The 57,671-nt window shown below is 60.8% G+C and carries 48 protein-coding genes and 1 pseudogene (1 of these 49 running past the window's edge); 19 read left to right on the top strand and 30 right to left on the bottom strand.

What is annotated here, in order from left to right:
- The 4 genes from ACT53S_RS20360 to ACT53S_RS20345 all read right to left on the bottom strand — a co-directional run.
- On the bottom strand, positions 1–943 hold the 5' portion of the coding sequence (locus tag ACT53S_RS20360; RefSeq protein ID WP_476068326.1) for an exopolysaccharide biosynthesis polyprenyl glycosylphosphotransferase. It extends 341 nt beyond the left edge of the window; only the first 943 of its 1,284 coding nucleotides appear in the window; its start codon is at positions 941–943; the stop codon falls past the left edge of the window.
- A gap of 96 nt (positions 944–1,039) precedes the next feature.
- Complete coding sequence (locus ACT53S_RS20355) at positions 1,040–1,495, bottom strand: hypothetical protein (protein ID WP_476068325.1); 456 nt, start codon at positions 1,493–1,495, stop codon at positions 1,040–1,042.
- The gene (locus ACT53S_RS20350) at positions 1,492–2,721 is read right to left on the bottom strand and encodes an EAL domain-containing protein (RefSeq protein ID WP_476068324.1); all 1,230 of its coding nucleotides are present in this window, start codon (positions 2,719–2,721) and stop codon (positions 1,492–1,494) included. The genes ACT53S_RS20355 and ACT53S_RS20350 overlap by 4 nt, the downstream gene beginning before the upstream one ends.
- A gap of 436 nt (positions 2,722–3,157) precedes the next feature.
- A complete protein-coding gene (locus ACT53S_RS20345; protein WP_476068323.1) occupies positions 3,158–6,076 on the bottom strand; it encodes an autotransporter outer membrane beta-barrel domain-containing protein in 2,919 nt (972 codons plus the stop codon).
- 588 nt (positions 6,077–6,664) lie between these two features.
- Between ACT53S_RS20345 and ACT53S_RS20340 the strand changes: the two genes are divergently transcribed.
- Positions 6,665–7,282 (top strand): recombinase family protein, encoded by a 618-nt coding sequence (locus tag ACT53S_RS20340; protein ID WP_476068322.1) that lies wholly within the window; start codon positions 6,665–6,667, stop codon positions 7,280–7,282.
- A gap of 187 nt (positions 7,283–7,469) precedes the next feature.
- Here ACT53S_RS20340 and ACT53S_RS20335 read toward each other — a convergent pair whose 3' ends face one another.
- The 3 genes from ACT53S_RS20335 to ACT53S_RS20325 all read right to left on the bottom strand — a co-directional run bounded on the left by ACT53S_RS20335 (position 7,470) and on the right by ACT53S_RS20325 (position 10,716).
- Positions 7,470–8,150, bottom strand: coding sequence for a recombinase family protein (locus ACT53S_RS20335; protein WP_476068321.1), 681 nt, complete (start codon positions 8,148–8,150; stop codon positions 7,470–7,472).
- Positions 8,151–8,871: 721 nt separating this feature from the next.
- A complete protein-coding gene (locus ACT53S_RS20330) occupies positions 8,872–10,287 on the bottom strand; it encodes a coniferyl aldehyde dehydrogenase (RefSeq protein ID WP_476068320.1) in 1,416 nt (471 codons plus the stop codon).
- A gap of 138 nt (positions 10,288–10,425) precedes the next feature.
- The gene (locus ACT53S_RS20325; protein ID WP_476068319.1) at positions 10,426–10,716 is read right to left on the bottom strand and encodes a DUF6894 family protein; all 291 of its coding nucleotides are present in this window, start codon (positions 10,714–10,716) and stop codon (positions 10,426–10,428) included.
- 343 nt (positions 10,717–11,059) lie between these two features.
- On the opposite strand from ACT53S_RS20325, the gene ACT53S_RS20320 reads away from it, so the two are divergent.
- Positions 11,060–11,920, top strand: a complete 861-nt coding sequence (locus ACT53S_RS20320) for a hypothetical protein (protein ID WP_476068318.1) — start codon at positions 11,060–11,062, stop codon at positions 11,918–11,920.
- 82 nt (positions 11,921–12,002) lie between these two features.
- Positions 12,003–12,512, top strand: a complete 510-nt coding sequence (locus ACT53S_RS20315) for an acyl-CoA thioesterase (RefSeq protein ID WP_476068317.1) — start codon at positions 12,003–12,005, stop codon at positions 12,510–12,512.
- Between the two features lie 48 nt (positions 12,513–12,560).
- Here the strand turns inward: ACT53S_RS20315 and ACT53S_RS20310 are convergent.
- The 5 genes and pseudogenes from ACT53S_RS20310 to ACT53S_RS20290 all read right to left on the bottom strand — a co-directional run bounded on the left by ACT53S_RS20310 (position 12,561) and on the right by ACT53S_RS20290 (position 17,200).
- Positions 12,561–13,010: pseudogene (locus ACT53S_RS20310) on the bottom strand (flavin reductase).
- A 137-nt stretch (positions 13,011–13,147) separates the two neighbouring features.
- On the bottom strand, positions 13,148–14,458 hold the full coding sequence (locus ACT53S_RS20305) for an NtaA/DmoA family FMN-dependent monooxygenase (RefSeq protein ID WP_142073231.1): 1,311 nt from the start codon (positions 14,456–14,458) through the stop codon (positions 13,148–13,150).
- Positions 14,459–14,475: 17 nt separating this feature from the next.
- Positions 14,476–15,264, bottom strand: coding sequence for an ABC transporter ATP-binding protein (locus tag ACT53S_RS20300; protein ID WP_476068316.1), 789 nt, complete (start codon positions 15,262–15,264; stop codon positions 14,476–14,478).
- Position 15,265: 1 nt separating this feature from the next.
- On the bottom strand, positions 15,266–16,084 hold the full coding sequence (locus tag ACT53S_RS20295) for an ABC transporter permease (protein WP_476068315.1): 819 nt from the start codon (positions 16,082–16,084) through the stop codon (positions 15,266–15,268).
- Between the two features lie 30 nt (positions 16,085–16,114).
- Positions 16,115–17,200 (bottom strand): putative urea ABC transporter substrate-binding protein, encoded by a 1,086-nt coding sequence (locus ACT53S_RS20290; RefSeq protein ID WP_476068314.1) that lies wholly within the window; start codon positions 17,198–17,200, stop codon positions 16,115–16,117.
- A 242-nt stretch (positions 17,201–17,442) separates the two neighbouring features.
- Here ACT53S_RS20290 and ACT53S_RS20285 point away from each other — a divergent pair, with 242 nt between their 5' ends.
- A complete protein-coding gene (locus tag ACT53S_RS20285) occupies positions 17,443–18,051 on the top strand; it encodes a TetR/AcrR family transcriptional regulator (RefSeq protein WP_476068313.1) in 609 nt (202 codons plus the stop codon).
- A 4-nt stretch (positions 18,052–18,055) separates the two neighbouring features.
- Here the strand turns inward: ACT53S_RS20285 and ACT53S_RS20280 are convergent, their stop codons facing one another.
- Positions 18,056–18,712 (bottom strand): GntR family transcriptional regulator, encoded by a 657-nt coding sequence (locus tag ACT53S_RS20280; protein ID WP_476068312.1) that lies wholly within the window; start codon positions 18,710–18,712, stop codon positions 18,056–18,058.
- A 401-nt stretch (positions 18,713–19,113) separates the two neighbouring features.
- Here ACT53S_RS20280 and ACT53S_RS20275 point away from each other — a divergent pair, with 401 nt between their 5' ends.
- Genes ACT53S_RS20275 through ACT53S_RS20255 form a run of 5 tightly spaced genes read left to right on the top strand, consistent with a single transcriptional unit; the run spans position 19,114 to position 25,351 of the window.
- Positions 19,114–20,328, top strand: a complete 1,215-nt coding sequence (locus ACT53S_RS20275) for an NRAMP family divalent metal transporter (protein WP_476068472.1) — start codon at positions 19,114–19,116, stop codon at positions 20,326–20,328.
- Positions 20,329–20,361: 33 nt separating this feature from the next.
- Complete coding sequence (locus tag ACT53S_RS20270) at positions 20,362–21,126, top strand: LamB/YcsF family protein (RefSeq protein WP_476068311.1); 765 nt, start codon at positions 20,362–20,364, stop codon at positions 21,124–21,126.
- A 33-nt stretch (positions 21,127–21,159) separates the two neighbouring features.
- Complete coding sequence (locus ACT53S_RS20265) at positions 21,160–21,966, top strand: putative hydro-lyase (RefSeq protein WP_476068310.1); 807 nt, start codon at positions 21,160–21,162, stop codon at positions 21,964–21,966.
- 7 nt (positions 21,967–21,973) lie between these two features.
- Positions 21,974–23,572, top strand: a complete 1,599-nt coding sequence (locus tag ACT53S_RS20260) for a 5-oxoprolinase subunit B/C family protein (RefSeq protein WP_476068309.1) — start codon at positions 21,974–21,976, stop codon at positions 23,570–23,572.
- A 48-nt stretch (positions 23,573–23,620) separates the two neighbouring features.
- Positions 23,621–25,351, top strand: coding sequence for an acetyl/propionyl/methylcrotonyl-CoA carboxylase subunit alpha (locus tag ACT53S_RS20255; protein WP_476068308.1), 1,731 nt, complete (start codon positions 23,621–23,623; stop codon positions 25,349–25,351).
- 4 nt (positions 25,352–25,355) lie between these two features.
- Here ACT53S_RS20255 and ACT53S_RS20250 read toward each other — a convergent pair whose 3' ends face one another.
- The gene (locus ACT53S_RS20250; RefSeq protein WP_476068307.1) at positions 25,356–27,164 is read right to left on the bottom strand and encodes a sigma 54-interacting transcriptional regulator; all 1,809 of its coding nucleotides are present in this window, start codon (positions 27,162–27,164) and stop codon (positions 25,356–25,358) included.
- Positions 27,165–27,489: 325 nt separating this feature from the next.
- Here ACT53S_RS20250 and ACT53S_RS20245 point away from each other — a divergent pair, with 325 nt between their 5' ends.
- Together ACT53S_RS20245 and ACT53S_RS20240 are read left to right on the top strand one after the other, a co-directional pair.
- Positions 27,490–28,962 carry a benzaldehyde dehydrogenase gene (locus tag ACT53S_RS20245; RefSeq protein ID WP_476068306.1) on the top strand — a complete coding sequence of 491 codons (1,473 nt, stop codon included), beginning with the start codon at positions 27,490–27,492 and terminating at the stop codon, positions 28,960–28,962.
- A gap of 88 nt (positions 28,963–29,050) precedes the next feature.
- Positions 29,051–29,818, top strand: a complete 768-nt coding sequence (locus ACT53S_RS20240) for a coniferyl-alcohol dehydrogenase (protein ID WP_113376779.1) — start codon at positions 29,051–29,053, stop codon at positions 29,816–29,818.
- A gap of 153 nt (positions 29,819–29,971) precedes the next feature.
- Here the strand turns inward: ACT53S_RS20240 and ACT53S_RS20235 are convergent, their stop codons facing one another.
- The 3 genes from ACT53S_RS20235 to ACT53S_RS20225 all read right to left on the bottom strand — a co-directional run bounded on the left by ACT53S_RS20235 (position 29,972) and on the right by ACT53S_RS20225 (position 32,799).
- On the bottom strand, positions 29,972–30,163 hold the full coding sequence (locus ACT53S_RS20235) for a CsbD family protein (protein ID WP_476068305.1): 192 nt from the start codon (positions 30,161–30,163) through the stop codon (positions 29,972–29,974).
- 200 nt (positions 30,164–30,363) lie between these two features.
- Positions 30,364–31,194 carry a p-hydroxycinnamoyl CoA hydratase/lyase gene (locus ACT53S_RS20230; RefSeq protein WP_113376781.1) on the bottom strand — a complete coding sequence of 277 codons (831 nt, stop codon included), beginning with the start codon at positions 31,192–31,194 and terminating at the stop codon, positions 30,364–30,366.
- 51 nt (positions 31,195–31,245) lie between these two features.
- A complete protein-coding gene (locus ACT53S_RS20225; RefSeq protein WP_476068304.1) occupies positions 31,246–32,799 on the bottom strand; it encodes an AMP-binding protein in 1,554 nt (517 codons plus the stop codon).
- A gap of 160 nt (positions 32,800–32,959) precedes the next feature.
- Between ACT53S_RS20225 and ACT53S_RS20220 the strand changes: the two genes are divergently transcribed.
- Complete coding sequence (locus tag ACT53S_RS20220; protein WP_476068471.1) at positions 32,960–33,460, top strand: MarR family winged helix-turn-helix transcriptional regulator; 501 nt, start codon at positions 32,960–32,962, stop codon at positions 33,458–33,460.
- Between the two features lie 85 nt (positions 33,461–33,545).
- Here ACT53S_RS20220 and ACT53S_RS20215 read toward each other — a convergent pair whose 3' ends face one another.
- Positions 33,546–34,991, bottom strand: coding sequence for an aldehyde dehydrogenase (locus ACT53S_RS20215; protein WP_476068470.1), 1,446 nt, complete (start codon positions 34,989–34,991; stop codon positions 33,546–33,548).
- 209 nt (positions 34,992–35,200) lie between these two features.
- On the bottom strand, positions 35,201–36,373 hold the full coding sequence (pobA, locus tag ACT53S_RS20210) for a 4-hydroxybenzoate 3-monooxygenase (RefSeq protein ID WP_476068303.1): 1,173 nt from the start codon (positions 36,371–36,373) through the stop codon (positions 35,201–35,203).
- Between the two features lie 104 nt (positions 36,374–36,477).
- Between pobA and ACT53S_RS20205 the strand changes: the two genes are divergently transcribed.
- Positions 36,478–37,395: a helix-turn-helix domain-containing protein gene (locus tag ACT53S_RS20205; RefSeq protein ID WP_476068469.1), complete on the top strand. Its 918-nt coding sequence runs from the start codon at positions 36,478–36,480 to the stop codon at positions 37,393–37,395.
- 31 nt (positions 37,396–37,426) lie between these two features.
- Here the strand turns inward: ACT53S_RS20205 and ACT53S_RS20200 are convergent, their stop codons facing one another.
- Entirely contained in the window at positions 37,427–39,076 is a 1,650-nt protein-coding gene (locus ACT53S_RS20200) for a sulfatase-like hydrolase/transferase (RefSeq protein ID WP_476068302.1), read from the bottom strand.
- Positions 39,077–39,148: 72 nt separating this feature from the next.
- On the opposite strand from ACT53S_RS20200, the gene ACT53S_RS20195 reads away from it, so the two are divergent.
- Entirely contained in the window at positions 39,149–40,081 is a 933-nt protein-coding gene (locus tag ACT53S_RS20195; RefSeq protein ID WP_476068301.1) for a lysylphosphatidylglycerol synthase transmembrane domain-containing protein, read from the top strand.
- Between the two features lie 8 nt (positions 40,082–40,089).
- Here the strand turns inward: ACT53S_RS20195 and ACT53S_RS20190 are convergent, their stop codons facing one another.
- Complete coding sequence (locus ACT53S_RS20190; RefSeq protein ID WP_476068300.1) at positions 40,090–40,704, bottom strand: CDP-alcohol phosphatidyltransferase family protein; 615 nt, start codon at positions 40,702–40,704, stop codon at positions 40,090–40,092.
- A 211-nt stretch (positions 40,705–40,915) separates the two neighbouring features.
- Positions 40,916–42,022 carry a GTP cyclohydrolase II RibA gene (ribA, locus tag ACT53S_RS20185; RefSeq protein ID WP_476068299.1) on the bottom strand — a complete coding sequence of 369 codons (1,107 nt, stop codon included), beginning with the start codon at positions 42,020–42,022 and terminating at the stop codon, positions 40,916–40,918.
- A gap of 141 nt (positions 42,023–42,163) precedes the next feature.
- On the opposite strand from ribA, the gene ACT53S_RS20180 reads away from it, so the two are divergent.
- From ACT53S_RS20180 to ACT53S_RS20165, 4 genes are read left to right on the top strand one after another with little or no spacing between them, the layout of a single operon-like run.
- Positions 42,164–43,186 (top strand): zinc-dependent alcohol dehydrogenase, encoded by a 1,023-nt coding sequence (locus ACT53S_RS20180; RefSeq protein WP_476068298.1) that lies wholly within the window; start codon positions 42,164–42,166, stop codon positions 43,184–43,186.
- 14 nt (positions 43,187–43,200) lie between these two features.
- Complete coding sequence (locus tag ACT53S_RS20175) at positions 43,201–43,599, top strand: 6-carboxytetrahydropterin synthase (RefSeq protein WP_113376789.1); 399 nt, start codon at positions 43,201–43,203, stop codon at positions 43,597–43,599.
- A complete protein-coding gene (locus ACT53S_RS20170) occupies positions 43,596–44,639 on the top strand; it encodes a glycosyltransferase family 4 protein (RefSeq protein ID WP_476068297.1) in 1,044 nt (347 codons plus the stop codon). Before ACT53S_RS20175 ends, ACT53S_RS20170 begins: the two co-directional genes overlap by 4 nt.
- Positions 44,636–45,436, top strand: a complete 801-nt coding sequence (locus ACT53S_RS20165) for a methyltransferase domain-containing protein (protein ID WP_476068296.1) — start codon at positions 44,636–44,638, stop codon at positions 45,434–45,436. The genes ACT53S_RS20170 and ACT53S_RS20165 overlap by 4 nt, the downstream gene beginning before the upstream one ends.
- Here the strand turns inward: ACT53S_RS20165 and ACT53S_RS20160 are convergent.
- The 3 genes from ACT53S_RS20160 to ACT53S_RS20150 all read right to left on the bottom strand — a co-directional run bounded on the left by ACT53S_RS20160 (position 45,389) and on the right by ACT53S_RS20150 (position 48,067).
- Positions 45,389–46,201: a RibD family protein gene (locus tag ACT53S_RS20160; protein WP_476068295.1), complete on the bottom strand. Its 813-nt coding sequence runs from the start codon at positions 46,199–46,201 to the stop codon at positions 45,389–45,391. The two genes, ACT53S_RS20165 and ACT53S_RS20160, sit on opposite strands and share 48 nt — an antisense overlap.
- An 18-nt stretch (positions 46,202–46,219) precedes the next feature.
- Positions 46,220–46,756, bottom strand: coding sequence for a cytochrome b/b6 domain-containing protein (locus ACT53S_RS20155; RefSeq protein ID WP_142073189.1), 537 nt, complete (start codon positions 46,754–46,756; stop codon positions 46,220–46,222).
- A gap of 132 nt (positions 46,757–46,888) precedes the next feature.
- Positions 46,889–48,067, bottom strand: coding sequence for a type 1 periplasmic-binding domain-containing protein (locus ACT53S_RS20150; protein ID WP_476068294.1), 1,179 nt, complete (start codon positions 48,065–48,067; stop codon positions 46,889–46,891).
- 300 nt (positions 48,068–48,367) lie between these two features.
- On the opposite strand from ACT53S_RS20150, the gene ACT53S_RS20145 reads away from it, so the two are divergent.
- Positions 48,368–49,327, top strand: coding sequence for a transglutaminase-like cysteine peptidase (locus ACT53S_RS20145; protein ID WP_476068293.1), 960 nt, complete (start codon positions 48,368–48,370; stop codon positions 49,325–49,327).
- A gap of 41 nt (positions 49,328–49,368) precedes the next feature.
- Here ACT53S_RS20145 and ACT53S_RS20140 read toward each other — a convergent pair whose 3' ends face one another.
- From ACT53S_RS20140 to ACT53S_RS20120, 5 genes are all read right to left on the bottom strand, one after another.
- On the bottom strand, positions 49,369–50,025 hold the full coding sequence (locus tag ACT53S_RS20140) for a ribbon-helix-helix domain-containing protein (RefSeq protein WP_476068292.1): 657 nt from the start codon (positions 50,023–50,025) through the stop codon (positions 49,369–49,371).
- Between the two features lie 3 nt (positions 50,026–50,028).
- Complete coding sequence (locus ACT53S_RS20135; RefSeq protein WP_142073183.1) at positions 50,029–51,321, bottom strand: HlyD family type I secretion periplasmic adaptor subunit; 1,293 nt, start codon at positions 51,319–51,321, stop codon at positions 50,029–50,031.
- Positions 51,318–53,474, bottom strand: a complete 2,157-nt coding sequence (locus tag ACT53S_RS20130; RefSeq protein ID WP_142073181.1) for a type I secretion system permease/ATPase — start codon at positions 53,472–53,474, stop codon at positions 51,318–51,320. Before ACT53S_RS20130 ends, ACT53S_RS20135 begins: the two co-directional genes overlap by 4 nt.
- A 21-nt stretch (positions 53,475–53,495) precedes the next feature.
- Positions 53,496–54,848 carry a TolC family outer membrane protein gene (locus ACT53S_RS20125; protein WP_113376798.1) on the bottom strand — a complete coding sequence of 451 codons (1,353 nt, stop codon included), beginning with the start codon at positions 54,846–54,848 and terminating at the stop codon, positions 53,496–53,498.
- Between the two features lie 544 nt (positions 54,849–55,392).
- Positions 55,393–57,671: type I secretion C-terminal target domain-containing protein (locus ACT53S_RS20120; protein ID WP_476068291.1), on the bottom strand; the 2,279-nt coding region annotated here is incomplete at its 5' end.

Raw genomic sequence — 57,671 nt, 5'->3', positions numbered from 1 at the left:
TGATCCGATGGTCACTGTCGGCCGTGACGGCGCGCTCCCGATCATCTTGGCGAGCGTCTCCCGCAACGCGCATGGTCCGGAATTTGTAGATGGTGAATACCTTCCCCTGATAGCCACGCCGCTCCTGGCAGAAGAGCGCGGGGCCGGGTGAATCCACGCGGATCAACAGCGCCACAACGAGAAGGAAGGGCAGCAACAGCACGAGGGCGATCGCCGCGGTGACGCAATCGACAGCGTGTTTGACCGCCAGGTAAGCCTGGTTTGGGTTGAGCGATCCAAGGGTGTTTTCAGACAGATGGTCGATGGCAACGCGCCCGGTCAGGGATTCGACGATCTGCTTGACATGATAGACGGGTATGCCGGAGAGGGCGCAATCGGCAATGAAGCGCTCCCAGGGACCGGAAAGATCCGCCCGCAGATCGGCGACAACGCCTTGAATACGCTCCGGAGGGCGATTGGGCGTGGTCAGAACGCGCCATGCCACATCCGCGATCGACGTCACCGTTCCGATGTCCCCAGCCGGAACGACGGCAAGGCGTGTCGGTTGGAGCTTGCTGACAAGAAAGCTCCAACCGAAATACCAAACGGTCGACAAAGTGAACGACCCCGCCGCCTGGAAACGGCTGTAATCAAACCGGAAGAAGAAGATGATGATGAAGACCGTGCCATAGGTCAGCGCGAATGTCGGCAGGATCGCGCCTGCGGCGGCGAAGCCGGGATAGGTGCCGAGCCGACGATAGAGCAGATAACCCGCCAGATGCGCGACAATGGCAGCCGTTACGGTGACCTGGTGATTGGCACTCGAAAGAACCTCTGGCACGAACAGCATACGCAGAATCAGCGGAACGCCGATCGCGAAGAGCAGACCGCCCACAAGCTGATAGCGAACCCGAAGAGCAATATGGCGGGGTGCGTCCCAGAACCCGACGGCTTGCTTATACATCGGCACCTACCACGGAACCGACATGTGTCAGCCCGACGCACAGGAATGGATATGAAATAGCGACCGAGGAGATCGGTGCTGAGCGATACTCGCAGATCATGGCTGTCGGCCTCCGATGAGGATGGTCACGAGATGCCCGTAAGCCCGCCAGCGCCGGCGGATGGCATCGCCGTGCCGCCACGCCACCGCGTGGATGCGGGTAATATCCGCTGCGGAGAAACCCTCCGCCTCCCTAAGAAGGGCTTCGTCCGTGGCGGCGTCATAACCGTTCAAAAGCCCCTCCTCGTAGACAGAAAGTGCCACCTGGATCTGTCTTTCAGAGAGCTGAAATCCGGGGCTCGACAGCACATCGCGCGCTGCTTGCGCCGAATCCGTCAGATGCTTGAACGGATGTTCAAAAGGCGCCGAAAACGGATCCAGGGCTTCAAGCGCAGCAATCAGAGCGGCGTGTTCGCTGGTTCCGGCACTTTGGGCGAGATCCGCAAGAGAACCTCCGATCCTGACGGAGGCACCGGAATCCAGTAACGCCCAGGAATTTGACTGGACATTCAACGCAGGATCTCCTCAGAAGCTACGGGTTTCCGGATGAGTTGGCGCCGCGCACGCGCACGATCGGCGGTCGGCAGCCGCACGGCGGCCACGGCCTGGGAACGGTCATGCGGGATTTCCGGCCTGCCAAAGTGATAGCCTTGCAGCCACTGGGCACCGGCAAGCCGCGCTACCGCGAGGCACTCAGCGTCTTCGACCCCCTCGACGACCACCAGGCTGGACATGCAGGAGGACATGGTAATCAGGCTGGAGAGCAGCTCGCTGCCAAAGATGGTTTCCGATGTTTCGCCGACGAAGATCGCGTCCAGCTTGATGATGTCCGGGCGCGCAACGCGTGCGAACGCGATCGAACTGAAGCCAGAACCGAAGTCGTCGAGGGCGATACGGCAACCGGTGCCTTTCAGCGCGAAGAGCAAGTCGGTGGCTGTGGCGGTATCTGCGGGGAGCGCGGTCTCAGTCACCTCGATGACAAGACGGCCCGCCACGTCGGGTCTCGCCATCAGGTCTCGCAGACACGAGTTCCAGCAGACATCATCGTTCAACGACATCGCCGAGACGTTGCATCCGAGCGACAACTCAGGTTCGGCGTTCAGTTGCCGCAGCGTGTCCATCAGAACCCAGCGGTCCAGGGTGGCGGTAAGACCAAGCCTCTCGAGCGCAGGAAGGAATGCCCCCGGCGCGATGCTCTTGCCGCTACCGACCTCGGTCAGGCGGATCAGGCGCTCCCGGTATAGAAGCGTTTCGGGCGCATCCGCAGCGACGATCGGCTGTTCGGCAAACTGCACTTTGCCGGACCGGACGGCCTTATAGGCAAGTACCGCCGCTTCCATATCGGCGCGGTAGCGGGCGACATCGAGATTGCGGTTGATGTAGCTGATCGTGGCCGGCGCGTCGTGGCGTGACAATCTGAGCGCCACCACCAGCTTGATTTTGCCGATGGTCAGCGGTGTTAACGCGGCGGTCTGAACGGCATCCTCCAGTTCCTGAAGGCGCGCATCATCCAATCGCGGCCCGACAAACTCCAAGGAAAGTCCGTAAGACTTCTCGTCTCGCTCCCAGTCGACAACGGAAAGCGCCTCGTCGAAACGCCGCCAGATTTCACCCAGGACACGCCCCGCAACGCCTTCGGAATAGGCTGCTGCGATGCAGGCTAGATTCTCGATCACAATCGTGAAGCGTGGGTGGCTCTTCATGGATAAGTTCCGCCTTGAATGCGTTGAACCGCACATCGTGCGATCTGTGGTCAGGCCAAACCTCTCGTCAGGTGGGGCCAGATTTCTGCTGCAATGCGTTTTCGCTCACCGCCGGGACCCGACAGCGGTCGGCGCTCTCGGTCGGTCGACACGGTCAAGCTGATTTCCGACCGCTTCGAACCGCGGGAGGAGCTGGACCGGGACGGCGGTCCCGGTCCAGGGCCCCCTGCCGAAGACGACGAACGGAGGCTTCTCCCTCTTCAGACCCGACACCACATGGGCTTGGGGGTGCGTGGTAGGGCTGAAGAAGCGCGCAATTTCCCGACGGGGGAACACACGGTCGATAGCAACAATCCCGTCGCGCAACCCGGCATGGCGAAGCTGCCTGCCGGGGAGCGAGTGACCGAACTTCGGCTCTTGACTGACGCTCGATTTCATCTTCGGTCGCCCCCAAACCGTCCCTCGTGTGTGGTCAGTAGTTCACGTCGAAGCGCAACTTCACGCCGCTGTCGTTGATTTCCTTGCCGAATTGTCCGGAATAGGAGATGCTCAGCGCGGCACTCGATCCGAGGTCAGCCTTCAAACCGGCCTCAATGAACCCGACGTCCCGGTCGGAAGAAGCGGAGGCGACGGTGAAGCTGTTGCTCATGTCGAAGCCGTGAACCGAACCGACGTTCGTATCGCTGAAGTTGTGGCGCCAGCCGACAGTGCCAGAGGCTTCCATCGCCAGTCCGGCTACGTCGAAACGGGTGCTCGACCTGAGACCGACCGTCGAATACGTTGCGTCGACATCGCTGGCTGCACCGCTCAGAGCCGCGACTCCTCCCTCTTCTGTGAAGGCGTCGGTATCGGTGTTCACATAGGCGAGCCCCACGAACGGCTCGAATGAAGCCTCACCGGTTTCGAGCGTATAACCGAGTTCCGCGAAGACCTGCGCAGTGCGCCCCTTGTAGTCGGCCGAAAGCTGATCCTCGAATGTGTCGAAGCTCGCGCGTCGCTCGGTCCCGAGTTCGTGCCAGGTTTGTGCGGCACCCAGTGTGAGGTTGAGCCGATCCCATGTGCCTTGGCCGTAGATACCAAGACTGTAATTGTCGATCGACGCAGATCCCCTACCCTCTGAAAGGTTCAGGGATGTGTTGCCGTAGCCACCCACGAAACCAAGACGCATGGCTTCTGCCAGGTCGCCCTCGGCGCCCACGAAGAAGCCGCCGCCATTGCGGTCGATGCTTGCCCCATTGCCGTCGCTATCGAGATTGGCCCAGCTGCCATAAGCCTGGGTCCAGAACGACGGCCCCTCAACCGCAGGCCCCGTCGACATCTGCCGTCCGACGGCTTCGCGCAGGAACCGGCTGTCATCGAGAAGCGTGGCCTTCGCGGATGCATGCACCTCCCCCGAGAGCTGATCGAACGCCAACCGTGCGTCTTCGGCAGACTGGACAATACCGACAGCCTCGCGAAGATCGGCCTTCGGGTCCATTGCCTGCAGGGTCTCGGCCACCGCAAACTGGTTGAACGTCAGGGCCGCACTCTCAAACGATGACGTTTGCGTCGATATCAGAGAGACGGCATGGTCCTGGTAGTCCGCCAGCAAGTCGTAGAATTGCGATACACGCGTATCACCCTGCACGTCGAAGACGCCGGTAACTCCTTCGTCTGCGGTCAGGATCATATAGCTCGCATCGAGCCGGTAGCGGTCGGTCCCATACTTCACCACGTCGAGGATGGCCCCGGGTTCCAAGGTCGCCTCGCCGTCGATCGAAATCAGGTCGTTGCTCTTTGCAGGTGCCGCGCGGTTGCTCACATTTTGCAGAACATCCACGACGCCCGGCGCCAATTCGGCGCGGTAGATTGAGCCGGCTGCCTGCTTGTAGTCTCCGTTGACCCTCAGCTTGCCGGGACTGTTGCCCGGTGCAATGACCGAATTGGCACGTGCGTCGATGGACCCCACGGTGCCATCACCCGTGAGTGTGGCTCCTGAACGTACAACTGCCGTGGCGTTGTTGGCACCCTGCATGTCCAACGTGCCGCCGAGCACGTCAATCGTGCCGGTGAAATCACCGGAATCACCTGTCAGGATTGTCGTACCCGCTGCTGCAGTCAGGAGGCCACTGCCGGACAGGGCTGCGGCAAATTCGTAATCCGTAGACGTATGGTTGAAGACAATCTGACCCTCGCCATCACCGAAGACGACCTCGTCAGCGAGCACGGTCCCCGCCGCCAGAGGAGAGCCGATAAGTCCACCGATCACGAGGACCCCGGTCGCCCCCTCAACCGTGGCGATCCGGATCTGTCCATCGGCCTCGAGGACCGCCCCGTCCGACACACCGATGACGCCTGTTCCGGCATATCCAACATAAATGTTCCCGGCGGCGCCCAGGTCAGCATTTTCCCGGGCAGCAAGCTGACTGCCCTCGCCGGTGACATGGACAAATCCAAACGAATTGGGATCCATACCGGCACCGACGGTGGCGGAGGAAACCTGCGCGCCGTCCGATATCTGCAGGAAGCCATTGCCGTTCATGGGATCTACGTCCCGAGAGCCGTTCTGCCCACCCACATAGATCCGATGCTTCGTATCCACGACAGTCCCAGCCCCCGAGACCGTCATGGTCGTCAGATTCTCGCCAGCGGAGCCAACGTAAATGCCACTCGCATAGAGATAGGCACCATCAGCCACGTCGACTGAACCGCCCTCCGGGCTCAACCAGGCTGCTTCCCCCTCGTCTTCGGGATTGCCGATCTCAACATGCGTTTCGTCGCCCGTGATGGTGATCGAAGCGCCGGCTCCGGCATAAATACCGATGTTGCGAATATACGCCTGTGCACCGTCGGAGATGGTAAGCGAACCCGTGGAACCTTCAGTACGCGCTACATCGACGCCACCGGTATTGGTCCAGACCGTACCCTGACCGCTTACTTCCAGCGTACCGGTACCACCCGCGCCCTGCTCCCAGCTCCCAGTGGACAGTGCAAGACGAGATGCGGTCAGCGCCGCACCATCGGAGACTGTGACCTTCCCAGTACCGCCATAGATCCCGATCGTCAGTTCAGAGCTGTTCGACCAGCTTGAGCCAGCGCCCGTCAATTCGACGCTGCCAGCACCAAGAGCCTCTGTCCCAATCGTTGCATTCGCGCTGACCAGCGCTGCCGATTCCTTGATTATCAGGTTAGCAGCACTGGCACTGCCGACCGTTAGTGTGCTGACGCCGAGATCCTCGTCCGAGAGCGTCTTGGTACCCTCATCTACCCAAAGGTCTGACGGCGCCTGTCCACCACCACAGCTCTGCAGGCAATCTGCAAGAGCGTTCGACACGCCAAGGCCGAAGTTAGAGCTCACGGCCAGCGAAAGCAGGCAAACACCTGCAGCCAGACGACGTCGCCGCTGAGACAATTGAACGAAACCTCTCATACGCTCGGCAAACGCCAGCGAAGCCAGGCCACGACTTTGATGATGGAAAACCAACTTCTTACCCCCTCAGATGTCCCTGAAACCAATTGAAAAAGGCGCGTCACCTCATCCGAGAGACAGACGCTGCAAATTGCGGATCACCCCCAGACATTCCGGCGCAGCGGCGGCGCCGAAGACACCAGACCGCAAGGCTGCACCTGCGCGGACACCGTTATTGGGCGGGGTGGAATGAACAATGTGACGGATTTGTTTCGAAGCAAGACTGAAGATTTTTCGAACTAAAATCCCCAAGTTACCGGATTTTATTTCAATAATACTCTCTTTACGCAGAGTAATATTTGTGCATAAATTCGAATATAATGAATATGAACCGTGCATTAAAGGGTCCCTTCACGTAACAAGACTGCGAAGGACGGCAGATTCGAATCTACACTGAAAATTTTGGATTTTTTTGATTTAAAATGCGGAAAAAAATCCCGGACGAAAAGGACCCCTTATTGTCAACGCAGATGATACGTCGGCCCAAACTTGGTCCAACCCGGAGAAATCCGGATTTGATGGGAATTGATTATGAATATTGGCTACGCTCGCGTTTCGACCGAAGACCAGAAGCTGGACCTACAAATTCAGGCACTCAAACAGAGAGGCTGCACGAAGATTTATTCCGACCACGGGATCTCCGGTCAGGACTTCCACCGTCCTGGTTTGGATGCACTGACAAAAGTACTTAAACCGGGTGACACGCTGATGGTCTGGCGCCTCGACCGGCTGGGTCGATCCCTGATGCATCTCGTGAAGCTCGTGGATGAGCTTGGGAGGCGTGGGGTTCACTTCCTCTCTCTCAGCGAGAATATCGACACGAGCTCTCCCGGCGGCAGGCTCATTTTCCACATGATGGCGGCACTTGCGGAATTCGAACGTTCGTTGATCAGCGAACGGACACGCGCCGGTATGGCCGCAGCCCGCAACCTGGGTCGCCATGTCGGGCGCAAACCGATCCTGAGCGACGAAAAGTTGCTCTGCGCGGCACACGCACTTGAGATGGGCGAGGCCACGCTCTGTGAAATCGCCAAAGCACACGGTTTGACCGCGCGCTCGCTCAACCGAATGATCAGAAACCGCGTCGAGAAACGCCGGCACGCTCTAGAGGTCATAGAGAGCACGACGCATGTGTTGGATGATAAATAGGCTGTCTCGCGAAACGGAAGCCGAGGTCCCGGGCCAGATGTGCACCAGTCGCTCTTGCGGGCAAGGTGAGCCATCGGCGGTGCTCACGATGCAGGAGACGGAATTCGGAAGCGGGTTTGGCCGGGCTTTTCCGCTTGCCCGGCGTAGACCTGGTAGTGCTCAAGTCAGGTCGGCAGTGGTGAAATGTTCAGCGCAGTGCATGCATCCAGACCGCGGAATCACGCAAAACAGCCGTCTTCGTCGCCTCCGGCACCGCCACGGCGCCGGCTCCACACATAGTGTCAATTGGCATCAGGGAGAGCAGCGCAAGGACAGACATCGAGTGTTTTAGATATCGTCTCAGGGTTCGCTCTGTAACACCGAATCGATTGGTGAGACTCGAAAGTTCGGCCCCGGCTTTGTGGGCGGTTTTCAGCTGAGAGATATCAAGGGCTGACAAGGCGGAGCGTCTCCCCAAACGCGCCCCTCGAATACGGGCGGCTTCCATCCCGGCTCTTGTCCGCTCACTAATCAGGTTGCGCTCGAACTCAGCCAAGGCGCCCATAATATGAAAAATCAATCGTCCGCTCGACGAACTCGTATCGATGTTTTCCATCAGCGAGTGGAACTGTATGCCACGCGCGCCAAGTTCATCGACCAGCCTGATCAGATGGGGCAGAGACCGTCCGAGGCGATCAAGTCTCCACACCACCAGCTTTCCTCCTGCCTGTGCCGCTGCCATCGCTTGCGTGAGCCCAGGACGATCAATTGTCTTGCCAGACAGGCCCTGATCGGAAAAAACTTGCTGACAGCCGGCTGCCCGTAAGGCATTCAGTTGCAGATCCAGATTCTGCTCATCCGTTGAGACTCGGGCGTACCCGATGTTCATAATGTATCACCCCGCCAAGTTGCGACGCCGACGTGCCGTCGCATGCTGAAGTGCCCCTGCCACATCGGGGACATCGAACAGGCGATAGTTATGCATTATTATTAATTTATTAATCAAAAGTCCTATAATTTATATTTTCATATAAGAATAAATATTCCTTATTACATACCGCACACTTTACTCCGTTTTGATGTTCATAATATGATATATTATGAATTTTAATAAATCATATTTATACAGGACATCGTATTCGAAGGTCTTTTGTTAGCACATTCGAAATGTCACTTACTTCACTCCATTAAAAGACATAGATTTTCGATGATCTTCTTACACGCTGACTGAAGGAATTATCGATTATTTCATTGAAATAATTACTTTTTCGCCTCATCCTGCTTAAAATTTCACGCAATTTGTGAAACCCTGTTGTGGGACGCAACATGTATCCTCCCAACTGCTGCAGGAAAACTTCGTGCTGTATCGAACGGAGGACGGCGGCATCATAGACCGTTGCTGTCTGGCAGTGCGCTCATCTGTCGATCGGATAAAAACGCCGCCGATAGCCCCCATCAGCGTCGCGGCACACATCCATGCGCTCGATCTTTTGGTGTAAAGCAGGTGACTATTTTTGGGGAGGTCACCACAAGCGCGCATGAAAGCTGCACTGCCAGGCCGCCTTTCCCCAATGGCATCACCGATCTTCGTCACCCTAGGGGATACCCCGTCAGCCGCGCCCCATGATTTTTGCCAGAATGCCCGTCAGGCGCCCGTAAGGCGGCATGGCGAGGCGGGTCGGATTGAAGATCCTGACCTTCGTCACGCCGCGTGGATGCGAGAATCTCTTGAAGCCGTCGAAGCCGTGATAGGCGCCGAGGCCGCTCGGACCGATCCCGCCGAACGGCAGATCGTTCTGTGCGACATGAAGCAGCGTGCCATTGACGGTGACGTTGCCGGAGATCGTGTTGGCCAGAACCTTGCGCTCCGTCTCGGAACTGGCTGTGAAAAGGTAAAGCGCCAGCGGCCGTGGTCGGGCGCGCACAAAGGCGATGGCGTCGGCGAGCGTGTCATACGGTATGATCGGCAGGATCGGCCCGAAGATCTCCTCCTCCATCAGCCGGCAATCGATCGGCGGATCGACAACAAGGGTCGGTGCGAGGCTGACACCCGTCTGCGGCAGGGCAATATCTGCGGCAACCAGCCTCGCGCCGCGGTCCCGGCATTCCTGCACGGCGTCGAGGAGACGGCGATAGGCGCGATCCCCGACAATACCGGTATACTGCGACGGGGAAATTCCATGCGGATAACAGCGCTCGATTTCGCTCACGATAGTGCCGACGAACTGGTCCAACCGGCTCCTTTCGACAAGAACGTAGTCGGGCGCGATGCAGGTCTGCCCGGCATTCATCATCTTGCCGAAAACGATGTCGCGCGCGGCCGATGCATGATCACAGTCGGGGGCGACGATCGTCGGCGATTTGCCGCCGAGTTCCAGCGTCACCGGCGTGAGATTGGCTGCAGCGGCTGCCATGACCTTTTTGCCGACAGCTGTGGAACCGGTGAAGATGAGGTGATCGAACGGCAGCGCGGAAAAGGCGGATGCCACCTCGACACCGCCTTCGATCACCGTCACCTCTTCGGGTGCGAAATAGTCCGCGATCAGCCGGGCAAGCCGGGCAGATGTCTGCGGCAGGAGTTCCGAAGGTTTGATGATCGCCCGATTTCCGGCGGCGAGGATATCGATCAACGGCCCGAGCGCGAGAAAGATCGGATAGTTCCACGGCACCATGATGCCGACCACACCGACCGGCTGATACTGAACCCAGTTTGACAGTTGCAGAAATTCCAGCGAACGCCCGCGCCGTTCGGGCTTCATCCAGCGTTTCAGATGCGCGCGCGTGTGACGCAGCGCGCTCATCAAAGGCACGATTTCCAGCATCGTCGTTTCATGAACAGAGCGATGGCCGAAATCGCGGGACACGACCGCGCAAATCTCCTCCGCCCGCTCCGTCAGGAGGCGCGCGATCCGGTCCAGCCGATCACGGCGGACGGCCAAAGACGGAGAAGGATCCGCCTCGAAAGCCGCCCGCTGCATGGCGAGCACATCGGCCAGGTGGGTGTCTGCTGGGTCGCCTTCACGCAAGACTTTACTCCGCGATACCTGTTTTGATCGTCGAAAACCGCGATGGAGCTGTCGGGATACCATGGAGGTGCCCGTGCCGGCCAGTCCTGGCCGAGGGAGGCTAGGCTCCGCCGGCGCACACGCCTCAGCGCAAATCGATCAGCTCTGGCCGGGGCCCGTCGTGCTCGCTTGAACGATCGAGAGGAGCCGGTTCAAAGGTGCCTCGACCGCTTCGGCGACCGTGACGGAAAGCAGCAAATTGCCACCGCCATCGCAGATCTCCACTGCGGTGATGCTGCTGGGTTCGCCGGTGGAGAACGAGTCGGCCACGACACTGCGGATCCCGCGAATCGCAACTGCACGGGCGGCATCTATGTCGGAACTTTCGGTGCCTTCGACATCGAGCAAGCGTTCACCGTCTTCAACGACATGCATGTAGTAGAGTGGCAAGACATGGCTCCGGCAGTATGCTCGCAGTTGCACCAACACATCCAACACGATGTGCAAGTCGAGTTCAGAGCTAACTGCCGGGGTTGCTGCTGTCCATAATTATCTTCGCCGCAAACAAAAACTCCGACCAAAATTGGTGACTTTTTTTGTTTTGCTCATGCAATGCCAACCGGTCAGCAGGACGGGTTCTATGAGGAGCACAGCAGCGGAATGTGTGGGCCGTGTCTTTAGGGCAAAAAATGACGGAGGGCGTCTCAAACACATCTGTGCCCTGTCGGTCGTCACAGCAGAAACGGTCTCATTATGGTATTAGGGAGTCCAATCGAGCGGGCAGAGGATGGCCATGGATGCATTGCGGGCGAGATTGACGGACCAGGCCTATGAAGAGGCGATCCGCCATTGCACCACCAGCATTTTGCCGATGCATCTGGGCGAGAGGCTGGTCAACAAGATCTTCGGTCGCAACCTGCAGTCCCACGCTGCAGGTCTCCTGGCCGTGCTGCATTGCGAGGCGGAACTCGGGCTCGGGGACCGTCCCACCCTAACGCAGATCCAGGAAGAAATGGGTGCATCGCGCACATTGTCCGCCTTCTTCGCACTTCTGAAGGTTGCAGGCTTCGTCGAGACGATCGTGAATACCGAAGACAGGCGGGCCAAGTTTCTGGCGGCTCGGCCGCCGCTTTTGGATGGACTGAAGACTTGGCTCTCGCACCACATGAATTGTGCCGAGATTGCTGGCTTCCTGCCGGACGGATACGCGCAAAGATTGCGGACGGACAAGGACTTCGGCATCGCCTTCATCGCCGCGACGCGTCCGATGCTGGGGCGCACGCGCGCGGCCCTGAAGCAGCCCGGCGCCTGGTCGTGGTTCGACAATTTCGACTGCGGCGACCGAATAGCACTCGCGCTCCTGCGTGCCCATTACAGCGGTGCGGATCTCGACGGGGATCGCTGGTTCGCGCTCGAATCGCGGCATCTGGCCCACCAACTCGGAATATCCCACTCCCACTTGCGCAACGTGATCAATGCCGCCGAAGCGGAAGGTCTCGTGCTGCAAAACCGGAACTCGCGCCGTGTAGCGCTGACCCCTCGCATGCTATCCGAGGTGCGCAGTTTTCATCTCGGCTTCTGGAGCTGGATCGCAGAGGCCGTGGATCGGGTCGAGACGCGGAAGCGCACTGTCCCTGGACCCTGCGCCGCTTAAGCTCACGCAAACCGCCTTGGAAAGTTCTGTTGCCTCGCCTAGCCTGCAGTGGACGGGATTGTCGCGCGTGGGAAAGGTACCGATGGAACAGACACATGACTCGAGCCAGTTGGAAATGGTGGTGTTGATGACACCCGACATGGCGAATTTTTCCGGAAAAGTGCATGGCGGCGCGCTGCTCAATCTGCTGGACCGGGTCGCCTATTCCTGCGCCTCGCGCTATTCCCAGCAATATGCGGTGACCCTCTCGGTCGATCAGGTGGTCTTCCGTCAGCCGATCCATGTCGGCGAACTCGTGACCTTCCGCGCCTCGATCAACCATGCCGGCCGCACGTCGTTGGAAGTCGGTATTCGCGTGGAAGCCGAAAACATCCGAACCGGCGAACGACGCCATACCAATTCCTGTTACTTCACCATGGTCGCCGTCGATGCCGAGGGCCGTCCAACTGCTGTGCCGCCCTATGAGGCGAAGACGGAAGTCCGCAAGCGCCGCCAGCGCGCCGCCGAAATTCGCCGGGCGCTGCGGCTAGAGTTCGAAGCGCGTTTCAAAGAGGCGAGCCAGGTGGCCGAAGCACAGGAAGCGAATGGCTGATAGCCGCGTCTGCGTCGGCCCTTATCGACGATTGCTCCGCACATCTTATCAGGCGCTGACGGCCTGATAGGCACGGCGGAAATAGACGAGGGCTTGTTCCCGGTCGCCGCCACGCACGTCGACAACACGGCACATCAGGATGAAATGCGTCCCCACCTCGACCGTCTCGGTCACCTCGCAATCGAAGGAGACGAGCGCGTCTTCGAGAAGCGGCGCCCCCGTCTTGCCGGCTTTCTAGCGAGCGGCGGCAAAGCGATCCGCCATGGGCGTCTTGCCGCCGAAGAGTGAGGAGACGGTTTCGTGGCCGGGAGCCAGCGCATTGACCGACACGACCTTGTTTTCCATCACCGCCGGGGCAGCCGAGCTCGTCCTGTTGAGGCAGACGAGCAGCGTTGGAGGATCGTCGGTGACGCTGGTGACGGCCGTGGCCGTGAAGCCTGCGCGGCCACCCGGCCCGTCGCTCGCGATGACGTTCACGGCCGCGGCAAGCGAGGCCATGCCATTGCGATAGATTTCCCGCGTGACCGGCGTGCGTGGAATGCCGGAGCCGGACGGGGCGAGGTGGGGCTCGGTCATGACGGGTCCTCTTGGTGAACTCAGGAACTGGCTTGCAGAGGCGCAATCGTCGCGGTCGCTCAAAACTCCCGCAGGTTATCGCGCAACAGGTCGTGGGCGTAGCTGGTCCGGGCCAAGCCGCGCTTCTGTAGAGCGGGCACAAGTCCATCGGCGACTTCCATGAGATAGCGGCGCGAGACGCGCAGCACTGGCGTCGTCACCAGGAAGCCATCACCGCCGACCTCTTCCATCACCTCGCCCATGCGCTCGGCCACCTGGTCGGGGGTACCGATCAGTTCGACAGAGGAAACGAGGCCACCGCCGCCGGAGACGACCAGTTCACGCAAGGTCTTGCCGCTGCCCCATTGCTGGAACTTGTCGAGCGAACCGGATTCGCCATTGGTCACGAGCTTTTCAGGCAGCGGCTTGTCGAGATCGAATTGCGAGAAATCGATCTCGGTGATCGCCGAGATGGAGGCCAGCGTATCGGTAATGAAATAGTCAGACGAGACCTGCCGCTTATACTTCTCCTGCGCTTCGAACTCGGTTTCGCCCAAGGTCGGCGTGATGCAGAACAACACCTTGATCTCATCGGGATCGCGGCCGATCTTGGTCGCCCTGGCTCTGATATCATCGCGGAAGGCCTTCATCTCGGCAGGACCCGAGGCGACGGAAATGATGGAGTCTGCAAAGCGGGCGGCAAAGTCGCGGCCGCGCGGCGAAGCGCCGGCCTGGACATAGATCGGCCGGTGCTGCGGCGACGGCACGGTGTTGAGCGGTCCGCGGACCTGATAGTGCTTGCCGACATGATCGATGGTCCGAACTTTGGTCGGGTCGACATAGACGCCCTTGTCGCGGTCGAGAACGACGGCATCCTTGTCCCAGCTGTCGAAGAGCTTGTTGACGACCTCCATGTATTCTTCCGCCATCTCGTAGCGCGTTTCGCGCAGCGGCAGCTTGTCCATGTTGAAGTTCTTGGCCGCAAGATCCTCGGCACTGGTAACGATATTCCAGCCGAAACGTCCACGCGTCAGGCTGTCGATGGTCGAGCAGAGGCGGGCCAGCAGGAAGGGCGGATAGGCCATGGTCGACATGGTCGCGACGACGCCGAGCTTGGAGGTCGCCATGCCCATGGCGGTGGCGAGCGGCGCCGGATCGTGCTTCGGCACCATCATGGCGTTCTTCAGCGCAAAGTCGCGCGAACCGCCATAGGTCTGCGGCACCATCAGCTTGTCTTCAATCATGATGTAGTCGAAGCAGGCGCGCTCAAGGGTCTGCGCCATTTCCATGTAGAAGCGCCCATCCCAGGGATAACCGCCCTGTCCGAAGGGTTCGCGCCATTCGTCGGGCGTGAAGTTCATGAACCAGGCGAGGTGCATCTTCTTGGCCATGGATAGGCTCTCCTTTGTCAACGGGCAGTCTGGAGTGGAATGATCTTGGATCGGGAAAGCTCGAAACGAGCGCTCTCGCGCACGATGCGGGGCTTGGCCTCGAAATCGGAGATGATGCCGGCGCCGTAGCGCTCGGGCGCCTGTGGATCCTTGCGATACTTGTCGATGGCAATGACACGGGTGCCAAGCTCGAAGGCCTCGCCCATGTCATGGGTGACCATGACGATGGTCATCTGCCGTTCGGTCCACAATTCACGGATCAGCACATGCATGCTCTTGCGGGTGACGGGATCGAGCGCGCCGAAGGGCTCATCGAGCAGAAGCACCTTGGGCTGCATGATCAGGGCCTGGGCGATCGCCAGACGCTGCTGCATGCCCCCGGATAGCTGTTGCGGATATTTGGAAGCCGAGTCCTTCAGACCGACGCGCTCAAGCAGTGCCATGGCCCGGTCACGCAAGACCTTGCGTCTTGCGCCGAACAATGTGCCGAGAAAGGCAGAGCAGCGCCACTGTGGCCCCAGCATGACATTGCCGAGCACGGTCTTGTGCGGAAAGACGGAATAGCGCTGAAAGACGACACCGCGATCATCGGTCGGCTCGCCGGCAATCGGCTGGCCATCAAGCAGGATCTGCCCACGAGTCGGGACTTCCTGGCTCAGTAACAATCGCAGCAGCGTCGTCTTGCCGACGCCGCTCGGGCCGACGATTGACAGGAACTCATGGTCCTTCAGCGTGAGGCTGACATTTTCGAGGACGATGGCGTCGCCATATTCCTTCCAGACCTTGTCGAAGACGATCTCGACCATGTCAGCCCTCCTTCAGCACGGACCAGGGAAAGAGAAAGGCCGACAGCTTGCGGAGCGCCAGATCGACGAGGAAAGCGAGCAGCGTGATCCAGATGACGTAAGGCAGGATGATGTCCATCGCGAGATAGCGGCGGACGAGGAAGATGCGGTAACCGAGCCCGCCTTCCGCCGTGATTGCTTCGGCCGCGATGACGAAGAGCCAGGTGGCTCCGAGTGACAGGCGCACGGCGTTGATCAGGCCCGGCAGGATCTGCGGAAGTACGATATGGATCAGCATGTGCCAGGTGGAGCCGCCGAGCGTCTGGGCCTTGATGATCTGCTCGCGCGGCAGCGCCTCGACCCTCAGCACCACATCGCGCATCAGGAAGGGCGCCACCCCGAAGACGATCAGGACGATCTTGGAGACTTCGCCGAGCCCGAAGAGGATGAAGAGGATCGGCAGCATGGCGAGCGGCGGCACCAGCGAGATCGCGGCCAGCACTGGGTCGAAGGCTGCCCGCAACTGCGGGATGAAACCGATCGGCGCGCCGAGCACGAGGCCGAGCAGGGCGGAGAGGCCGAGGCCGACTAACAACCGCCAGAGACTAAGATAGGTGTCCCACCAGAACAGCAGTGCGCCGCTTGCGCGGTCCTGCTCGAACATCATCCGGTTCATGGCCGATACAAAGGAAGAGAGCGCCGGCATCAGCTTGTCAGTCGGATTGACGGACAACCGCGCTTCGGAGGCCAGCACATAGGCGAGAAGGATCAAAAGGAATGGCAGAACGCCGAGGAAGAGGCGCTGGCCGCGGGAAGGAGGGTAGTTGATGATGCGTTTCATGAAACTGCCCTCCTTGCCAAACCTTTCCGATCAGAGCCCGCCGTCCGCGCCAAGCTTGGCGTAGGAGGCGTCGATGCGCAGCTTCACATTGGCGGGATCGCCCAGCACGGCGCCGTCGGCGAGCTGGATGCCGATCGCATCGACGGAGGTTGCCCCCTGGCCAAACAGGCCACGATCGAAGGAAAACTTGCGGATGTCGTCCATGATCGTGCCGGTCTTGGCGTCGGTCAGGAAGGCGTTGGCTTCGGCCGGGGTGTAGAAGAAGAACGTCGTGTCGATCTGGGTTTTCAAGCCGGCCTGATCTGTGCCGAGCGCGCTTGCCATGTAGTCGTTGACCGGCTTTGCCGTATCACCGCCTGCCTTGATGGCGGCAAGCGCCTCATACCAGGCGCCGGTCAGCGCCTTGCCGAAGGCCGGGTTGTCTTTCAGCACTTCGGTGTTGCCGATGAAGACATCCATGATTTCACCGGGGATCTGAGAGCTGTCGAACAGCACCTTCGTTTCCGGTGAGCCGGCAATCATGTCGGCCGTCATCGGCTTCCAGGCGGCGGCATTCTGGATATCGGCATTGGAGAGGTAGGCGGCGGCAATGTCGGCATCGGAAATGTTGACGGTCTTCACCTCGCCCACACCGCTCAGGCCATTCATGACAAGCGCGCGATTGAGGAGGTAGTGCGAGACGCTGTATTCGACGAGGTAGACGTCCTTGCCCTTGAGGTCGGCAACCGAGGTCGCCGACTTCGACATTAGCACGTCATTGCCGTTGGAATAGTCGGTGATCAGGAAAATCGACGTATCCACCCCGCCGGCGGCCGGCATTGTGAGCGCATCCATGCCCGCCACGCCGACGGCATCGAGGTCACCTGCGATGAACTGGTTGATCGAGCCGACATAGTCGTTGACCGCCATCATCTCGATCTCGATGCCATATTTGTCGGCCCATTTCTTCAGGATGCCGCTTTCCTTCATGTAGCCCATGGGCATGAAGCCGACATAGATCGAGTAGCCTACCTTGAAGCTGGTCTTGGGCGCGGCCAGCGCCGTGCCGGCAAGGGCCAGCGACGTGCCGAGGACGACGGTGAGGGACTGGGCGAGGGCACGAAATGAAAACTTCATTGGCTTGTCTCCAGGTCTGACGCAAAGGCCGTTGCGCATAACTAAGCAAGCGTTTAATAGCTTCGCAAGTGCAAAAATGACGAAGATCAATTTATGGGCAGGCTTGCGAAAACCTTTGCGTATAAGGCGTTTTTTTAATCCGCCACCCATGCTGCACTGCACATTTGAGCGCCACATTTTGCGATTGGCAAAGTGCCCGCGACGAAGATAATCGAAGCCGGATTTGCGGAAAGGATGCCGATTTGGCCAAGGCGGCACGACAGAGACTGGATCCAAGCCGGCGGATGGAGCTGATCCTCGACGCGACGCTCGGGCTCGTCGGCACCTCGCATTTCTCTGTTGTCACGATGCGCGACATCGCGCTCGCCTGTGACGTCAATGTCGCCCTGCTCTACCACTATTTCAGCAGCAAGGATCACCTCGTCCGTCTGGTATTGGCACGGGCGCTCAGTCAGATCACCGACGATTACGAAGCTCGACGGAGCGCCCACGGCCACGATTTCCTCGCCGATATCGGCGCCTGGTTTTCAACCCATGCGGCCATGGCGCCGAGCATGATGTCGCGCATGGTCAAGCTGATGTCCGACCAGGCAGCCTTGCCCGTCAGAGACCCGGAGCTCGATGCCATGGTCATGGGCTTCTATCAGTTCGAGAAGGATCTCATCGTCCGCACGCTGGAGGAAGGGATGGCAATCGGCCGATACGGGAGCGTCGACCGTGAAAAACTGGCCCGTTTCGTCGGCCTGCATCTCGACGGGATCTTTCACGGCGCCGAAAGCCGCGGCGAAATCCGCATAGCTGAGGATATTGCCGACCTGCGCGAGATGCTGGAAGCGCAATTGCGTCCCTGAAGCGTCAGGCGCCGATCCTGGAAAATGCGGCGAGTACCGTGCGCTCGGACTGGGCGAGATAGGCTTCCAGGGCTGACGCCGCCTCCTTCGGATGGCCTCTCTCCAGTTGTTCGAGGATCCCGGCATTCAGCTCGACATAGGGCGCATGCAGCAATTCCGGATCATCGAGGAGGCCAAAACTCAGGCGCAGTTCGGCGGCGATCTGAGCATAGAAGGCACTCAGCCTGACGCTGTCGGCAAGCTCGACAATAGCCGAGTGGAACTTCATGTTCTCACTGCCAACCGTGCCCCACTCTCCTGCCTGCCGCGCAATGCGGGCCGCATCCACGGCTGCGCGCATGCGTGCCACGGCCGGATGGTTCGGATAGGCGTCGGCGAGCGCCCGGCATTCTATGATGCGACGCACGCGGTAGATGTCGATGATCGAGGCCATGCTCGGGGTGGCAACGAAGACGCCACGATTGGGCTCGTGGCGCAGCAGACCCTCCTTGGTCAGCAGACGAAATGCTTCACGCAGAGAATTGCGCGACACATCGAGATCGGCGCTGAGAGATGCTTCCGACAGGCGCTGCCCCGGCTTCAACTCGCCACGGATCAGTTTGTCGCGGATCTCTTCCGCCAATCTTGGCGCAAGGGCTGCCGTCGTATCCACCTCTGCCATGCGTGTCCCCATTCTGCCAGTCTCGCGACCTCTGTCGGTCGCCACGGAAAACAGGTGTCGACCGGCTTTGCCGTACGCCCATCTCCATCAGTCCGGCGAGTGAAAAGCGCGTCCGCCTTATTGTCCAAACACCGGTCGGCGGCAACTGCGAGCCACGACACGATCAAAAAATGTCCGCGACTTGCCGAAAATCGTCCAGGATTCCGGCATTTTGCTCAACATATCGGCACAATAGTAGAACGATCAAATAATATCGTTGAACAATCTTGACAGAATTGTGAAACGCGGCGACGCTGAGGCCTGTCGATCGTCAAGTCTGCCGGAGTAACCGGCGCGAGATCCACGGAGAGGGAAACATGGAACAGAATTCGAATGTGCCGGCGACAGCCGGATCCGGCGGCATGTCGGTCAAATCGCGACGGACAGCACTTGTTGCCGCCATCTTCCTGATGGCGACGTCCGCCATCGGCCCAGGCTTCATTACGCAGACCGCGACCTTCACCACCAAACTCGGCGCGGCCTTTGCCTTTGCCATCCTCGCCTCAATCCTCATCGACTTCGTCGTTCAGCTGAACATCTGGCGGATCGTGACGCTGACTAAGATGCGCGCGTCCGATATCGCCAATGCGGCAATCCCCGGCACGGGATATGTGCTCGCGGTTCTCGTGATCATCGGCGGGCTGTTCTTCAACATCGGCAATATCGGCGGCTCGGGGCTCGGCCTCAATGCCATGCTCGGCGTGGATCCCAAATGGGGCGGCGCCATCAGCGCCCTGATCGCCATCGGCATCTTCAGCTCCAAACGAGCTGGTGTCGCCATCGACCGCCTGATCGTGGTCGCCGGTGTTGCCATGATCGTGCTGACGCTTTACGTCGCGATCGTCTCGCAGCCCCCGGTCGGCGATGCGCTCTTCCAGACCTTCCTTCCCAGCACCATCGATTTCGCCACGATCACCACCATCGTCGGCGGCACGGTTGGCGGCTACATCACCTATTCCGGCGCGCATCGCCTGCTTGACAAGGGCACCGTCGGCATCGAAAACCTCGGCGCTGTCAACCGGGCCGCTCTGACCGGCATCGCCGTCACCGGCCTCATGCGCTACGTGCTGTTCCTAGCCATCCTCGGCGTGGTCGCCTCCGGCGTCGTCATCGACGTCTCCGGCAAGGGTGCAAACCCCGCCGCCCAGGCCTTCCAGGCAGCTGCTGGCAATGTCGGGTACCGGATCTTCGGCGCGGTCCTCTGGTTTGCCGCCATCACCTCTGTCATCGGGGCTGCCTATACCTCTGTCTCTTTCATTACCGTATTCAAGCAGGACATCAGCGAGCGGGCCCGCAACATCGCGACTGTGATCTTCATCGCCGTCTCGCTGTTCTTCTATGTGATCATCACAACGCCGCCTGCCCAGATGCTGGTGTTCGTCGGCGGCCTCAACGGTCTCATCCTGCCGATCGGGCTTTCGATCTTCATCTACGCGGCCTGGGCACGCTCCGACCTGATGGGTGGCTATCGTTATCCCCGCTGGCTGCTGGTGCTGGGAGCGCTGACTTGCGCGCTCACCTGGTACATGGGCTACAAGTCGATCGGTCCGATTTTCGCGCTCCTGACGGGCGCTTGAGCGGAACAGATTGAACACAGACGGGAGGAAGACATGACTGCCATCGATCTCAACAGCGACCTCGGCGAAAGCTATGGTGCCTGGGCCATGGGCGACGACGAGGCCATGCTCTCGATTGTCTCCAGCGCCAATGTCGCCTGCGGTTTTCATGCCGGCGACCCGCTCGGCATCCTGAAAACCGTGCAAGCTGCTGCGGCAAAGGGCGTTTCGATCGGCGCGCATGTCTCCTATCCGGATCGCGTCGGCTTCGGCCGCCGCGACATGGACGTGACCTCGGCGGAACTGACCGCCGACGTCATTTACCAGATCGGCGCCATCAAGGGCGTGGCAGCCGCCGCCGGCGTCACCGTCGGCTATGTCAAGCCGCATGGCGCACTCTACAACCGCATCGCCTATGATCCGAAGCAGGGCCAGGCCGTCATCGACGGGATCAAGGCCATCGATCCGAACCTGGTCTTGATGGGCCTTGCCGGCGCACCGATCCTTGAGCTCGCGCAGAAGTCCGGTCTCAAGACTGTCGCGGAAGCCTTTGCCGACCGGGCCTATACGCCTGAAGGAGAACTGGTTTCGCGCCGCGAGGCCGGATCCGTCCTCCATGATACAGATCTCATTGCCCGCCGCATGCTGCAGCTTGCCCGTGAGGGCACGCTGGAGGCAATCGACGGCTCGACCATCAAGGTGAATGCGCAATCGATCTGCGTCCACGGCGACAGCCCGGGGGCCGTTGCCATCGCCCAAGAGATCCGTCGCGCCTTTGAGGCAGACGGCATCACTGTCCGGTCCTTTCTTAAAGCCTGACACGATCGCCCGAACACCGTCTGGAGCACTGTCATGATCGCACTCGACCACCTCCGTCATGTGGATGTCACACCCGCTCGGCTTGCCCGCGAACAGTATCGGGCCGGAGAGGTTGCCCCGACGTCTGGCGTGGCGCCAGGCTTCACCCAGGCCAACATGATCGTTCTGTCGCGCGACTGGGCCTTCGACTTCCTGCTCTATGCCCAACGCAACCCGAAGGCCTGCCCGGTGCTCGACGTCTCCGATCCCGGCTCGCATGCCACGCTTCTGGCACCAGGGGCCGATCTACGCAAAGACCTGCCCCTCTACCGGATCTGGCGCGACGGAAAGCTTGCCGAGGAAACACCGGATGCGACGAAAGCGTGGGCAGAGCATCCCGATCTCGTCAGCTTCCTGATCGGCTGCAGCTTCACCTTCGAGACGCCGATGCTGGAGGCCGGCATCGAGATCCGCCACATTACCGACAAATCCAATGTACCGATGTATCTGACCAATCGGCCCTGCCGTCCCGCCGGCCGCCTGCATGGCAACATGGTCGTGTCGATGCGCCCGATCCCGGCCTCGCGCGTGGCGGATGCCGCGACCATCTCCGGCCGCTTCCCGGCTGTGCATGGCGCGCCCGTACATGTCGGCGCGCACGAAGAGCTCGGCATTCGCGATCTGGCCAAGCCGGAATTCGGCGATCCCGTTCGCATCGAGCCGGGCGAAGTTCCAGTCTTTTGGGCCTGCGGCGTGACACCCCAGGCTGCCGTCATGGCATCGGGCGTACCCTTTGCCATCACCCATGCCCCCGGTCATATGTTCATCACCGATATTCCCGATTCCGCCTATCACGCCTGAGGTCCCGATGCGTTTCCTGCCCGTCAGCCTGACCGTCCTGCTTGTCGAACTGAAGGATCTCGACGAGACGCTGGCGCTCTTTGCCTCGCTCGAAGCCGATCGTGTCGATGGCATCGAGGACATGGTGCCGGCGGCAAGAACGTTGATGATCAGGTTCCGGCCGGACCGGTTATCAGCCGAACGCCTTGCCGCAGAAATCGCCGAGCGCGACCTCTCGGCACGCATCGCGCCGTCCGACAAACTGGTTGAGATCCCGGTGCGATATGATGGGGAGGACCTGAACGACGTTGCCGAGCTGACGGGGCTGTCGGTCGAGGAAGTCATTCGCCGTCATACCGAAAGCACCTTCACCGTCGCCTTTTGCGGTTTTGCACCCGGCTTCGGTTATCTGGTCGGCGGTGACCCGACCCTCCAGGTGCCTCGCCGGCAAAGCCCGCGGACGAAAATCTCCGCAGGTTCGGTGGCCCTCGCCGGCGCCTTCTCCGGCGTCTATCCGCAAAACAGTCCCGGCGGCTGGCAGATCATCGGCACGACGCCCCTGAAGATGTGGGACCTGAGCCGCGATCCGCCAGCGCTGTTCCAGCCCGGCTACCGCGTTCGTTTCGTCGATCTCCGGCACAAGCCCGCCATCGCAACCTCCGACATATCAGCGCCGGAAACGGCTCTCTCCAATGAAAGGGCAATTGGCAAGGCGTCGATCACCGTGCTGGCCGCCCCGATGCCCGCCCTGTTCCAAGATCTGGGACGTTTCGGCCAGACCGGCCAGGGTGTCTCTTCCTCCGGAGCGCTCGATCAAGGCGCCTTCAAGGCGGCGAACCGGGCCGTCGGCAACCCGGTTCAGACGCCTGCGCTCGAAATCGCCCTCGGCGGCTTTTCCTTCCAGGTCTCCGGCCGCGCCGTCATGGCGCTGACAGGGGCCCCCTGCCCGATCACCATCCGCGATGCCAAAGGCCGGGAGATCGAAGCAGAGACCTACCGTCCCATCTCTTTGGAGGATGGCGACGTGATCACGCTCGGTTTTGCATCGAAAGGGGCTCGCAGCTATCTCGCGCTGCGGGGTGGGTTCGCCGTCGCTCCGGTTCTGGGCAGCGCCTCGACCGACACGCTGGCCGTCGTCGGACCTGAGCCGGTCGTGACAGGCACACAGCTCAACATCGGTGAAGGCCAAGGCCTGACATCTGTCTCACTCGGCGAGGCGCCCGCCTTCGACTGTCCGGCAGCAGGCGACATCGTCACGCTCGACGTGATCATGGGACCGCGCAGCGACTGGTTTACGGCGCAGGGCATCGCGACCCTGAGTGCGCAGCTCTATACGGTGACACCCCAGTCCAACCGGGTCGGGATCCGCATCGAGGGGCCAGAGCCGCTGGAGCGAAAGGACAAGGCGGAATTGCCGAGCGAAGGAACGGCAACCGGCGCGATCCAGGTGCCGCATAGCGGCCAGCCGGTGCTCTTTCTCGCCGATCATCCGCTCACAGGTGGTTACCCGGTCATCGGTACCGTCGCCGAGTATCATCTCGATCTTGCCGGGCAGATTCCGGTCAACGCCAAAATCCAGTTTCGGCCCGTAACCGAGTTCGCCGAGATCAGGCCCGCAAAGGGCTGATCCATGTGACGCTCGCCCCTGACGCGGCAACAAATTGAGGAGACCCCGATGAAGAAAGTGCTGATCGCCAATCGCGGCGAAATCGCCGTGCGTATCATTCGCGCCTGCCGCGACTATGACCTGCAGTCGGTGGCCGTCTACGCCGATCCGGACGTGAACGCGCTCTTCGTGCAGCTTGCGGACGAAGCCTATGGTTTGGGCGGCAGCAGCCCGGCCGAGACTTATCTCGACATCGAAAAGCTGATCGCCATCGCGAAGCGATCGGGGGCGGATGCGGTTCATCCAGGCTATGGTTTCCTCTCTGAACGGGCCGAGTTCGCCCGTGCGGTGCAGGACGCGGGTCTGACTTGGATCGGTCCCGACCCGCACGTGATCGAGGCGCTCGGCGACAAGGTTGAGGCGCGTCGCATCGCAACCAGCGTCGGCGCACCCCTGGTCGCAGGCAGCGACGGTCCGGTTGGAACAGCGGCAGAGGTGATCGCATTTGCAGAGGCACACGGCCTGCCGGTGGCCATCAAGGCCGCCCATGGCGGTGGCGGGCGCGGCCTGAAAGTCGCGTGGAAGATGGAAGAGATAGCCGAGCTCTACGAATCCGCCGTACGCGAGGCGAAAGTCGCGTTTGGTCGGGGCGAATGTTTTCTCGAAAGGTTCCTGGATCGACCACGCCATATTGAGGCGCAGGTGCTGGCCGACAAACATGGCAATGTGCTGGTGCTCGGAACCCGTGACTGCTCGCTGCAGCGGCGCAATCAGAAACTTGTCGAGGAAGCGCCTGCCCCGTTCCTCACCGACGGTCAGCGCCAGTCGATCCATGAAGCGGCCAAGCGCATCTGTGCGGCGGCGGGCTATTCGGGGGCTGGCACTGTCGAATTCCTGCTCGGCGTCGATGGAACGATCTCGTTCCTCGAGGTCAATACGCGTCTGCAGGTCGAGCATCCCGTGACCGAAGAGACCACCGGCATAGATCTCGTGATCGAACAGTTCCGCATTGCCGAAGGCAAGGCGCTGGAGGTCACGGAGTCCCCTGCCCCGCGTGGCCATTCGATCGAGTTTCGCATCAATGCCGAAGATCCCGGACGGGGCTTCCTGCCGACGCCGGGTGAGATCACGCGGTTTGATCCTCCGTCCGGTCCCGGGATCCGCCTCGACACCGGTGTCCTTTCGGGCTCGACCGTGCCCGGCACCTTCGATTCCCTGATGGCAAAGCTCGTGGTCACCGGTTCGACCCGTCAACAGGCGCTTTCTCGCGCCCGTCGCGCGCTGGCCGAATTCGAGATCGAAGGCGTTGCCACCGTGCTTCCCTTCGACCGTGCCGTTCTTCAGCATCCGGATTTTACCGGCGAAGACGGCTTCCGTGTTCATACCCGCTGGATCGAGACGGATTTTACCGGCTCGCTCGAGGCGTTGGCTCGCCCTGAGCCCGCCGGGCAGACGGGCCTGGTTCGCACCCATGTCGAGATCGACGGCAAGCGCCACGCGCTTGGCATCCCCGCTGTCCTGCTTGCTGGCCTCGGCGGTCTGTCTGCCGGCGGCGCGGTTGCAGCCGACAGCAGGAAGGCAACGGATGCCAACAGCGTCACGGCTCCGATTGCCGGCACGCTGCAGGCCTTGAGGGTAGAGGACGGGGCACCGGTCGAGGCCGGCGATCTGATTGCCGTCATGGAAGCGATGAAGATGGAAACCCAGATTACCGCCCCAAGGGCCGGGCGGATCCGTTTCCAGGCTGCAGCCGGCGCCTATGTGTCCGCCGGAGCGGAAATTGCCCGCATCGAGGAATAACGGATCAAACCGACGGGTCCCGCGCAAGCAAGTCGAGCTTGCGCAGTCGATATTCGAGCTTCGCACGGGAAAGACCCAGGGCCCGGGCTGCAGCGGAGACATTGCCGCCTGCCCGGTCGAGGGCACTTCGGTAGAGGTCGCCTTCCGCCTTTGCCAGATCCTGTGCCGAGCGCACCGCGTTCGTGCCGGTCACTGGGGCAGACGAGAGGCTGGCCATCGCCCCGGGAACCGCAAGCCTCCCCTCCGCCGTCAGGGCGGGTGAAAAGGGCGATGTGACTTCGCCAGCCGTGAACAGGTGATGCACGTCGATCCACCCGCCGGCATCGGCGAAGATCACGCCGCGTTCGATCAGGTTCTGCAACTCGCGAATATTGCCGGGGAAATCATAGGCGAGCAGGGCGTCCATCGCTCGCCGGGTGAGGCCCACCACTTGCCGGCGGTGACGCTCGCGAAAAAGACGCAGAAAGTGATCCACGAGAAGCGGAATGTCGTCGCGCCGCTCCCGGAGCGACGGGATGGCGATCGGAAAGACACAGAGACGGAAATAGAGGTCCTGGCGAAAGCGGCCCGCGCGAACCTCCTCGGCGAGATCGACGTTCGAGGCCGCGATGACCCGGACGTCGGCCGGCACGCTTCTCGTCCCGCCAACCCGTTCCACCACACGCTCCTGGATGGCCCGGAGAAGCTTCCCCTGCGCAGCAAAGGCCAGAGAGGCGATCTCGTCGAGGAACAGCGTTCCACCGGCTGCGCGCTCGAAATAGCCCGGCCGAGAGGCGACAGCACCGGTGAAAGCTCCCTTTTCGACCCCGAAGAGTTCCGATTCCACCAGCGTGTCCGGAATGGCTGCACAATTGAGGGCCACAAAGGGACCGCCGGCTCGCAGACTGAGGCGATGCAACTGCTGTGAAAAAAGCTCCTTGCCGACACCGGATTCGCCGACAAGCAGGACCGTTGCCTCCGTATCGGCGACCTTTTCGACCATCAACCTGGCGCGCAGAAAGCCCGCCGACACGCCCACAACGGGATCACGTGGCGGGTGGTCCTCGTCCTGCGCTGGCGCAGGCATCGCCTCAGGTTCCTTTTGCACCGCCCGCCGGTAGGTGCGTTTCTGCCTCGGCCATTCCAGGCCCAGATAGGCACGCTCCGGCGCATCCTCCCCCCATTCCTCCGCGTTCTGGCCCACGACATAGCAACGTGGGGCGCCCATGCCGCTGCATTCGATTTCGCGAAAGATCACCGGGCGGCCGAAAAGCGTGCTGGTGTAGCCGCTTGGGTAGCCCGTTTGCATCCAGCAAACCGGTTCTTGCGCCAGACCGTGATGGGCGATGTGTTCGCCGGCTTCCGACGAATCGTGCCAGTAGAATTCGCCGAAATAGGTCCCTCGGTCGCTATCGAATTCGAACTGCTTGGTGACGACCTTGACGAAGCCTTCCAGCGTATGAACCCGGGGCCCGGCGGCCAGAGCATGGGTCAGGTCCTGGTTCGGAAAGCGTTTCTGGATGAGTTCCGCATCCCGCACCCCCTGCATGTAACCAACACGCATGAAGATGCCCTTGGCCGCCTCCATCCCGAAGGCCTCGATGATCTCCTGTCGCAAGCGCCCGAGAACCGGGCTCTGCATCAGCACCATGCGCTGGTCGTTCAGCCAGATGCGGCCATCGCCCAACGAAAAATGCAGCGCCTCTGTCAGTTCGGCGAGCGTTGGCGATGCACCGGTATCGAGCTCGCTGAACGCTCCCTTGGACAGGATCCTGCCCGTCGACTTCGACATATCGGCCAACGACACACGGTTGGAAGCACGATCCCTGGACATGAACGACTTTCATTATTTTCGTAGTTTTCAGCAGAATTTCATTATTTCATGAACGTCGCAATAGACAACGCAACCAGCACAATTCTTGACGATGCGCAAAAAAGATCATGTCGAACAAAGGGAAAGCCGGTTTGCCCCCGTCAGGCCCATCTCTGATCCGCAGTTGGCACACACTTTGCGAGATTGACTTCGAGCCGCTTGAGGAGGCGGCAAGGAGGATGGCGCATCACAGCTCGATCCGATGAGTGGCTGAAACAGGCCTGATCACAACGGCGAAGCTGTGCCCGCGACCTCCCACATCCAACGGGATTGGAGGCCCAACACAATGAACATGCATACCCCCAAATTTCTGGATACCGCCCGTTGGGGCGGCATGGCCTATATCTCCGAGTGGCAGGAGGCCCTCGGCGGGACGATCAACGTCACCGATCCGGCCAATGGCAATGTGTTGGCCGCCGTCGGCTTTTGCGGTGAGGCAGACGTTCAGCGTGCGGCGAGCCAGGCGCGCGCCGCGCAAAAAGCCTGGGCAAAGGTCCTGCCGGCCACGCGGGCCGCAATCCTCAACCGCGCCGCAGACCTGCTGGAACAGAATGGTGCGGAACTCGCGAGCTGGATCATTCAGGAAACGGGCTCGATCGATCCCAAAGCCATGATCGAAATCGAGCATGGCGCGCTCTTCCTGCGCCATGCCGCATCGCTTGCCGTGCAGCCGTCGGGCATGTTCCTGCCGGGCATGGACGATCGCACCCATTACGCCCGGCGCGTGCCGCATGGTGTGGTTGGCGTCATCTCGCCATTCAACTTCCCGCTGGTGCTCTCGGTCCGCTCGATTGCCGCGGCCATCGCGCTTGGCAACACGGTTGTTCACAAGCCGGACCCACGCACGCCGATCTCCGGCGGCATTATCATCGCCCGCATCTTCGAAGAGGCAGGCCTGCCAAAGGGCGTATTGCATGTCGTCCCCGGCGGGGCTGAAGCTGGTGAAGCCTTGTGCAGCGATCCCAACATCGCGATGGTTTCGTTCACAGGGTCGGCCCGCGGCGGCGCCAAGGTCGGCGAGGTCTGTGGCCGCAATCTGAAACGGGTCCAGCTTGAGCTCGGCGGCAAGAACGCCCTCGTCATTCTCGATGACGCAGATCTCGACATCGCCGCCTCCAACGCCGCCTGGGGCGCCTTTTTGCACCAGGGACAGATCTGCATGGCGACCGGCCTGATCCTGGTCGACGAAAGGATCGAACAGAGCCTCACAGAAAGACTCGTTGCCAAGGCGAAGCATCTGCCGGCCGGTGATCCGTCGACGCAGCAGGTAGCACTCGGCCCGATCATTTCCGATGCGCAGGTCGAGACCATTCAGAAGATCGTCGATGACGCGGTTGCCAAGGGCGCAAAGCTGCTCGCCGGTGGCACGTATAACGGCCGCTTTTATGCCGCAACCGTCCTCTCTGGCGTCAAACCGGGCATGCTTGCCTTCGAGGAGGAGATCTTCGGGCCCGTCGCCTGCATCACCTCCTTCAAGACAGACGAAGAAGCCGTGGCTCTTGCCAATCACTCGGACTACGGCCTTGCCGCCGGCGTGATCTCGGCCGATCTCGGCCGGGCCATCGCGCTGGGCGACCAGCTGGATGTCGGACAGTTGCACATCAACGACCAGACCGTGAACGGCGGTCCCTATGCGCCCTTCGGCGGTCGGGGCAAGTCCGGCAATGGCACCCGCGTCGGCGGCCCCGCCGACATCGAGGAATTCACCCAGTGGCAATGGGTCTCTGTGAAGACTGCGGCAACGCCATATCCCTTCTGATCCACCCCACAAATCCACCAGACCAGCGGACCGTTCGCCCCGAGGCGAACGGATCTGATCTCACCACACACTCCCAGAAGGCACGACCATGACCCTTTCAGGAAAGACAATTGTCATTACAGGCGTTTCATCCGGCATCGGCGGCGAAGTGGCTCGCCTCGCCCGCTTTCGCGGGGCGACCGTCATCGGCGTCGACCGCAATGACGCCATGCTGACACTCGACGGTTTCATCAAGCTCGATCTGTCGGATCCGGCCGCGATCGATGCATCCCTCGCCCAGTTTCCTGCCCGCATCGACGCTCTGATCAATGCCGCCGGCGTTCCCGGCACTGCGGACAAGGACCTGGTTGCCAAGGTCAATTATCTCGGCCTGCGGCATCTGACCGAAGCGCTTCTCGATCGCATGCCGAAAGGGGCGTCGATCGTCAACTTTGCCTCGATCCTGGGAGCCGAATGGCCCCAGCGTGTCGAGTTGCACAAGCAACTTGCTGCCACAGAGAGCTTCGTCGCGGGGCATGAATGGCTCCGCGCCCATCCGGTTGCCCAGGAAACATGCTACCAGTATTTCAAGGAAGCATTGATCGTCTGGACAATGAAGCGGAGCCACTCGCTATTTATGGAACGCGACATCCGCATGAATTCGGTTGCGCCGGGACCTGTCTTCACCCCGATCCTCGGTGACTTCGTCACCATGCTGGGCCAAGACCGCGTTCAAGCCGACGCGCACAAGATGAAGCGTCCGGCCCTCGCCGACGAGATTGCGGGTCCGGTACTCTTCCTCTGCTCCGACGATGCGCGCTGGGTGGCCGGCATTAACCTGCCGATCGATGGCGGGCTTGCTGCAGTTTACGTCTGAAACGAAAAACGGGAGCGAAGCGCTTCGGCTTCATTCCCGTTCCAAACGGATCATCGGCGGGGCGCAACCTATGGTTCCGTCACCTCGGCCACCGCTAAAAAACCGAAAGGCCCGCACGATGGCGGGCCTAAAGGTGTCGTGACACCAGGAGTGTCAGACCTTGTCGATGACGTTTTTCACAGCATCCTTGGCATGGCCCTTGGCCTGCTGGGCATCGCCCTTTGCTTCCTGAGCGACACCCTTGGCTTCGAGGCTGCGGTTGTCGGTAGCGTCGCCAATGGCCTGCTTTGCCTTGCCAGCCAGCTCGTTCGCCTTGCCGGAAATCTTGTCGGATGTGGAACCCATGGTCTTTCTCCTTCTGTCGCGGTCACGCGCGGCCCTCAATTCGCTACCCGGTCAAACGCCGGGGAAGTCCCTCTTGAGCTGCTTAACGCTCCGCCTGTCTTAACAATGCAGCCGCACGCATTTCGTTCCGCGGACCAAGAAAGAGACGGCCCGGCATTCGCGCGAATGCCGGGCCGAAGACGTCATGAAGATCCAGGATCTCAGCGCTTGTAGGCGCCGAGACCAGGACGGTAGGTCTTGTCATCGAGGAACTGCTTCAGCCCTTCGGCGCGGCCGTTGCTCTTGTCGAGGAACAGCATCTGTTCGAGCTTGGCGTAGATGTAGTCGTCAGCCTGCTCCCAAGGCATGTTGCGCACGCGCTTGAACGTGTCCTTGGCAGCCTTCAGAACCACCGGGTTCTTTTCGAGCAGGCTCGCGCAGATCGCCCGGACGCGGGTCTCCAGGTCAGCAAGCGGAACGGATTCGTTGACGAGGCCCATATCGCGCGCCTTCTGGCCGCCGAAATTCTCACCCGTCATGATGTAGTAGAGCGAGTCGCGATGGTTCATCACCTCGGCGACGGCGCGGGTGACATTGCCGCCTGGCAGGATACCCCAGTTGATTTCCGAGAGACCGAAGGTCGCCTCGTCTGCCGCAATCGCCAGATCGCACGCGACCAGCGGCGTGAACGCACCGCCGAAGCACCAGCCGTTGACCATGGCGATCGTCGGCTTTTCGAAATACATCAGGCGGTTCCACCAGCCGCCGGACTGGCGACGGCTCTTCAATACCGCCGCGCGACCCTTCCCGTCGTTCTCGCGGAAGTATTCCTTGAGGTCCATACCCGCCGACCAGGACTGGCCGGCACCACGCAGCACAAGAACGCCGCAACGCTCGTCCGCCTCCAGTTCGTCGAGAACTTCCATCATGCGGATGTTCAGGGCCGGATTCATCGCATTGCGCTTTTCCGGACGATTGAGCGTCACGAAGGCGATACCGTTGTCGAATTCAACGACGACGGGGCTGGTGGGGGTTTGTTCGACTTCACTCATGGATCATGCTCCTTGGAATGGGTATCTGGAACCTCGTCGGCGCCGCCTTTGTCAGGACGACAGATGGGTTTGACGCAGGACGTGTTTCTGCGCCTTGCCCGAGGCCGTGCGGGGAATTGTATCGATGAAGACGATGCGGGCCGGGCGCTTGTAGGACGCCAGCCGCTCCGTGCAGTGGGCGAGTATCTCCTCGACACTCGGATGGTCGTCATGGGGCACGATGAAGGCGATACCGCACTCGCCCCATTTCGGATCGGCAACACCGATTACAGCAACCTCGCGCACCTTGCGATGCGCGCCGATGACGGCTTCGACTTCGGCCGGAAAGACGTTTTCGCCGCCGGAGATATACATGTCTTTCAGCCGGTCAGGCACGTGGATGACGTCCCCTTCAGCGCGACGCCCAAGGTCACCGGAGCGATACCAGCCGTCGGAGAAAGCAGATGCCGTCTCTTCCGGCTTGTTCCAGTAGCCGGGCGTCACCGAGGGACCGCGCAGCCAGATTTCTCCGACCTCGCCGTCTTGCACATCCTGCCCGTCTTCGCCGACAAGGCGGATGTCCAGCAGAGGCGCGGCAAAGCCAACGCTGCCCGGATAGCGGGCGACCATATCCCGGTCGAGCGGCATGTGGATCGCAGTTCCCGCTTCGCTCATGCCATAGCCATTCACCAGCGGAATGCCGTCTTCGAGAAAGGTCTCGATCAGGGCTGGCGACAGCGGCGCACCGCCGATGAAGATCGCTTGCAGCGCTTTCAAGGCCGCAGGATCCCAGCCGGGAGCCGCCCGCAGCGCCGCAGCCATTTGGGGAACGGCGAAATAGTGTGTGATGCCGAGCGTCGGATCGCCGAGCGTGGCCAGCGTCCGGTCGGGCATGAAGCGATCCGAGATCACGAGCCGCCCACCCATCATGAGCGTGGTCCGCCCGATTGCGACGAGACCGATCGTGTGGAAGAAGGGCAGGTCACACAGAGCGACGCTGTTCGCCGTGACCTCTCCAACCATGGAGAAGTTGATCGCCGAGGCAAAGGCATTGCGCCGGGTGATGATCACGCCTTTCGGCGCACCGGTCGTGCCTGACGTGTAGAGCATGATGCAGGGCAGATCTGCGTCGAAGTCGATCCTGGCAAGAGGCTGGAACTGCGCCGCGCGCTCCCAAATTCCATCCGCCCCTTCAACCGAAAGCGTCGCGACATCGAGATCGTCCATGGCTGCGAGCGTTTCGGCGAACTCGGTATCGTGGAGGATCAACGATGGCTGGCAGTCATCGACAATTCGCTTGAGTTCGGAAGGGCCGAGCCGCCAGTTCAGCGGTACGAACACGAATCCCGCCCTTTGACAGGCCAGGCAGACCGCAAGCTGGGCAATGGAGTTGCGTCCGAGAAAGGCAATGCGGGTCGAAGGAACCGCGCCATACTCGGAGGCCATCAACGCCGCTAAACGACCCACAATGTCGTTCAATTCGCCGTAGCTATAACTTCTACCCGATGCGACTTCAAAAACTGCGGCCCGGTTCGGGCCCGTCTTCGCACGATAGATCAACGGATCATCCGTCTCCAGACCCACCGCTCTCCATCCTCGCCCGGTCGACAGCACAGAATGCTGCATGCTCGCTCTCCTCCATGCCACCTCTCTTGAGGCCTCCTCGGCATTTGTATGCTACACTTACTATTTAGTCTGCCATTTGGCAACTGCGATTTGACTGTTGCATGCGATAGTGATCATGAATGATGGTTACAGGGGTAGACGCAAAAGCAGAAGGGAAGCCATGACGACTCCAAAGGACCTCAAGCCGGCCAATGACGACGAGGGGTTCGAGCTGGGCAGCCCTTTGCGAACCGGGCGACTCGATGACATCCTCGGCTTTCACCTGCGCATGGCCAATGTCGCCATTTACCAGGACTACACCGCGGCAATGGGCGATCTCGGTTTGACGCAAAAACAATTCGCCGTTCTAGAATTGGTCGCAGCCAACCCCAAGGTCAGCCAGATTGACATCGCCAACCGGCTGAGCATGGACCGCGCCACCATGATGGCACTTGTCAACCGCCTCGAAGGACGCAATCTGATTGCGAGGCAGCCGTCGTCGGTGGATCGAAGACGGCAGGAACTGGTGCTGACCGGCGACGGAGCCTCAACACTCGCCCGCGCCCGCGAGATCCAGACGAAACACGAGGCGCGCTTCACAGAGCGATTTTCCCCGGAAGAGCTGCAGGCATTTATCGCGTCGCTGAAACGGATCTATTCCGATCCTTCATCGACTGACTGAGCAGGCGAGAAAGCGCCCTGCGCTGCCTGTCATTCAGACTGAAACGGCCGCCCCTCCAAGGGCGGCCGCTCGACAGTCACAGGACTTAGAAGGGGTAATGCTGGTTCGGATCCTCGATGGTGATCCAGCGCAGTTCGGTGAATTCGGCAATGGCCGCCTTTCCACCGAAACGGCCGTAGCCGCTGCCCTTCACACCGCCGAACGGCATCTGCGGCTCATCGAACACCGTCGGGCCGTTGATGTGGCAGATGCCGGACTCGATCCGGGCCGCCACGGCGAGCGCCCGGCGGATATCACGGCTGAAGACGGCACCCGAAAGGCCGTACTCGGTGTCGTTGGCGATCCGGATCGCCTCTTCCTCGCCGTCGACACGGATGATCGGCTTCACCGGGCCGAAGCTCTCTTCGGAGTACATGCGCATGGAGGAATCGACGCCATCGAGCAGGGTCGCCTCCACGACACTTCCTTCGCGCTTGCCGCCCGCGACAAGCTTTGCCCCCTTGGACACGGCGTCGGCGATCAACTCGTCCATCTTCTTGGCCGATTCCAGGCTGATCAGCGAGCCGAGCACCACATGACCCTTGGGATCCCCGGCCGGCAGCTTGGAGGCCTTGGCAGCGAGCTTTTCGACGAATTCATCGGCAATCTTGGCGTCGACGATGATCCGCTCGGTGGACATGCAGATCTGGCCCATATTCGCAAAGGCACCGAAGGCTGCGGCATTGACCGCCGCGTCGATGTCGGCGTCATCCAGGATGACGAGCGGTGCCTTGCCACCGAGTTCCAGGATCGCCGGCTTCAAGTTGCGACCGCAGATTTCGCCAATGATCTTGCCGACCTTGGTCGAGCCCGTGAAGTTCACCCGCTTGACCGAGGGATGGGTAATCAGGGCTTCGACGATCTTGGCCGCATCTTCCGGGGCGTTGGTGATCACGCCGATGGCGCCGGTCGGCAGCCCAGCCTCAACGAGGCATTGCGCAATCAAACGGTGCGTGCCCGGGCACTGCTCGGACGCCTTGAGGATGACCGTATTGCCACAGGCAAGCGGCATGGCAACGGCGCGGGTACCGAGGATGACAGGCGCATTCCACGGTGCAATGCCGAGGCAGACACCAACGGCCTGGCGCATGCCCATGGACAGGGAACCCGGCTTGTTCGAGGGAATGACCTCGCCCGAGATCTGCGTGGTCATCGAGGCGGCTTCACGCAGCATGCTGGCGGCCACCATCACGTTGAAGGCACCCCAATGACCGGTCGCACCGGTCTCGGCAACGACGAGTTCGCTAAACTCGGCAGTTTTCGTTTCCATGATGTCGGCAGCCTTGAGCAGGATCTTGCGACGCTCGCCGGGACCCGTCTTCGACCAGGCCGGGAAAGCCGCTGCAGCAGCCTCGACGGCGGCATTCGCATCTTCCAGGCTGGCGGCAGACGCTGTGGTCGCTACTTGCTGGGTAAAAGGATTGATGCGGGTGAAGGTGCGCCCGCCATGAGCGGCCTTTTCCGCACCGTTGATCAGCAGTGAAATATGCATGTTCATACGATTGTCTCCTCCGTGAGCGGTTGGACAGCCCTGTGGAACTGTCTGTTTAAAGGTCCGGTTCGCAGCTTCCCACCGGGCATCTCCCCTGCCCTGCCGCGCCCGATCGCCGGGCAGCCTGGAGATACGCCCAGAGCCGCCGGCCAATTCCGTTCAATTAGTAAGTGTAACGAACAATTGCCATTGCGCAAGTGGGCAGCGTTTCAATACGGCAATCCGACATAGTTCTCGGCCATGGCCGTTGAGGCGGCACGGGACTGGGTGAGATAGTCGAGCTCCGCTTCCTGGATCTTCTGCCCGAAATCACCCGTATCGGGGAAACGGTGCAGAAGCGTCGTCATCGACCAGGAGAACCGCACGGCTTTCCAGACCCGCTTCAACGCCCGCTCCGAATAGGCATCGATCGCGGCATCGCTCTTGTCCTCATAGTGTTCCAGTAAGCCCGCCAGCAGATAATGGACGTCCGACGCCGCGAGATTGAGACCTTTCGCCCCGGTCGGCGGCACGATATGGGCAGCGTCACCCACCAGGAAGAGGCGGCCGAAACGCATGGGTTCGGCGACGAACGAGCGCAGGGGCGCGATCGACTTTTCAAAGCTCGCTCCGGTCACCAGTGCTTCCGCGTGATGGACCGGCAGGCGGCAACGCAGTTCGTCCCAGAAACGATCGTCCGACCACATATCGACGGTGTCCTCAAGCGAGCACTGCACATAGTAGCGGCTGCGCGTGTTGGACCGCATGGAGCAGAGGGCAAAGCCGCGTGGATGGTTGGCATAGATCAGTTCGTGACTGACGGGCGGCACTTCCGCCAGAATGCCGAGCCAGCCGAAGGGGTAGATTTTCTCGAAGGTCTTGATGGCATCTGCCGGCACCGCCTTGCGGCTTGCACCGTGGAACCCGTCACAGCCGGCGATGAAGTCGCAGTCGATGCGGTGGGTCACATTATCTTTCTCATAGGTCACGAAAGGATGATCCCCGTCGAAGCCGGCCGGAGTGACCTGGGCGGCCTCGTATATCGTGACACCGCCGTCGCGTTCGCGCTGCTCGATGAGATCCAGCGTCACTTCCGTCTGGCCGTAGACCATGACGCGCTTTCCGCCCGTCAGGTCAAAGAGGTCGATGCGGTGGTCGCGACCATCGAATGCGAGCGAGAAGCCGTCATGCGGCAGGCCCTCGCGATGCATGCGTTGGCCGACACCCGCCCGGTCGAGCAGGCCGACCATGCCCTCTTCCAGCACACCAGCCCGGACACGTGAGAGGATGTGCTCGCGGCTCACCCGATCGATGATGACGTTGTCGATACCGGCATTGCTGAGCAATTGACCGAGCAGCAGACCGGACGGTCCCGATCCGATGATGGCGACTTTGGTGCGCATGGTTCCTCCCAATGGCGTGCCGTCACTTGGCAATGCGCAAGTCTTGGACGCCAGAAGCCCTGGAGACAATGGACGAACCCGTCCTTTTATTGCACTATTCGAACATGACATATCGCAACTTTGAGACACCCGGCACCATTCCCACCTACGAGCTATACGGCGAAGAAAATGCCGCATCCGCTCAGTTTCGGTTGCATTGCGAAACAATCCAGGCTCGAAGCAGTCTGCATCACTGGGAAATCGGGCTCCACAGGCATGAGCATTTCTTCCAGATCTTGCTGATTACCGGTGGCTCCGGTGATGCTGTCTATGGCGAACAAATTGTGCGGTTCGAACCTTTAACTGTTCTGACGGTGCCGCCCGCGGTCGGTCATGGGTTCCGGTTCTCGCCCGATATCGACGGCTTCGTCTTCACTATCCTCGCCGATCGGCTTCCCGTTCGGCCGGGAGAGCCGGGAGCGATCGGGGCCTTCCTGGCACAACCGCGTGTGACGCACCTCCAAAGTCCGGGTCCCGAAAGCGATATGATCCGAACAAGCCTGGAAAGGGTCGCGGAAGAGTGGGATCACCGTCGCCCTGGTCGTTCCGTCCTGATGGAAACCGCATTGACGTCGGCGCTCATCCTGACCGCCCGGCTTTCTGCCCAGGAAGCGGAGGAGACGGACATCGCCGGAGACAACGACAAGCGGGTCGAGGCCTTGCTCGCGCTTCTGCATCGCAAGGTGCGACAGCATCGACCGGCGTCTTTTTATGCCGATGCTCTCGGTATCTCGACGACCCATCTCAATCGCGTCGTGAAGGCGAAAACCGGCTTCAGCACACAGGAACTGATCGCGCGGCGCCTGCTGGAGGAAGCACAGCGTGAACTGCTCTTCACGCCGGACACAGTCCAGGAGGTCGCCTTCCGGCTGGGCTTTGCCGACCCCGCCTATTTCTCCCGCTTCTTTACCCGCCAGACCGGCCTCACCCCGAGACATTGGAAACAGCAGGAACAGAAGCGGCTGGGTTCGCGGCAGGACTGAATGGCGGACAGACCTGCCGCCGATCCTTCGGTCAGCGCTGGCTGAACCGATCGATCAGCACTTGGCGCATCTTGTCCATCGGCCATTCCCGCGCAGCCGCATCCGGCACCATCCCGGGCGTGAACCCTTCGGTGCGAAAGCGCGAAATCAGATCGTGATCCGCGCTCACCACATGCAGCGGTACCGCACGCGATGCATTGGGCCCGGTGACGATCGAGGCGGGTTGATGATCTCCCAGGACGACGAAGACGGTGTTCTTGCCGAAGCGCGTCATATAGCTCCCGAGCGTCTCCAAGGAATAATCGATCGTCGCGATGTACTGGGCGCGCACCCTGTCCGGATCCGACCAGACCACGGAGGGTGGGTCACCGCTGGTGGCTTGAGCGTCGAAGGCCGTACCATCGCCCACGTCGTCCCAATCGATCATACGGGCCACCGGCGTCCAGGGCGCATGGCTCGAAATCAGCGCGATCTCCGCCATGACGGGCTTGCCCTTTTCCCGCGCCGGTTCGCGAACGAGACGCTCGAAGGCGGAGAGAGTGTACTGGTCGGGCATGGTGATCCAGTTGAAGGGCTTGCCCCGGTAGCCGAGCCCGGCGGCGGGCAGGATCTCGCTATAGCCGTAATAGGCGGCATCCGGCCAATCCATGGTGATCGCGGGCATGACGGCTGCCGTCGTCCAGCCGGCCTGCGCAAACAGCCGATTGAGGCTTGGTTGTTCGCTGCGGATCAATCGGTCGTAACGCGCCTGACTGTCGACCCAGAGACCGGATAACAATGTGCCATGGGCAAGCCAGCTCAAGCCACCGACCGTGGGTGAGGTGACCCACGCACTGGCAGCCTGAAGATCCGCAGCCTCGAGCGCGCTCTCAATCGACTGAAGTCGTGGTCGGGCGACAGGGGCATAACGGGGGTCTTCTATGGCGCTGCGACCGTAGGATTCGACGAAGATGAGGACGATATCCTTGCCTTGGATGGCGCCGAACAGGTTCGCGCCGTCGCGCGGACCGCTCCCTTCTCGGAGTTCGGCTTCAAAGACCCGCATATCGTCAACGGAGCGAACCACCAGGGAAAGCCTGTCGGAGAGATAACGGGCCATGTTCAGTTCTAGCCCGGGCCTTCCGAGGGCGAGGAGCAGCAAACCCACGGTCGCAAGCATCCCGAAGCCCACCAAGAGCAAGGCGCGGGACAGTCCCCCCGCACGCGCCATCCAAAGCATCGACTGCAGAAAAAGAGCCATGAGCAGAATGAGAGCGGCGACGGCGACAGAGGCGACGAGAACTAAAATCAGCGAGCCGAAGGTACCCGACATGAGATTCCAGCCATCGCCGATCATCTTGATGTCGAGATAGGGATTGAACGGCCGCTGGAATGCAGCCTGCGTTCCTATATCGGCAATTTTCAAAAAGAGGATGACGAAAACGCATGTCACGGCCGTCCCAGCCAATGCGAGACGCAGACGACCCGTCGTCAACAAGAGCGCCAAGGCAGCAAGCGGCCATTCCAGCGGCAACCGGAGGAATGCGGAAAACGTGAAGGCGTCGGGATGATCTGGAAGCGTGAAGCTGACAAACGCGATGATGCTGAACAGAAGGGCGCCCAACATCACACGCCCCCGGCGCGGAAGAGCATCCAAGATAGAGCGGATCTCGTATCTGTTTCCGGCTATCTTATGTTTCATTCAGCCCCCTGTGCGAATCGGCCAGAGACCCGGCCCGGCATTGCGGCTACCATGTCGGGAGAGAACTGCCCCTTGTTTCCTCGTACCAGATTTCTGCCACCGCTTCTGGTGACCGGGCTTCTCGCCCTTTTGCTCTGGCGGTCGGATCTCACCGCGCTCGGTCAGGCTTTCGCGCGCATCTCGGCCGGGCCGGTCATTGCGGGTCTGTGTCTCGTCCAGTTGCAGGTGATCCTGTCGGCCCTGCGCTGGCGTTTCACTGCCGGCAGGCTTGGACAGGTTATCGACGCACCGCGGGCCATCCGGGAATATTATGTCGCCAGTCTCCTCAATCAGAGCCTGCCCGGGGGCATGGGCGGTGATGCCATCCGGGCCTGGCGCATGCGCAGCCTCGGGGCAGGCGGATGGAAGCTGCCTGCCAAGGCGATCGTCTATGAACGACTGTCGGGACAGGCAATTTTCTTCCTGATGCTGGCGCTCGGCCTGCCGCTCTGGCCATTGCTCATCGAGGGGCCATCGCCGGTGCATGTGGGATGGGTCGTGGGAGGCGTTTGTGTCGCGGCGGGGCTCCTGCTTGCGGGTTTTGGATGGGCTACGAGACGAGGGGTCGTGGCCAGCCCTGGCCTGACAGACCTGTTCCGTGACGCCGCAGAGGTCTTTCTCCGTCGCGGGGCGTGGCTGGTGCAGGCTGCCCTCAGCCTTGTGGTGGTCGCAGCTTATGTCGCCGTCTTCCTGTTGTCGTCCCACGCGATCGGCGCCACCCTGCCATGGCAGGCGGCCCTGACCATCATCCCGCTGTGCCTTTTGTCGATGCTCATTCCTGTCGGGCTGGGCGGCTGGGGGACTCGCGAGGCTGCGGCCATGGCGCTGTGGCCACTCTTCGGCTATTCCCCGTCGGACGGCCTGGCGGCAAGCCTTCTCTACGGCGCGTTGTCGCTCATCGGGGCAGCGCCTGGTCTCATCATTCTCGTCCTCGAGGCATTGGGCGTCGACCACCATGCGAAATGAACGCCGTTTCACGGAGCAAGAACCGGCCGACGCATCAGGCATCGGATATCGACGGCAAAAGAATAGGTCAAAAGAGCCAGTGCCGAAAACGCGATGAGCGTCGAAACCGGGGGCACGACGAGGGGCAGAAGAAGCAGGCACAGGGCGGATATCTGCAGAACGCACACCAGCTTTCTGCGAAAAGACGGCGGAAGTGGCGCATTCAGCCGGGGATCGTAGCGCCCGGCGAGCACGAACACGTAGCGCATGAGCCCGATCAACACGACCCACGATCCAGCTTTTTCGAGAAGAGCAGCGGCAGCCGAAAGGATCAGAATCAGCAGAGCGTCGACTTCCATGTCGAAGCGGGCACCAAAATCCGATTCCTGCCCCTGACGACGGGCAAGATATCCATCAACTCCATCAAGCGCGAGTGCGAAGAGCACGATCCCGGCAAGGGCGAGCAAAGCTGTCCGATCGGCTGCCAGGTCGTCGAAGCAGAAGATGCATGCGCCGAGCAGGCTGACAAGACACGCCCGAAAGGCGGTGACCAGATTGGCATGACCGAACCGTTCGAACGGGTGATCTGACAGGGATTTCAGCGCAAGCGCAAAAATCAGGGCTGAGCAGAGCAAGGACAGCACCGTAAAATCCCAGCGTAATTCCGGGACCAGACCACTCACGAGCACGGCAACGACGGTCGTCCCGAAAAATAGCCCCGAAAGGCAAATCAGAGCATCCCTAAGGAGCGGTGGCGACACAGAGAACTTCCCGGCCCAATCCTGTCGCCATTCGCCCAGCCGATTCGGCTCGCTTGCCATATTGATGCTCCAGCCCTTGTTCCCCGGTTGCACTCTACTCGGCTGCAACGAGGCTGGCGAGGTCCAGCATATGGCCTGCTCTCAGGGTTTTTGTCCGCAGGTAGTTTTCGTTTTCTGCAGTGACACGGCCGGTGACTGCAGCCCGCGCCTCGACGTCGATGCCGCCCATGCGCAAACCTTCGATCTTCGTCGGATTGTTGGTGTAAACGGCGACCCGGTCGATCTTCAGATGCTGCAGCATGGCGACGGCCGCTTCGTAACGACGATGATCCTCGCGCAAACCGAGTTCAGCATCGGCATCGATCGTATCAAGGCCGAGATGCTGATAACCATAGGCGCGCATCTTCGCGCCAATGCCCGTGCCGCGCCCCTCCTGGTCAAGATAGAGGAGTACCCCGCCGCCTGCATTCTTCAGCAGGGCCAGGCCATTGCGCAGCTGATCGCCGCAATCGCATTTCAGTGAACCGCAGAGATCACCAGTAATGCAGGACGAGTGAATCCGGATTGGAACCGTCTTCGTCACATCGGGCTTGCCGACGACGATGGCGACCTGATCCTTCTGGGCTAGGCCGCCACGGAAGACGACGAAATCGGCATCGCCCAGATCCTTCAAGGGGACGCGGGTTCGAACCACCTGATCGAAGCGCTGGCGAGCAAGATCCGCACCCTTCAGGCGAGAAGCAGACAGTTCGCAGCAGCCGGCAAACCGGTCGGCCATCTCGGTCACATCCGCCACGACCATTGCGGGCAACAGCAGTGCCAGGCGGGCGAGTTCTGCCGAGCCGGAAGCCAGCATGTCGGCCGGCTGCCAGGAGCGCGGACCATCGGCGCCCAGTGCGTAAGCCAGTCGCGAAGCCTGGTCGAAGGAGACGCCGGACAGGGGCGCCAGCACATCGCCGGTCGTCCGAAGGCCGAGCCGCGATGCGCGCGGCGCCGTCAGCAGAAGGGAATGGCGGTCGTCGGTCACGGCGGCGAACTGGTCGTAAACCGACGGCGCAACGCTATCCAGCGCAAGGGTTGCAAGCCGCCGCTTTCCCTCATTCAACAGCACTGGACGACCGTAACGGAGCTCGGACACGGCCCGTTCGACTTCGATTTCCGGCGTGGAGAACTGGAAGGCGGCCTGGCTGGACTTCGACATGGTGTTACTCTCCCTGAGACAGTGGTTCCACTACGCCGAACCCCTGTCGGCGGATTGCGGACCCGCCATAAATAAAATTTGATTGTCCTCAAGGAACCAAATGCGCGTTGAGGCCATACGTTCCTGAGCCGCGGAGCATAAATGGGCAGTATGGGGGAACAAGTGAAGAGCCAGGTCGATGAACAAAGCGTGTCGCAACCGGTAACTGCCCGTGCGCTTTGGATAGAAGCTGCGGGTCGCTGTGACCTTCGCGCCGAAATCATACCCCTTCCCGGTCCTGGAGAGGTTCTGGTTCGCACACTTTACAGCGGCATCAGCCGGGGGACGGAATCGCTGGTCTTCGAAGGTCGCGTGCCCGAAACCGAGTTCGAAAGGATGCGCGGACCGGGCATGCAAGGCGGTTTCCCCTTCCCTGTCAAATATGGCTATTGCGCGGTCGGCGTCGTCGTCGCAGGCCCGCCTGAGCTCCTGGAACGGGAAGTGTTTTGCCTTCACCCGCATCAGGACTTTTTCGTCGTGCCGGCCGACCGCATCACCGTCTTGCCCCTCGCATTGCCGGCACGCCGCGCGGTGCTTGCGGCCAACATGGAAACGGCCCTCAACATCGTCTGGGATGCCAGGATACAGCCCGGCGACCGGGTTGCCGTGTTCGGAGCGGGCGTCGTCGGTAGTTTGGTCGCCTATCTGTCGTCGAGGATCGCCGGTACCGAGACGGTTCTCATCGACCGCCAAACGGGTCGGGACCCCCTCGCCGCCGCCCTCGGCATCGAATTCGCTACATCTGCCGATCTCACCGGCGAATACGACGTGATCGTCAATGCAACAGCCTCGCCGGATGTGCTCGAGACGGCCTTTGGCATCGCCGGACTGGAGGGACGGATCGTTGAAGCGAGCTGGTATGGGGACCGCACGATCACGCTTCCGCTCGGCGGCGCCTTCCACGCGCAACGGCTCTCACTGGTCAGTTCCCAGGTCGGCAATTTGCCGGCCTCGCACCGACCCCGCTGGACCTATGCACGCCGTCTTGCAAAGGCCCTGGACCTTTTGCTCGACGTGCGTCTCGACGCCCTGATCTCAGGCGAGACACCTTTTTCTGAACTGCCCGCCGCCTATGCGCGTATCCTGTCCAAACCGGACACACTCTGCCACCGTATCCGTTACTGAAGAAAAGAGAGCTTATGTTTGCTGTTGAAGTTCGAGACCATATCATGATCGCCCACAGCCTGCCGCGCCCGGTGTTCGGACCGGCCCAGGGTATGCACGGGGCCACTTTCGTCGTCGACGCCGCTTTTTTCACCAAGGATGTCGATGAAGACGGGCTCGCCGTCGACATTGGTGCGGCCACAACGGTCCTGGCAGAGGTGCTGAAGCCGCTCAACTATCAGAACCTTGATGAACTTGCCGTCTTCAAGGGCAAGGTGAGCACGACGGAAGTTATTGCCAAGCATATTTTCGACGAGCTTTCCTCCGCGGTTGCCGACAAGCGGCTCGGCCCGGGGAGCGGACGCATATGTCGGCTCAAGGTGACCTTGCACGAGTCGCACGCGGCGCGTGGCTGGTATGAGGCGGATCTTTGAGCCTCGAGCTCATCTTCGCCTATCCCGGCGATCTGGAGTTGAAGACCGGGGGTTATGGCTATGACCGCCGGATTGTCGCGTGCCTACGATCTCAGGGCTGGCGCGTGACCCTCCTTCCTTTGGGCGACGGATTTCCGGCCCCGTCAGCCCAAGCTCTAGAAGAGGCAGAACTGCGCCTATCCACCCTTCCGGACGGTGCCCTGGTCCTAGTGGACGGTCTGGCCTACGGAGTCCTCGACCGCTGGGCCGCGCAGCATGCGACACGCCTGCGGATTGCTGCACTCGTGCACCACCCGCTTGCCCTCGAAACCGGGATAACCGAGGAGGAGGCCAAGCGGTTGCGGGAGAGCGAACGAACGGCTTTGTCTTTTGCCCGGCACATCGTCGTGACATCGCCAATGACGGGCCGGGAACTCGTTCAGAATTATGGCGTCTCGTCCACGGGCCTGACCGTTGCCCTGCCCGGCACCGAGAAACATGGTCTGGCCCCGCGAAAAGGCGACCCGCCCGTCATCCTCTCGGTCGGGACGCTGACGCGCAGGAAGGGACACGACGTCCTGATCCGTGCGTTGAAACAGATCGAACCCCTTTCATGGACGGCGAGGATCATCGGCAGCCGCGACCTCGACCCGAACACGGCTGACGAGCTCCAACGGTTGGTCGCGTCTCTTGACCTTGGCCAACGCGCCTCGCTCGTGGGCGAGGTCGAAGACGGCCGGGCCGCGATGATGCAGGCGGATATCTTCGCCCTGGCCAGCCGTTACGAGGGTTACGGCATGGTTTTTGCGGAAGCGCTGTCGCATGGGTTGCCAATCGTCGCATGCGCGGCGGGTGCGGTCCCAGAGGTCGTTCCCGATACGGCGGGCTTTCTGGTTCCGGTCGATGATGTCGACGCCTTTGCCAATGCGTTGCGGTCTCTGCTGACCCAAGCCCCGACCCGCACCGCCAAGGCGGAAGGGGCAGCCAAGGCCGGCGAATGTTTGCCCAGCTGGGACGAGACGGCGGCGACGCTTTCCAGCCGTTTGCAGGAGTTGAAATGAGTGGTTTCGATAAAAACTGGCTGGCGCTACGCGAACCCGCCGATCGCGACGCAAGAGCCAAACCGCTCGTCGACATGCTCTGCCGGCATCTGGCGGAGGGTCATCCCCCGCCTTCGCTGCTCGACATCGGCTGCGGGACCGGATCGACGTATCGGACGCTCTCTTCACTGGCGCCGAAAGACACCCGCTGGCAGCTGCTGGACTATGATCCGCTTCTTCTTGAGGAAGCGGCTCGTCGCATCGGATCCTCTGCAGCCGTGACGTTGCGCCAGCACGATCTGAACGATCTTGCTGCCCTGCCGCTCGATGGCGTGTCTGTTGTCACGGCATCGGCGCTGTTCGATCTCTGTTCGGCCGATTTTTGCAGCCGTTTTCTCGACCGCCTGACGGGAAATAGGACTGGGCTTTATGCATCGCTGAATTACGACGGCGTCATGGAGTGGACAATCGCTCATCCGCTCGACCGGTCCGTTGTCGACAGCTTCAACCGTCACCAGAGGCTGGACAAGGGTTTTGGACCGGCGCTTGGACCGGACGCCACAGAGCACCTGCGCCTGTCACTGGAGGCTGCGGGATACCAGGTGACAACCCGCAGCAGCCCCTGGCGTCTCGGTGCCGATCAACAGGACCTGCAGGCAGAACTGCTGCGAGGCATGGAAAGACCGGTCATGGAGATCGGTGCCGTCAGCTCAAACGATCTTCAGGATTGGCTCGCCTTCCGCCTGTCTGCGGTCAACGCAAACAGCAGTTCATGCGTGGTCGGCCATACGGATCTTCTGGCCATCCATCCCGGCTGACGAGGCCACCTGACGCAATTCGCAATCGAACAGGATATCGCTTCCAAGGCTGTAGACCTTGGCGGGGGGGCGATGTGCGCTGGAGAGCTGGTCGATCGGCGGCAGGCTGATCCCGGCCGGGCCGGACCCGATGATCAACGGTGCGATCGCCACATGCAGGCGATCGACCAGGCCGGCATCAATGAAGCGGGCGATGGTGCGGGCGCCACCTTCGACGAGAATGCGGCGCAATCCGCGCTCGCTGAGAGCATCGAGCATCGCCTGTGGATCGAGACCCTGCTCCGTGCGTCTCACCCGCAGAACGTCCGCGGCATAGTGAATGGGTGGAGCATCATGCCCCTGGATGAGGATTACGGGCGCACCGCCATCGTGAAACAGCTTCTCGTCTCCAGTCAGTTGGGCGCGACAGTCCACGACCACCCGCACCGGGTTCGGTCCCTTCACGGCCCGCACCGATAGACGGGGATTGTCGGCCTTGACCGTCCCTACTCCGACGATCACCGCTTCAACGAGCGCACGACAGCGATGCAGATGCGCGATGCCGTCCGGTCCCGAGATATCACGGGCGTCGCCGGCGGGGGTTGCGACGCGGCCATCCAGGGACTGGCCGACCTGGGCCAGCACGAAACTGCCCGACGCCGACGCGATCGGGCCATAAAGCGCAACGATGGGGTCACTCTCCTCCGCTGCTGTAACGCCTGTCCGGCCACCCCGCATGGCCAAAAGCCTTGCCCAGATCTGGTCGGTCATGTCGATCTTGCGCATAAGGGCACGTCCCGGCGGTCAGAGGATACGATACAGCGTGCCGTCGCGACGCAGGATGTGATGAAAGAGTGCGGCACCGAGGTGCAACGCAAAGAGGAGCAAAAGGATCCATGCGCTCCATTCGTGAATGGCGGAAAGTGTCCAGGCGATATCAGGAGCCTTGCCCAAAGGGCTCCAGACCGTGAAGAGACCGAACCACTGCAGCGGAAAGCCATGCGCATTGGTCGCCAGGAAACCACTGACCGGCATCAAGATCAGAAAAAGATACAGGAGACCGTGCACCGTGCCGGCTGCTGCCCTTTCCACGGCCGCCCCTTCTACCGGTGGAGCCGCACCGGTCAATCGAACCCCGACACGCAGCAGCATGATCCACAAGACGAGGAAACCAAGGCTTTCGTGCACGAGATAGAAGTCGAGCTTGACGTCATCCTTGACGAAACCAATCATCAGGCCAAGCGGCCAGGTGGCGAGAACCAGCGCCGCCACAAGCCAATGGAGTAGCCTGAGGGCGGGTCGATGGCGCACAACGGTATCGCGATTGCCTGCGAACTCCATGATTTCCCCCTTGCACCAGCGCGTTGATCGTCAGCCGCTTTTATTGGACTTTTCCAATAAATAAAACGAGACGGACTTCTCTGCAACGGAACGAGACGCCTTGCAGGCTTTGCATGGCTCAAACTGAAGTGATCAGAGCGTTGCAGGCGCGCGTTGGAAGAACACGTAGGAGCCTTTCGAGACCTTGAAGATGTCGCAGTTGCGGCGAACCTTACCGCCCTCTTCAAGCCGGAACACGCCGAGCGAACCGGAAAAGCCTTCCGGCGCCATCATCCGCTCGGGGGCGAAGGCCGTGTTCCCCCAGCGACTGACCAGCCCGATGGCCATGGCAGTGGCATCGAAGCCGTAACCGGCATTGGCCGAGGCCGGCATACCGTAGCTCTGCATGTATCGGCTGCCGATCCGGGCCTGGATGTTCTGGTCGTAGCGACAGACGATTGTCCCCGTCAGCTTTGGATGGGCAAGGTCGCTCGGTGTGAGCGTGGTGCTGGCCACCAGCCGGCGACCGGGCGCCGGCGGCTTGACGGAATCGGTCTTCTTCAGCACCTCGCCGGGAGCCTTGAGGCCCGGCATCAGCACGACCATGTCTGCCTTGCTCCAGGAGGGCAGCGATTTCGGCGGAACGGTTCCACCGGTGAGTTCAATGATCGGCTCGACTTTGCCGCCGAAAGCCTTGATTTGCGCCGCCACGCGCTCGGCCTGGATCTTCTCGGCCGGAGACGAGGCGAGGATCACGGCATGACGCCCTCCTTCCGCCATGGCAAAGGACGCGGCCTCGATCAGGCTGTCGACCGGGCTCGACACGAACGCGTAGACGTATGGCGGGAGTGTCGCCTCATTGGTCTGTAACGCGACCACCGGCACTGGGCGGCCGGCAAGGCCTTTCTGGATCACGTCAAGCTCGGCTCCACGCGCCGTGGTGATGATCAGCGCAGCTCCATTCAGAGCAAGCGACTTCGCCGCCATCTCGATGGAGTCCGGTTTTTCCGTCGTCTCCACCATCGTCAGTTTGATGACGTCGCTGCCCAGGGAATTGACCGCGAGTGCCGCCCCGTCGCGCGTTTCATTATCGGCCTGGCGGCTTGGCTGATCCAGACGTCTGACACCAATGTATCCGATGGGTGTGGCACCGGCACCGAGGGTTTGATTGTAAAGGCCGCTATCGGCCGAAACTGTGCCCTGGGCCGAGCCGGCGTTTGCGCCTTCCTTCGGCACGAGGTCGTCCGTCTGGCATGCGCCAAGCAAAAGACCGACAAGTGCCACGACCCCAGCACGTGCCCCGATGCGCCCCGGTGTTGCCGATCCACTCATGTTCTTGACGACTTTTGCTCCCAACCCTGATGGAACCGTAAGCACAGGCGCGCGGCAAAGCAAGAGCGGCACTGTCCCATATCTGGGCACATATCCGCGCCGGGGCGAAGTCACGCCAAACAGTTCCGTGTGTGCAGCCCATGCCTCGCCGGGCCATACCCGCATGGTTAATAGAATATCGCGGCAATCCAAAAGATTTTACGAAAATATATCCCCGCATCTTCAAAGTAAATAATCCAAGTATCGGAACGAATAATTGAGTTGATCGCTGTATTCTTCGAGCAATATCGGAGAAAAGCGATGATCAACAAGAAAAAGAAAATTCTCGCAGTCTCGACCTTCGCATTTGCGGCGATGGTATCGGTCAATGTCAACGCAACGCCGCTGACGATCGACCTTCCTTCCTTTCCGGCCAAGACAACGACGTTGGTCCAGGACATGGCGCCCATGCCGATCCCCATGGGCGGACTTGTTGTTCAGGGCATTGCGGCAGGGTGGCAAGTCGCCTCGGCGGTTTGGTCAAACGCCATCTGGATCGGCAGCGCCACTGCATCTCTCGTTGATCGCAGCCTGACCACCAGCACCATCACGATCCCGCACAGCAGGCAACCGCTGGTCGCGCCACGGCAGACGGCTGAAGACGTTTTTCACTCGGTTGCGATCCCCTTCAAGAAGCTGGGCGCATTGAAGAAGGCCGCCCCGACCTTTGCGGAAATCGCCGAGGGTTCTGTCCTCGACTGCGGCGCGGAAAACTGCCAGCAGGTCAGAGCATTGGTCCAAAAGACGGCAGCTGGCAGCGGCATGTCCTCGATCCGTGACAAGCTCAACCTCGTCAATAGCGATATCAACCGCCGTATCCAGTACCGCAAGGATATCGATGTGCACGGCAAGCTCGACCGCTGGGCAGCTCCTTCGGAGACGCTCAAGCTCGGCGCCGGCGACTGTGAGGACTACGCGCTCCTGAAAATGGCGGTGCTGGCCAGCGAAGGCATTCCGCTCAATGATATGACCGTGGTCATCCTCTACGACACCAAACGGCATTTCTACCATGCGGTTCTGTCGGTCGAGGTGCAGGGGCGTCATTACATCCTCGACAACATGCGCGAACAGATCCTCACGGATGCGCAGCTGCCGGACTACATGCCGCTGTTTTCGATCTCCAACGGACGCGGCTTCCTGCACGGAATGAAGACCAAGGGCAAGGCCCTTGCCATGAAGAGCTTTGATGGCATTGCCCCCGGCGAAGGTGGCGAACTCTGACCGTCCCGAGGGATCAGGCTCATCGGGACCGATCCCGACCATCAATTCCTTACGATATATCCCACCAGCATCTGCTTGGAATGGACCGGGGCGAGTGCCAAATTGATCTGCCCGGTCAGCTGTTTGCCGGCGCAACTGGCGGTGAACCCGGTGGTGAGCATCTTGCGGGTCGCGACAAGATTGTCGATGGCCTCATCGACATGGGTGTCGAGAACGAACCGGAAGCCTGAGGACATCTGGGCGACATTGCCGAGCAATAGCCGCTGTTTCAACATCGCCACGAAGGGCTCGTTGAACAACTGAATCTTCTTGTCCCGAGTCAGCACGATGGCTGGTGACGGAGAGGCGTGAAGAAGAACGCCGAGATTCTCGATGGAATAGGATGCTTCGGCGGCAGCCAGACGACGCCACATCCAACGAAAGGCGACGACCCTCAGCATGGAGGCCAGATTGCCGCCGTCGCCGACTTGCTCGGCCGCCTGCTCAACGACCTCCCCCATCGATTGGCGTGATCCAGTAAGAAGCCAGGACAGACCTTCCCAATAAACCGACTCCAGACGAATGCCGCGCCGCACGCCGCCGCGTCCGATGATGGCACGGAACTTCGGTTCCGCATCCCCGTCATCGATCTGGAACAGCGTCTGACCGGGAAGCTCGATCCTATCCGCCTGAAGCAATGTCCGGTCGGAGGACGACATGCTTCACCGCTCGGTCAGGGCGACGGATTGCGCCTTGTTGATCGGCTTCATCAGGTAGCTGAGAATGGTCTTGCGACCGGTCATGATCTCCACCGACGCGACCATGCCCGGAATGATCGGATACGCCTTGCCGTTGCGCTTCAATTCCGACTGGTCGGTCTTCACCTGAACGAGATAGAAGGTCTCGCCTTTCTCCTTCTCGACAATACTGTCGGCGGAGATGTTGGTCACCTCGCCTTCCAGGCCGCCGAAGATCGAGAAGTCATAGGCCGTAATCTTGACGATCGCCTTCTGGCCTCGGCGAATGAACGCGACATCCCGCGGCGATATCTTCGCCTCGATGAGAAGGACGTCCGCCGTCGGCACAATGCCGGCAACCACCGTGCCCGGATCGACGTAGGCACCGATGGTGTTCACTTCGAGCGTGTTGACGATGCCATCCACAGGGGAGCGGATATCGGTGCGGTCGACGCGGTCGGATGCACCGCGTATGGTCTCGTCGATGACGGAAAGCTCCGCCAGGGTTTGTGCCTTTTCGGTCAGCGCCTGCTGACGCAATTGCAGCGCCAGTTCATCGACCTGCAGCTTAGCCTCCTCCACCGCGCCACGCAGCCGCTCCAGGCTTTCGGTATAGACATTGACCTGCCCGCGCTGATCGGTCAGTTCCCGCTCGACCGTGATCAACTGTGTCTGCGCAACGAGACCTTTCTTGGCAAGGGGGCTCATGAGATCGTACTGCCGGGTCGCGGCTTCGATATTCTGCTGCAGGCGCGCGATGTTAGCCTGCGCTTCGCTCAACTCATTCTCGCGCTGGCGGACGCGCTCCTGCAGGACACCAAGCTTGTTCAGATAGCTCGCCTTGTTGGCGGCAAACAGGCTCTGTTCGTTTTCGCAGACCTTGCTGGCCACAGCCTTCACGTCCTCGGGACAGACGAAATCGACGTCGTAGTTTCCCACCTCTTCGAGCGCCAGGCGTGCCACCTTGGCGCCCAGAGCGCGGGCCTTGGCCTTGGCCTCGCCGAGAGAGGACTCGGTAGTGGTGTTGTTTAGCTGGACGATGAGCTCGCCCTTGCGCACCACCTGCCCCAACTGGACGGCGATGGTCTGCACAATCCCGGCTTCCGAAGATTGCACGATCTGGGTCTTGGAGACCGGAATGACCTTGCCTTCCCCTCTGGCGAGCTCGTCAATCTCGGCAAACGCCGCCCAGGCGAGAAAGACCACGATCAGAAGCGCCACAAGGGAGACAATCGTGCGGGCAAAAAAAGGAGGCGTGTCGACGACCGCTCTGCTCATGGCTTCACCGCAGCCTTCTTCTGCATCGCTTCGATCACCGTCTTTTTCGGCCCGTCGGCGACCACGCGGCCCTTGTCCAGAACGATCAGACGATCGACAAGATCGAGCATCGTGAAGCGGTGGGTGGCGATCAGAAGCGTGGTGTTGCGGTCGAAGGCACTGGACAGACGGTTGATCAGGTGCCGCTCGCTCGCAAGGTCCATTGCGCCGGATGGCTCATCGAGGAAAACGATCTTCGGCTTCGTCAGCAGGAGGCGGGCAATGGTCATCGCCTGCTTCTGGCCGCTGGACAAATTCGTTCCGCGTTCGCCGACGGGCATGTCGAAACCACGCGGGTGGCGAGAGACGAACTCTTCCACGCCGGTCATGCGCGCCACCTCGAGCAGTTCCTCATCCGTCGCGTCGGCGCGGCCAATCAGGAGGTTTTCCTTGACCGTGCCGGAGAAGAGATCCGAAGACTGGCCGGCAACCGCGACGGCAGACCGCACTTCGGACATGTGATATTGGCGAATATCGACACCGTCGATCAGCACGCGCCCCTCGGTCGGGACGAAGAGCCCGTCCAACAGACGCCCGAGTGTCGTCTTGCCAGAGCCGATCCGCCCGATGATGCCGACCCGTTCTCCCGGCTGGACCGTCAGATTGAGCTGGCTGATGACCGGGTGATCGGAACCTGGATAATTGAACGAGACATTCTGGAACGAGAAGCCGCCCTGCTTGATCTCGCGGTTGACGAAGCCCACCGTGGACGGGCGATCTTCGGGTTGATCCATGACCTGATCGAGGATGCGCAAAGACAGCGTCGCCTGACGGAAACGCGCGAGGGTCATGGCGATCTGGCCGAGCGGCGCGCCGGCCCGGCTGGCCAGCATGACGGTAGCCACGATTGCGCCCATCGCCAGGCGGCCCTCGGAGAACTCATAGGTTCCGGCGATCACGATCAATACACCAACGATCTGCTGGATGAGCGCTGTCAGGTTGATCGCGTTGGTCGAGACATGCTTGATGTCTTCGCTGGTGCGGCTCGAATGCTTCATGAGCTCCTGCCAGCGACGCAACATGGTCGCTTCCGCACGAAGGCTCTTCAACGTCTCGATGGTCGAGATCGTCTCGACCAGGAGAGACTGACGCTTGGAGGCTTCGTTGGAGGCAGCCGCCATGCGATGGCCGATTTGGGCCTGGGCCCGCAGTCCGATTATGACAGACAGCACAAGCGCCACGGCCGGGATGATCGCCAGCCAACCCGAGATCAGATAGATCACGATCAGGAAGATGAAGACGAAGGCCGTATCGATCACCAGCCCGATGGTGTTCGACGTGAAGAATTCGCGGACGAATTCGTATTGCATCACGCGATTGGCATATTCGCCCGTCGACAGCGGCCGCGACGCCAGCGTGGTGTTCAGCACCTTGTCGAAAATCATCTGCGAGAGACGCAGGTCGGCGCTGCGACCGGCATGGTCGATCAGGGCGGCCCGTGCCGTCTTCAGCAGATAATCGAAGAGATAGGCGAGCAATATGCCCACCGCGAGCACCCAAAGTGTCGGGATCGCCTTGTTCGGCAACACCCGATCATAGACGTTCATGGTAAAAAGCGGCGAACCGAGAGCAATCAGATTGATGAACAGCGCGGCGATCACCACGCGGACGTAGGTTTTCCAATAGGGCGTCAGGGCCCGAACCAGCCAATGGCGTTTCTCGATCTCGTCTGCGGTGCCGACCAATGCGTCATCGCTGTCATTGCGATAAAACAGCGTGAAGCCGAAAGCAAACTCCGGTTCGAGCGCCAAGAGTTCGTCCCGGCTGAGGCGGCTCGCCAAGGGACCGCCGGCGACATCGAGGGTATAATCGCCGGAAGCGGAGACTTCCAGCAGAGGCAACGTGCCCCCGTCCTTCAGGACAACGATGGCCGGACAGTCGAAGTCGCCCTCTCGCACCGCCCGCTCGGCGACACGCATGACCTGCAGACCGATGCGTTCGGCCACATGCTCTACATCGTCGATGTCCAGGGACTCGACGATTTCATCGGGAAGCCCCGAGAACAAAACGGTATCGGAGCTGGGCCGGCCATAATATCCGGCCACAGCCTTGAACGAAGCACGAAAGCTTTGGCGGGCACGAGTGCCCGCCGGTTCCCTAAAGGTATTGAGCATTTCATCCAATCGGATGGACGGTTACTGGAGCGGCGCCAGGAGGTCCATCGGCACACCCGCCTTTTGCCGCGGATCCCGCTCGACATAGGCACCATCCGCCGACGTCTTCACGGAAAATTCGTTGCGCGCATAGGCTTCCGTCTGGGCCACGGGCTTGCCACCCATCACCTTCAGCAGAGAGCCGGTTGCGGCCAGGATCTTGTATTCTGCGAAAAGCGCTGCAAAGCGTGCCGTCTCGGCGACGATGCTGGTATTGAAGCGCGTGTTCTGCGCATCCAGCACGTCGAGCAGCGAGCGCTGACCGATCTTGAACTGTTCGCCATAGGACGACACGAGCTTGGCGTTCTGCGACGACTGCGATGCAAGGATCTGAGAGAGCTCGCCGCGGCTGCTGCGCTCGTTCCAGGCCGAGCGCACCGATTCCTCGATCTCCCTATGAACCTGGTCGGACGCGTAGCGCTGTTCGCTGGCCCGGCGGATCTGCTCCTGCTCGCGGGCCTGATCGATGCCACCGCGATAGAGGTTCCAACGGGCAACCAGCCGAACTTCGAGATCGTTGGTGTTGCCCTGGCTGCCACTGATGTCGTTGCCGACGCTGGCCCGGCCTTCGAGGTCAAGCGTCGGAGCATAGTTCGAGCGCGCGCCACGCACGGCTGCATCCGCCGCATCGATATCGGCTCGGGCCGAGAAGATGCGGGGGTTGTTGGTCTTGGCAAGCTCGATTGCGTCCTGCAGCGAACGCGGCAGAGCCTTGCCCAGCGAACCCGGCATCTTGGCATTGGCGATCGGCTCACCAACGGTCTGAAGGAAGCGGATTTTGGTCGCTTCGAGTTCTTCCTGCGCCTCGCGCAGGCGGGCCTTGGCCGCCTCAAGACGCTCGCGACCCTGGACGCTGTCCACATCCGTCAGAGCGCCACCGGCAATACCCTGATTGATGTCGCCCAGGATCCCTTGGTGGAAATCGACGTTCTGCTTGGCAATGCCGACGATCTTGGTCTGCAGGATATACTCAAGGTAATCCTGCGCCACCTGAAGGGCTACCGTCTCCGAGCGCTCCAGCACGCGGAACGAGGCACCATCGACACGCGACGCCTGCGCATCGACCTGCGCGCGGCGCGCGCCGCCATCGAGCAGACGCTGCGTGACGGTCAGGCCGACATCCGAGGAGTTGAAGGTTTCATAGTCCTGCGTCAGCGTTCCCGTGCCTTCGTTCGAGAGGCGGCGCTTTCCCACGCCGGCTTCGAGATCGATCGAAGGCAGATAGAGGCCACGCGCCTGACGCAGTTCGAATTCGACCGCCTCACGGTTTTTGACAGCCTGAGAGATCTGCGGGTTCGTGGTGAGCGCCTTCTGGATGGCCTCTTGCAGCGACATCGCGCTTGCGGGGGTCCAGGACACCACTGCCAGTGCCGCAGACGTGTACAAGGCCGCGAACAGTCTATTTTTGGTAAACAATTTAGTGCCCCTGCCCAAATTCAATTAGCACTTCTTATATACCGGAGGATCTCAGGCTGTGAAGTCTAATCCGCCCGCCCGAAAGATGCACCCAATTTTGATCTGTTGACACGCAGCACTTGAATTCTCGGCCAAGATTAAACGTTTCTGCTCTACAGGGCTCGACTTCGTCCCATTGAAGCGCTGTGAAAAATAAAACTTCGGAAAAAAATTTCCCGACCTCTTGCAACCACCGTGATCACAGCAGCGCTGTGAATTAACGCTGTCTGGAGAAAAATAGGGCATGTCTCCCATCAGCCACAGGGAATTGCGTCCAGACGCAAGGATCCTCTGTGGATTGATGTGCAGAACCTGAGTCTCTTTGCAGAATCAGCGAAGTAGTTCGGAACGGATAAACACGAAACATACATAAAGGGGCGCCCGATGGGCGCCCCTTTGTTTTGTTCCATTACCGTTTCATGCATCAGTCGTGGTGGGTGACCGTGACCGAGTGCTGGTCGTCGAAGAGAACCTTCACGGCCGTGGTGTGGTTCTGAAGGACGGCGATGTCCTTCCAGCTTTCTTCACCGATCTGGACGCTCACGGTGGTATTGCCGTCGGCAACCGTTGCCTTCAGGCTGGCTGCTGCCGTTTCCGCCGTGGCCTGCTCGCCCAAGAGGCTGTCGAGAAGGGCCGAGACATCGAGCTGGTCGCCCTCAGCGGACGAGTAGTCGGTGATCACGTCCGCCACATCGATGTCGTGGAGAGCCGTCTCGTCGAAGACGAAGGTATCAGCACCCGCACCACCGGTCAGGAAGACCTGACCCATGCCGCCATGCAGGACGTCATCGCCATCCGTGCCGATCACGGTCAGGGCATCGGACATGTCCGAGCCGAAGATCGTGTCGAAACCGACTTCGACGAAGTTGCCGGTCGAGCCATCGTCGAAGGTGAAGGAGCCTTCGCCGAGGATCGTCTGCCCGTCTTCCGTCCCGCCTGTCGTATCCGTGGTGAGCGAGATGCTCGCCACGTGGTGATCGGCAAGGCTCGACAACTCGCCATCGTCGCTGATGCCGTTGTTGTTGGCATCGATCCAGACCTTCAGCTTCGAGAAGGCATCGTCGCTGCCGTCGATCTTGCCGTCACCATTGCCATCCAGCGAGGCGAGTGCCGCCACACCGCTGGCGAAGGTGCCGCCGTTGAAGTTCGGCGTGAAGATCTCCGACCCGTCGTCGATCTTGCCGTCGCCATTGACGTCATAGGCGAGAACGCCGTCGTCGCTGGTCCAGGCAATCTGGTCCTTGTGACCATCGGCATTGATGTCAAACGTGACACCGGTGTCGATGGACGAGAAGGCGAAGCCGTTGTGGTCGAGGTCAAGGATGATGGGGTCGGCGGCATTAACCGGCGTCATAGAGACGTAGGCCCCACCCACTGTGACATTGACCCCACTGAGGGACGATGCGCCGACAAGGGTGTAGGCCGTTACGAAGCCGTTACCGACATCGACCTTCACAAGAAGATCGCTGCCAGCGATGACAACCTTCACTACACTGTTCACATTTGACGGAACTGACGTGAAAAGCGAGCTCAGATCAATTTTATCTTGGCCCTCAAAACCCAATATCCTATCCGCATTTGAGGCCGTCAAAGCCTCGCCACCCCATTTGAAGGTATCAGCCGCCGCTCCGCCGATTAAATAATCATTACCGGAGCCTCCGACCAGCAAGTCGCTGGCACCTTGTCCATAAAGCACATCATCCCCGGCGGCCCCGTAAATATTGTCTCCGCCATTTGCTCCGTACAGAATGTCATCAGTATTGTCATATCCGGTCAGATCGTCCTGGCTGGTAGATCCTACAATTACTCTGAAAGTTTCCTCTCCCACGACCACTCCATTGGAGCGCACTTCAATTATCACGACATGATTAGCGTCAGTCCCCGTACCGGAGCCGGCAGTCGCGATTTGGTTTCCGTTTATGATTTTGAATTGCGCAGGCGTTGGTCCATCCTTGATGTGGAAGGTCAGCCCTGTCAGTGACTGATCGAAGGTCAGAGAACCTAGTACCGTATTTGATTGCGGCGCATTGCTGAAACCAATCGGATTAACTGGGATCCAGGTTATATTCCCATCTGCCACAGCCGTCACATCAACCGTCAGCTCATAGCTGTCGACGCTGAAGTCACTACCGTCGCTGACCTGGAAGCCGATCGTCGCATAGTCGTCGCCATTGGCATTCGCCGCAGGGACGAACTGAAGCTTGCCTGCTTCAATATCAGCGCGAGAGATGACCTGGTTTTCCGTCACAGCCTCCCAGACCGCACCGTTCAGGAACTGCAAGGTTCCATTCAACGGAAGGCCTGTGATCTTCACCGAAGCAAGCGGCGTGCCCTCGGTGTCCGAATAGCTGCCGAAGTCCGAGACACTCAGAAGCTTCGGCGTGTCTTCCAACGTCGTGACACTGTCATCGCCCGACGTCGGAGCATCGTTCACAGCCGTCACATCAACCGTCAGCTCATAGCTGTCGACGCTGAAGTCACTACCGTCGCTGACCTGGAAGCCGATCGTCGCATAGTCGTCGCCATTGGCATTCGCCGCAGGGACGAACTGAAGCTTGCCTGCTTCAATATCAGCGCGAGAGATGACCTGGTTTTCCGTCACAGCCTCCCAGACCGCACCGTTCAGGAACTGCAAGGTTCCATTCAACGGAAGGCCTGTGATCTTCACCGAAGCAAGCGGCGTGCCCTCGGTGTCCGAATAGC

This window comes from Allorhizobium sp. DMC15, from assembly GCF_056314065.1.
The sequence above is the reverse complement of the archived record's forward strand: the minus strand, read 5'-3'. Positions and strand labels throughout refer to the sequence as shown.

Excerpts from the sequence above, each read along its gene's own strand:
- ACT53S_RS20350 (WP_476068324.1), bottom strand. The coding sequence starts at position 2,721 with ATGTGCGGTTCAACGCATTCAAGGCGGAACTTATCCATGAAGAGCCAC.
- ACT53S_RS20340 (WP_476068322.1), top strand. The coding sequence starts at position 6,665 with ATGAATATTGGCTACGCTCGCGTTTCGACCGAAGACCAGAAGCTGGAC.
- ACT53S_RS20335 (WP_476068321.1), bottom strand. The coding sequence starts at position 8,150 with ATGAACATCGGGTACGCCCGAGTCTCAACGGATGAGCAGAATCTGGAT.
- ACT53S_RS20320 (WP_476068318.1), top strand. The coding sequence starts at position 11,060 with ATGGATGCATTGCGGGCGAGATTGACGGACCAGGCCTATGAAGAGGCG.
- ACT53S_RS20315 (WP_476068317.1), top strand. The coding sequence starts at position 12,003 with ATGGAACAGACACATGACTCGAGCCAGTTGGAAATGGTGGTGTTGATG.
- ACT53S_RS20305 (WP_142073231.1), bottom strand. The coding sequence starts at position 14,458 with ATGGCCAAGAAGATGCACCTCGCCTGGTTCATGAACTTCACGCCCGAC.
- ACT53S_RS20300 (WP_476068316.1), bottom strand. The coding sequence starts at position 15,264 with ATGGTCGAGATCGTCTTCGACAAGGTCTGGAAGGAATATGGCGACGCC.
- ACT53S_RS20295 (WP_476068315.1), bottom strand. The coding sequence starts at position 16,084 with ATGAAACGCATCATCAACTACCCTCCTTCCCGCGGCCAGCGCCTCTTC.
- ACT53S_RS20290 (WP_476068314.1), bottom strand. The coding sequence starts at position 17,200 with ATGAAGTTTTCATTTCGTGCCCTCGCCCAGTCCCTCACCGTCGTCCTC.
- ACT53S_RS20280 (WP_476068312.1), bottom strand. The coding sequence starts at position 18,712 with ATGGCAGAGGTGGATACGACGGCAGCCCTTGCGCCAAGATTGGCGGAA.
- ACT53S_RS20275 (WP_476068472.1), top strand. The coding sequence starts at position 19,114 with ATGTCGGTCAAATCGCGACGGACAGCACTTGTTGCCGCCATCTTCCTG.
- ACT53S_RS20270 (WP_476068311.1), top strand. The coding sequence starts at position 20,362 with ATGACTGCCATCGATCTCAACAGCGACCTCGGCGAAAGCTATGGTGCC.
- ACT53S_RS20265 (WP_476068310.1), top strand. The coding sequence starts at position 21,160 with ATGATCGCACTCGACCACCTCCGTCATGTGGATGTCACACCCGCTCGG.
- ACT53S_RS20260 (WP_476068309.1), top strand. The coding sequence starts at position 21,974 with ATGCGTTTCCTGCCCGTCAGCCTGACCGTCCTGCTTGTCGAACTGAAG.
- ACT53S_RS20255 (WP_476068308.1), top strand. The coding sequence starts at position 23,621 with ATGAAGAAAGTGCTGATCGCCAATCGCGGCGAAATCGCCGTGCGTATC.
- ACT53S_RS20250 (WP_476068307.1), bottom strand. The coding sequence starts at position 27,164 with ATGTCCAGGGATCGTGCTTCCAACCGTGTGTCGTTGGCCGATATGTCG.
- ACT53S_RS20245 (WP_476068306.1), top strand. The coding sequence starts at position 27,490 with ATGAACATGCATACCCCCAAATTTCTGGATACCGCCCGTTGGGGCGGC.
- ACT53S_RS20240 (WP_113376779.1), top strand. The coding sequence starts at position 29,051 with ATGACCCTTTCAGGAAAGACAATTGTCATTACAGGCGTTTCATCCGGC.
- ACT53S_RS20235 (WP_476068305.1), bottom strand. The coding sequence starts at position 30,163 with ATGGGTTCCACATCCGACAAGATTTCCGGCAAGGCGAACGAGCTGGCT.
- ACT53S_RS20230 (WP_113376781.1), bottom strand. The coding sequence starts at position 31,194 with ATGAGTGAAGTCGAACAAACCCCCACCAGCCCCGTCGTCGTTGAATTC.
- ACT53S_RS20225 (WP_476068304.1), bottom strand. The coding sequence starts at position 32,799 with ATGCAGCATTCTGTGCTGTCGACCGGGCGAGGATGGAGAGCGGTGGGT.
- ACT53S_RS20220 (WP_476068471.1), top strand. The coding sequence starts at position 32,960 with ATGACGACTCCAAAGGACCTCAAGCCGGCCAATGACGACGAGGGGTTC.
- ACT53S_RS20215 (WP_476068470.1), bottom strand. The coding sequence starts at position 34,991 with ATGCATATTTCACTGCTGATCAACGGTGCGGAAAAGGCCGCTCATGGC.
- pobA (WP_476068303.1), bottom strand. The coding sequence starts at position 36,373 with ATGCGCACCAAAGTCGCCATCATCGGATCGGGACCGTCCGGTCTGCTG.
- ACT53S_RS20205 (WP_476068469.1), top strand. The coding sequence starts at position 36,478 with ATGACATATCGCAACTTTGAGACACCCGGCACCATTCCCACCTACGAG.
- ACT53S_RS20200 (WP_476068302.1), bottom strand. The coding sequence starts at position 39,076 with ATGAAACATAAGATAGCCGGAAACAGATACGAGATCCGCTCTATCTTG.
- ribA (WP_476068299.1), bottom strand. The coding sequence starts at position 42,022 with ATGTCGAAGTCCAGCCAGGCCGCCTTCCAGTTCTCCACGCCGGAAATC.
- ACT53S_RS20180 (WP_476068298.1), top strand. The coding sequence starts at position 42,164 with ATGGGCAGTATGGGGGAACAAGTGAAGAGCCAGGTCGATGAACAAAGC.
- ACT53S_RS20175 (WP_113376789.1), top strand. The coding sequence starts at position 43,201 with ATGTTTGCTGTTGAAGTTCGAGACCATATCATGATCGCCCACAGCCTG.
- ACT53S_RS20165 (WP_476068296.1), top strand. The coding sequence starts at position 44,636 with ATGAGTGGTTTCGATAAAAACTGGCTGGCGCTACGCGAACCCGCCGAT.
- ACT53S_RS20160 (WP_476068295.1), bottom strand. The coding sequence starts at position 46,201 with ATGCGCAAGATCGACATGACCGACCAGATCTGGGCAAGGCTTTTGGCC.
- ACT53S_RS20155 (WP_142073189.1), bottom strand. The coding sequence starts at position 46,756 with ATGGAGTTCGCAGGCAATCGCGATACCGTTGTGCGCCATCGACCCGCC.
- ACT53S_RS20150 (WP_476068294.1), bottom strand. The coding sequence starts at position 48,067 with ATGAGTGGATCGGCAACACCGGGGCGCATCGGGGCACGTGCTGGGGTC.
- ACT53S_RS20145 (WP_476068293.1), top strand. The coding sequence starts at position 48,368 with ATGATCAACAAGAAAAAGAAAATTCTCGCAGTCTCGACCTTCGCATTT.
- ACT53S_RS20140 (WP_476068292.1), bottom strand. The coding sequence starts at position 50,025 with ATGTCGTCCTCCGACCGGACATTGCTTCAGGCGGATAGGATCGAGCTT.
- ACT53S_RS20135 (WP_142073183.1), bottom strand. The coding sequence starts at position 51,321 with ATGAGCAGAGCGGTCGTCGACACGCCTCCTTTTTTTGCCCGCACGATT.
- ACT53S_RS20130 (WP_142073181.1), bottom strand. The coding sequence starts at position 53,474 with ATGCTCAATACCTTTAGGGAACCGGCGGGCACTCGTGCCCGCCAAAGC.
- ACT53S_RS20125 (WP_113376798.1), bottom strand. The coding sequence starts at position 54,848 with ATGTCGCTGCAAGAGGCCATCCAGAAGGCGCTCACCACGAACCCGCAG.